This window comes from Terriglobales bacterium, assembly GCA_035764005.1.
Taxonomy (GTDB): domain Bacteria; phylum Acidobacteriota; class Terriglobia; order Terriglobales; family Acidobacteriaceae; genus Gp1-AA112.
The window spans coordinates 1-57,671 of sequence record DASTZZ010000075.1; the positions used below are offsets into that span (position 1 = coordinate 1).

Sequence of the window (57,671 nt, forward strand, 5' to 3'; positions counted from 1 at the left end):
TCGCGATCGAATGCAGGAAACCAGCGCGCGTTTACGATGTCATTCTCCGCATACGGAGTTCGCACCGGGGAAGTGAAGCGCAAGAACTTCGCCGGCTTCAGCTTGCCGGTTCGCGCCATCTTTTCCAGCTTTTCGAGCTGCTTTTGCTGGCGCATGTTGGTGGGAAAAAGCTTCGGCAGACGCTCTTCCAGGCGAAAATCGGTCGGAGTCGGATAACTGAAAAATCGATCACTATCCGCGACAATCTTCCGATTCAGCTCAGAGAAGTAGCGTTCCGCAGCGGCATTGTCGAACTCCGAAAGGTTCTGCGGAAAGTTGCCGTTTACCTGCGGCCACGAGCGGGTCCACTCCACCCCCCACTCCAACGGACGCACAATGCGATTGGTATCGCGCGTGGTGAGATGTGTCTCCCACGCATACATAGCCCTCTGCCAAAGTCCGCGCATTCCTAGTTCAAATTTAGCAAAAGAGGCTTTCCCCTGGATTGTCATTCCGAACGTAGGCTCGCGCGTGCTGTTCGCGCGAGCAGGAGTGAGGAATCCCTACGGACTGCTAGGAATTTCCAACTCACATTTAGGCACACTGTAGGGATTCCTCACGCCAACAGCAGGCGTTCGGAATGACAAGGAGTGCGGGCGAAGGTGTCAATCCGGCAACGGCCGGCTTAAAGCAAAACAGGGCAGGCCAGCCCATTCTCCCCCGAGACATCGGGCCTGACTTGCCCCTGGTTTCTCCCGCTAAGGAGAGCTTGCCGGGATACGGAACACAGGTGACAGGGACACTTCCTGGCCCCTATCCCCTGTGAGCAGTACCCCTCGACATAACCTTGCTTCAACTCCGCTGTCGCGACAATTACAAACTTCGGCAGGTACTTGCGTTGACATTAACCGGGAAGGAACGGGGGAAAGGGGAGAGGGAACAGGTTACAGGGGACAGGTTACAGGGGGCGGGCCAACTTCGAATTTGCGTGTAGTAACCGGAAATGCTGAAGAGCAGTTCTCATGCCCGGTGCCGAAGCGTCGCCACCCTCCTGTAACCTGTTCCCTGTCCCCTGTTCCCTTTAGACTGTACCCATGCACGCGCATGTACACGGGACGGCGAGCACCTCCAAGCTCCTGCGCATTGCGCTGCTGCTGACGCTGGCTTACATCGTTGTAACCGTCGTTGCCGGTCTGAAGGCACATAGTCTGGCGCTGCTCTCCGAGGCCGGGCACAACGTTTCTGATTTTCTCGCTCTGCTCCTCTCCTGGGTTGCCGTTTACCTCGCGACGCGTCCTCCGAGTTCGACCAAGACTTACGGATATCACCGTGCCGGGGTTCTGGCTGCATTCGTGAACGCGGTCACGCTGGTGATCGTCGCGATCTACATCTTCATCGAGGCGGCCCATCGGTTGATGAATCCCGTTGCGGTCCAGGCGCCGGTGATGATGATCGTTGCCGCCGCCGGCGTCGTCATGAATGGAGCCATTGCCATCATGCTGCGCGGCAGCAGTCACGACGTAAACGTTCGCAGCGCGTTCATCCACATGCTCGGCGACACGCTCTCGACGGCTTCGGTGATCATTGGTGGCTGGGCCATTCTGTGGACTGGACGAAACTGGATCGATCCAGCGCTCTCCTTTGCGATTGCGGCGCTGATCCTGTGGTCATCGTTCGGAATCATCCGCGAGACGTTGAACATCCTGCTTGAAGGCACTCCGAAGGGAGTGAGCATGGAGCGTCTGGCTCAGGCGATGAAAGAAGTCGATGGAGTGCGCGACGTGCACGATCTCCATGTCTGGAGCATTGGCTCGGAGATGCACGCGCTCTCTTGCCACATTGCGATTGCCGACATTCCCCCATCGGAAAGCGAGATCATTCTGCATGAAGTAAAAGAGCGTCTGGCCGAAGGCTTCCACATCCACCACACGACCATCCAGTTCGAGCACGAAAAGTGCGACATCGCCCACGGCTGTGTAATGCCGGTCTCGATCGAAGAAGCTCATCATCACGAACACTGAGGGGATCGGGTGATCGGCCATCGGGTGAAGTGAAAGACGAAACCTGACGCGGATTTCGCGGATGGGACGCGGATCAACTCCGAATTCGAGACAGAAGTCAGATCAGGGCCAGCCTGTCTCTGCCGTGCAAATCCGCCTGCAAGTCTTTCGAGTGTTCACTTCATAGGAGTTGTTCAGTTTCAATCAAGAACCGGGAAACGAACCCGAATCATCCCGAGCTTTCGCGTGATCCGCGTCCCATCCGCGAAATCCGCGTCGTGTTTTGCATTTGCATTTGCATTTGTCCGCTGGTTCAAGCGATGATCCGATGCCTTTCCCCTCTGCTACTCTGATTTCGTGAGCGTGCACAATCCTGCCTATTTCACCGTAATCGGACTCGCGGCGGGAACTTTCACCACGCTCTCATTCGTTCCGCAACTTGTGAAAACCGTGCGCACTCGGCGCACGAAAGATATGTCGGGATTGTGGCTCACATGCTTCATCTGTGGACTGATTCTGTGGCTGACCTACGGCCTGCTGCTTCCGTCCATGCCGATCATCCTGGCCAATGCCGCAACTCTGCTGCTTACGCTCCCGATTTTGTTCATCAAGATCGCCCAACGGAATCGCCCCGAATAAGACGTCACGCGCGCGCTGATCAGCATATCGTCGGCCATCCTTCCCCTTACCTAAGCGCAACAAAAGTAAGACAGAGGAGAGCTCATGAAAATTTTCCGAAACATGGCATTAGTTGCCAGCCTGGCGATGTGTGTACCGCTGGTTGCACAAACCGCAGGACAGGACATGAAGAATGCCGGTCACGATACAGCCAACGCAACCAAGAAAACCGCTCACAAAGTAAAGCGTGGAACCAAAAAGGGCGTCCACAAAACCGCTCACGCCACCAAGAAAGGCGCGAATAAGGTAGAAGGGAAGACCGACACCACTAATCCCAAATAAGATATGAGGGCGCCACGCCTCACCGCTTGACTCGCAGCCTAGTCGTGGACCGCGGACTAGTCCGTCTTGTGCTCGATCTGTTCCGCACTCTCAAGCGGTTTGCGGGCGAAGTAGTAGAGCGAGGCGGCTAACAAGGCAAATGTAATCACGGCGAGAATGTTGCTGTTCGCCGTTGCCGGAAATTTCGCTCCCCAACCAAGAGAATTTTCTGGCAGCTTTTTCAGCTTCTCCAGCAACTTGATGATGATCCCGATGAGGCCCATGATGCCGCCCGCGGCAATGAGGCCGCTGGCAAATAAAGAGCCAGGGCTGACTTCGCTTTCTGCGGGAGTTTCTCCGGCGCGCTTAGCTGACGACTCCACCAGCCAGCGAATGATTCCTCCAGCAAAGATCGCGAGCGTCGTTCCGATTGACAGATAAGCTCCGACAGCGAAAGCCAGAGAACGGATTCCCAGCAGTTCAACCACTACCACCAGAAACACGCCTAACATCACGAGTCCCCAGGGAAGCTTACGCGTGAGGATTCCATTGATCACAGTCGACATCAACTGCGCCTGCGGAGCAGCGGCCTGTTCGCTGCCGATTCCTTGAATCCATTGGACCTCAATCTGTCCTGTTTTGGGATCATAAAGGTACTTGCCATTCGCAACTTCGGGCGAGTTGATCGCGTTCAGCAGGTAGTAATCGGAGCCGGATTTTGTTATTTCCTGGCCCTGGGGATCCTTGTAGCTGAAGTGATCGCGATCAAACGTCTTTTTTCCGTTGTTTTCTTCGAGCGTCACGCCAGCAGGCAGATGATTGATATCGAGCTGCTTCGTGAGTGGACGAAATTGTTCCAGACCTTTGTTCATCCACGTGACCGTGTAGCCGACCATGAACGTAGAAACCGTTACACCAATCAGCAGTGCCGCCTGTTGCGCTCTGGGAGTCGAGCCGACAAGATAGCCAGTCTTCAAGTCCTGCGAAGTGTCGCCTGCATTCGAAGATGCGATGCAAACTACACCGCCGACAGCTAGTACCAGTGCGCCAAACGCTGGAGCCGTCCAGCCCAGCACCAGAAAGATGGCTGATGTAGCCATGAGGGTCGCGATCGTCATTCCCGAAACGGGATTCGCAGAGCTGCCGATAAGGCCTGTGATGCGCGAGGACACGGTGACAAATAGAAATCCGAAGACAACGACGAAAATTGCAGCCGCCACATTGGCCAGAATAGAAGTCTGCGCACCGGGAATTGGCTTGAAAGTCAGGAATGCCCACATGGCGATGATCAGCAGTACCGATCCCCCAACTGTGACCCAGATAGGCAAATCCCTTTCGGTGCGCAATCCAGACTCCTCACCTTTTCCTCCGCCTAACTGCTTCAGGCTTGCACTCAATGCCGAAACGATCGTTGGAATCGTCTTCAGTAAAGTAATCAAGCCTGCGGCTGCAACAGCGCCAGCTCCCATAGGTTTGATATAGGCACTCCAGAGATCCGAAGGCGACATCTGGGCGATGGGGACGGTACCTGGATAAATCGCGCTGGGCAATCCTGCACCGAAGAAATGAATGGCCGGCATTAGCACGAGCCAGGAGAAAACTCCGCCGGCGAAGATCACGCCCGCAACGCGTGGACCGATAATGTAGCCGACGCCAAGATATTCAGAAGTAGTGGAAGCTCGTATGGACGCTCCGGGGTACGACTTCAGGTCCCACGTCGGCGTACCCGGCCAGGCGGCAAAAAGATTTTCATTTTGGAACAGGGTATAGAGCGCTCCAAGTCCGAGACCCCAGAAGACGCGGCTCGCGAAACTGCCGCCACGATCTCCGGCAACGAGCACATCGGCGCAGGCTGTCCCCTCGGGATACGTAAGTACGCCGTGCTCTTTCACGATCAGTTGCCGCCGGAGCGGAATCATGAAGAACACGCCCAGCAAGCCACCAACCAGGCTGAGTAAGAAAATGCGCGCGACTTCGAGCTTGAAGCCGAGAAAGATCAGAGCGGGCAAGGTGAAGATCACGCCGGAGGCGACGGACTGTCCCGCGTTACCAGTCGTCTGAACGATGTTGTTTTCGAGAATCGTGGACTTGCCGAAGGCGCGGAGGATGCTGATTGAGAGAACCGCAATCGGGATCGACGCAGAAACTGTCAATCCAGCGCGCAAGCCGACGTAAACCGTGACAGCTCCGAACAGAATTCCGAAGAACGAGCCCAGAATCAGCGCGCGCGGAGTGAACTCTTTCAGCTTGGTCGCCGGCGGCACGTATGGCTCAAACTGTGTAGCTGGAATTTTGGGTTCAGTGCTGGTGGCCAAAGCTCTCCTCCGACCAACGGGCGAGCCCGCTGGCCCGTAGATTCTAAGGGCAAACGTCCAAAAGAAACAGCAGAACCGGCGGCGGTAGCCGGTGGGCGGAGATGGGCGTCCAAGCCCATCTCCGGTTTACGATCGCGCACATAACTGAAGCACTCTGAATCCTCACCTGCGCAGCCGCGAAAGTCGCGGCTGCCCCATCGGCTACCGCCGGCGATTCTGTGGAACTGCACGCGCAACGCCGGTGTCTATGGCCCTATGCTCGAGGTTCGAAAGCTGACCAAGCGCTACTCGGCGATCCCTGCAGTGCAGGACGTGAGCTTCAGCATTCGTCCTGGTCAGATTTTGGGATATCTCGGGCCGAATGGCTCGGGCAAGAGCACGACAGTAAAGATGCTCACTGGCCTGATTGAACCTTCTGACGGGGAGATTTTCTTTCGCGGTGAAAACGTTCTGAAGAACCGGCTCTGGTTTAGTCGCCACTTTGGATATGTACCGGAAGAACCATATCTCTACGCCCACCTCACAGGACGCGAGTATCTGCAACTCGCCGGACGGCTCAGAGGAATGGAAAAGGCGCTGCTCGGACGAAAGATCGAAGCAATGCTCGAATTGTTCGGCCTCGCAGAATTTCGCGACACGCAGATGTCGTCGTACTCGAAAGGTATGCGGCAGAAGGTACTGCTGTCAGCAGCGCTGCTGCACGATCCTCAAGTACTGATTCTCGACGAGCCTTTTTCCGGATTGGATGTGACGGCCGCGCTAGTCTTCCGCTCGCTGCTACAGGCGCTGGCCAACGAAGGCAAGATGATTCTCTACAGCTCGCACGTGCTCGAAGTTGTAGAGAAAGTCTGCTCCGAGGTTGTGATTCTCCATCGCGGACGCGTGCTGGCCTACGATTCCGTTGCACGGCTGCGAGATCTCCGCGCTTCCACGTCCCTTGAAGATGTTTTTTCGCAGCTGGTCATGCAAGAGGACGTGAGCGCCGTTGCGTCGCAAATGATTGCCATAATGCGAGCGTAACTATGCCGCTTCGACGCCGAGCCAGAGAATGGCTTGAAGCTACCCACGGACCGCTATTCGAATTGCACCGCCACTACGCGCGTCAGCTCTTCGAAAGTGAACTGATCACCTCACCTGACGACCTCCGCCGCGTCGTGATCACTTGTCTGGCAGCGATTGCTTCACTCGGATTCATCGTTCCCAAGCTGTACTACAAGAAATACGAATTTCTGTCCCTCGGACCGAACGCCGATCTCTATCGCAGGGCGATCTATGCCGATCAGCTTTTCTTCATTGTGATGACCATTTTGGGAATTGCGGCTTTGGTGACATTTCAGTGGGATTCGCTGTTTCCGAGCCGACAGGACTACCTGATTTTGCGTGCGCTCCCGCTCAAGCTGTCGCACATCTATTTTGCCAAGTTGACGACGTTGTGCGCGTTGGTCGTACTTGTGATTGCTCTGCTCAATATTCCCTGCGCGGTTTCTTTCGCCTCGGTGATCTCCGGAGCTCACGATCTCGCTCCTTCATGGCTGGAGGCCTTTGCTGAATTCGCGGCGGCGTTCTGTGCAGGGGTCTTCGTTCTTTTCTTGTTAGCGCTGCTGCAAACCGTGCTGATGAATGTTCTGCCGCTGCGCTGGTACGCGCGCGCCTCGGCATCAGTGCAATCGCTTCTGCTGGTCGCGGTGCTGTGCGCGATTCCCTGGGCGGTCGATCTGCCCAATGCTGTGCACTGGGTAGATTGGCGGCCGACTTGGAGCGGGTATGCGCCACCACTGTGGTATTTGGCGCTATACGAAAAGCTGATCGGCAAAGCCCGTCACGGCGATTCTGTTCTGGCGCTTCGAGGAATCGAGGCGATGATTGCCGCCATTGCTGCGACAATTCTGGTCAGTCTTTTATTTCATCGCCGCTACGCGAAGCGAATCTTCGAATCGGAAGTGAAGCTGCGCGGATCAAGACTTCATTTGGCGGAGCGAATTGCCGAGTTCATCGCGCGCGATCCGCGGGAATCCGCGATTCTGTTGTTCGCGCTGCGCTCACTGGAGCGGCTTAAGCAACATCGGATGATCCGTCTGGTGTACGCCGGAGTCGGCTGCGCCCTGTTGATCGAGAGCGGGATCGGACTCATTCTGACCGGCGCGATCAATCGCGGCCCGATTCAACATGGCGCCGCACTGGACGCAGCCTTCGCTCTCCCCTTATTGCTGTTCTTTTTCCTGTTTACAGGATTGCGCTATGCCTTCCGCATTCCCGTAGACCTGCGCGCGAATTGGCTCTTCCGCCTCACGGCGCAAGATGCGAACGTGGAACGCGAGCGTGCATTGCGGCTCATCTATTTTGGATTCGCGCTGTTGCCGGCCGTGATCACGACGCTTCCTTTCCTTCTCCTCGTCTTGATTCGATGGAAGGCAGTGTACGGCGTTTGTTTCGCTGCGCTCATCGCGCTGATCATCATCGAGCGCGAGCTCAGCAATACCGACACGATTCCACTCACGTGCTCGTACCTGCCGGGGAAGCGCAATATTCTCCACACCGGCATCATTTATTGGCTTACGGTGTTCGGGTTGACGACGATCCTCACAGCGTTCGAGGCGATTGGAGCAGCAAATCCCGTTCGCGCCGCGCTGGCCATCGGTGTCCTAGCCATGATTCTGTTCCGAGCACAAAAGCGCGAATCGTCCTCTGAGATCCCCGAGCTTCGCTTCGAAGATATGCCGGAGCCTGCAGTCGCGACGCTCGGCCTCGCGCGAGAATAACGAACCAGCCACAACCGCTCCGTCTATTCGCCAAACAGTAATAGGCAAATTGCAATCAGCCTGCGTATGCTGGATGTGCTCTGATATGCGCTCCTGGTCTGGGAAAACAACCCTTCGGAACTTCAGTTCACTGCTGCTACGCCCGCTGCGACACACGCTAATTGCCAATTGCCTATTGCTTATTGCCTATTGCTGGCTCCCAACTCTCGCCCACGCACAAGGCAACTACGAGATCCAGGTGTATGGCTCCGACATGGTCCCGCCCGGCAACACTATGGTCGAACTCCACAGCAATTACACGCTTACCGGCACGAAGGCAGCTCCAGGCAGCCGCTTTGCCGCAGACGGAACCGAGCCGACGACCGGCGCGGTCCACGAGACGGTGGAGATCACGCAAGGTTTTACTAACTGGTTTGAAACCGGGTTCTACATCTTTACCAGCGCCCATCGTGACTTCGGATACGAGTGGGTGGGAGACCACATTCGTCCTCGCGTGCGTGTGCCTGAGAGTTGGCACTGGCCTGTTGGAGTGAGCCTGTCGAACGAGATCGGCTATCAACGCGCACGCTTCTCGCCGGATACGTGGACGTGGGAAATTCGGCCGATCGTCGATAAACAGCTTGGCCCCTGGTATCTGTCCTTCAATCCGACGCTCGAGCGTTCATGGCATGGCCCCAGCGTGAGCCAGGGAGTCGAGTTCTCGCCGAACTTCAAGTTCAGCTATGACGTGACTAAGAAGATCGCAGCGGGCCTCGAATATTACGGAGCGTACGGGAATCTTACGGGATTCGATGCCTTCCACGAACAACAGCAGGACTTCTTTCCGTCAATTGATCTGAATGTTTCTCCAAAATGGGAATTCAACTTCGGCGTCGGCGTAGGCGTTACACGATCCACTGACCACTTGATCGTGAAGTGCATCGTCGGTCGGCGTTTCTCGTTTAGCCGCCACAAGCAATAGGAAATGCCGTTCAGTACGGCCGTTGTTTCTGTCATTCCGAACGCCCGATTTTGGCGGAGGAATCCCTATCAAGTCTAGGCATCGCTCGTCGATTCAGACTGCCTTCCTCTAACCTAACGTTGATTCTGACCGTAGGGATTCCTCACCGCAAAACCAGCGGTTCGGAATGACAGAAATAAAACCCTCCGTGTCTTCGTGGTGAAAACTAAGGCAAGATCATCCGAACTGATGCAGAGCTTTGCTGAGCCGTTCGTGGTGCTCGTCGTCGAACGCGACGAAGCGGAAGCCGAATTCGGAGTTTGCCTGCCGTTGCACTCCCTTGCCGATAAACTCGATCAGCCCCACGATTGGGCCGATGGGAGTGGGGATAGCGATCTCAGCCAGTGTGCCGCTTTTAACTTGTGAAGCTAATAACGCACAGCCGCCCGTCATCGACAGCCGGCGGAGCGTGCCTTTCACCAGCTTATCTTCGACTCTGAAATCGGCTGGTTCAGGGTTGGGGAAGGTCGTCCTTGGAGCTCGAACTGAGGGATGAACTTTCGGGAACGTTGCCATGCCAAGACTCTAGCTGCCGGAAGGGATAGATAGGAAGATTACCTTAGCCGTATCCGACGCCTGAATAGGTACAATGACCGACTGTAAGCTATTGTAGATAGGTTATTTAACCCCGGAGGCACAGAGGCACAGAGGACCTCTTTTGGGTTTTCTCTTTTGTAAGACGTTCTCCCTGTCTCAGTTGTAAGACGTTCTGCGTGTCTCAGTGGCTCCGTGGTGAAACCTGCTCCTTAGGAACTGCTAACATCGGCTGGGCGTAAACGTCTTCTGAACGGGAGGATTTGATTGATGACGAGCCCACTTCTTCGCTGTTTGCGTATCGCTGCCACGGTACTCGCGATAACCGGACTGGCTGTCGCTCAGGACCAGGGGACAGACAACGGCCGCGAATTCCACTGGACTGGAAAGCTGGCGCCGGACCAGGTGCTGGTGATTAAGGACATCAACGGCAACATCGACGCGAACGGATCGTCGAGCAGCGATCAGGTTGAGGTTTCGGCCAGAAAGAGCGGCTCCGGCGCCGAGGATGTGAAAATCCACGTGGTCAAGCTGAACGACGGTCTGATGATCTGCGCTGTGTATCCCGGCTTCTTCAATTCCGAGAACTGTGATTCCAGCTCCCATTTTGGGAACAACCACAACAATGCCCGTGTTGACTTCACGATTCATATGCCGCGTAATGTGCGGTTCACCGGCAAAAATGTAAATGGCGAGGTGAATGCCGAGTCGATGGGCCGCTACGTCGAAGCGACCAGCGTGAATGGAAGCATCCACATTTCAACATCGAGCTGGGCCTCGGCGAATACGGTAAATGGATCCATCGACGCCACGCTTGGCCGTGCGGATTGGTCGGGGGATCTTGAATTCAAGAGCGTAAACGGCAGCATCAAGCTGCAGCTTCCCGCCAACGCGAACGCGGAAGTAGATTTCAAGAGCGTGAACGGCCATCTCGATTCGGACTTTCCGCTCACGGTACAAGGCAGCATTGGACGCCATTCGGTCCACGGGACCATCGGCAGCGGAGGACGCACGCTCGATATCAAGACCGTCAATGGCAGCGGAGAACTGCGCAAGGGCACGGTTTAGATCAAAGTCAGTACCGTCCGCGATAGCGGATGGGTGGGTCCCGGAGACCCATCCGCTACCGCGAACGGTACTGACACGACAAAGTCGGGATCACACGTTAAGAACGACAGGAACACTACAGAGGAAGTCGGATACACAGTAGTCGGCGCAAAAAAATCCCGCCTCAGGCGAGGCGGGCTTCGATTCGATAGGGTGAACTCAATCTATCGGCGAGCATCCTCTCGCACCATAGTCTTTTTGTAGTATCGTTCGGATAATCCAAAACCATTACAAATTGTGCTCACGCCCGCGACGTGCGGTTGTACTGCCGCTGCATCATCATAGTCGTCGGGCGAGGTGATAAATGAGAACGCACTTTTCATTGCTGCCGCTTTTGTTCTTAGGCTTCATGGCTACGTATGCCACAGCTCAGAAAGTTACTCCCATTTCTGAACAGCGACTGAAACAGCTACTGCCCGCCACGGTCTTCATCGACGGCGAGAACGTGCCCACGCAGGAGCGGAATGCGGCGATGGTCGCATTGCCGAACGGCAAGATATTGATCGCTAGCCTGATCGAAACTGCCGGATACAGCTCGGCTTACCAGGAAAAATACAGCGGCGTCCTGCTTTCCCAAACTGGGTTTATGCTCGGCTCGAAATCGCTCGATCCTGGGGCATATGCATTTGGGCGAAAGAAGGACGGCGACACTGTCACGCTGCTCGTTTATAACTTGGGCGGAGATCAACTGGGCCAGATCGCAACCGCGAAACAGGAGAATCTACGTCCGGTGAAGCCGCTGCAAATCATCGCTGCTGAAGATGGCTCAGCACGGTTGTATCTCGGCCCTTACTACGTCGCGATCGCAGGCAAGTAAATGGCTGCTCCGCTGGCGAAGGCCCATTCCGCAATTTGGCGCGCGGGTTTGATTGGCCTTGCTGTCACCTTGAGTGCGGTCGTGGCTTACTCGTGGTACGTCACACAGCAGATCGCCGGCCTGCGCGAATTGCAGACCTCTATCACCGAGCGCAATCGCAAAGACTCATTGCAGTTGCTGCGCATTCAAAACAACCTCAACGACGCGGCTCTGAGCATGCGCGATATGCTTGATAATCCCGAGCACTATCCACTCTCAGCCTTTCAGGCCCAGTTCCAACGCATTCGCACTGATTTGAACGATGCTCTGCAACGCGAGCAGGAGCTAGCCGTTGCAACGCGCACGCCGGCGCAGAGTCAGTACCTCAGCAATTCCGTCTCCCAATTCTGGAATGCAATGGATCAGATGTTTGCCTTGGCTCGGCGAGGGAAGGAGACTCAAGCGCGGGAAGAGATCCTCACATCCCTACAGCCGCGGCAGGCTGCTTTGAGCAATGCCGTTGCCCGATTTCTCGTTGCCAATAACGAGAGCGAGCAGCAGGCACAGCAGCGGGTTACATCGATCTACGATCGCGTCCAACGCCAGGCCTACATCTTCCTGATCGCGACGCTCGCTGCGATCGTGCTTACCAGCGCGCTGATCATCCGGTCCAATCGTGGATTGTTCCGCCAACTCGCGATCGTCTCGCAGCAGCGTGGAGAGCTGGCACAGAAACTGATTTCTACGCAAGAATCGACTTTAAGCTACGTTTCGCGCGAGTTGCATGACGAGTTCGGACAGATTTTGACCGCTTTGGGAGCCATGCTGACTCGAGCGGAAAAGCGCAATCCCGATTCAGAACTAACTGAGAGCCTGCGCGAAATCCGCGAAGTCGCGCAATCGGCGCTGGACAAAACGCGGACGCTTTCCCAAGCCTTGCATCCCGTGATGCTTGACGAGTCGGGACTAGAGCAGAGCCTCGATTGGTATCTTCCGACGATTGAGCGACAAACAGGAATCGACATCTCCTACGAGAAATCAGGCGTGCCCTTCGAGGTGCCGCGCAGCGCCGGCGTGCACATTTACCGCATCGTCCAAGAAGCACTGAACAACATCAAAAGACACTCCGGAGCGCAGCGAGCATGGGTGCGTCTGCGATACGTAGCTGATGCGCTGGAGGTGGAAATTGAAGATCACGGTCGCGGTCTCCCGCCCTCCTCAAATGGTTCGCGAGGAATCGGTCTGGTAGGAATGCGTGAGCGCGCGCAACTGATCGGAGCAGAATTGAAGTTCAGTCAGCCTGCTGAGGGAGGAACGTTGGTGCGGTTGCGGGTACCGCGCGCGGAAAGGAATGCGGCGATAGGCAGTAGGCAGTAGGCAATAGGCAGTAGGCAATAGGCAGGCGGGGGCGCTTGTTCGGCCTATTGCTTATTGCCTATCGCCTATTGCGACTCTATGCTGCCCACATTCTCGAAGATGCCCAAAAACAAAATCTCCGTCTTGCTCGTAGACGATCACACTCTCGTCCGCCGTGGATTTCGCCGCATGTTAGAAGACGAGAGCGATATCCAGGTTGCTGGCGAAGCCAGCAGCGGCGCCGAAGCCGTGGAGTTGGCGCGAAAGCTTAAGCCTCAAGTCATTCTCATGGACTGCGCGCTACAGGGCGAGAGCGGCATCAATGTGACGCGTACCATTATGGGATCGCTTCCCGAAACGGCAGTGCTGATGCTCAGCATGCATTCCGAGGAGACGCTGGTGCGGCAGTCATTTGAAGCCGGTGCGCGGGGCTACATCCTCAAAAACGCCTCGGACCTCGATCTTGCAGCAGCAATTCGACGCGTGTTGGACGGGGATATTGTCCTCGATGCGCAACTCAAGCGCGCCGAAAACCTTAAAGGCGAGCGCACCGCGGGGCTGACAGCGCGCGAGCTCGAAGTTCTTCAGCTGATCGCGATGGGTAAGTCAAACAAGGAAATCGCCAGCGAGCTGGACGTGAGCGTCAACACCGTCGCCGTACATCGCGCGAACATCATGAATGCGCTCGGGCTGCACAAGACGGCGGAGTTGGTCGTGTATGCGATACGGAATGGATTGGTGAATTTGCCGTGAGCGCAATTGAGACTCATGAGCGACTCGCAATGCCTATCTCGTGCGGAAAAGCGGTCCTTCACTCTCGAATGTAAGCTGCCGGCGTAACTATTTTGGTGGTTTCGAATTGCTTAAGACTTAGTAAATCGCGGTCTCCGGTAATAATTGAATGCGCATTACCGTTTATTGCCAGTTCCAGGATTTTGTCATCATCCGGATCGCGACAGACGCGGACTCGTCGTACGATCGGGATCATACGGATAAGGCGAACCAGCAATCGAAAAAACTGCTGTCGCTCTTCTACACTGACGTACGGGTCGAATTTCGGGCGGGACAAGACATCCGCCAATTCGCTCATCGTTGCTTCGGAACCGAGAATATCTGCAGTATCTACCGCTTTGCTGACCGCCTGTGCAGGAACGGAATCGGGAGATAGAAGCCGGCTGATGAATGCATTGGTATCGAGAACTACACGTTGTCTAACGCTCATCCAGAAGCGATTTGAATTTGGCGTCGGTTAAACCGCGTTCGGCTGCGCGGGCAGCTATGCGGTCGCAAAAGCTCTGAAATTCCGCAGCATTGCTGTCACGCAGTCTTTCGTACTCCTCGGTCGATAGCAGGACGGCAATTTCCTGATCTTTACGCCGAATGCCAATGGGCTCTCTTTGCACAGCGTCAAGCAAAGAAGCGAAATCGTGTTTTGCGTCAGTATCGGAGACGTATTTCATCTACCTATTATCCTAACAACGTGCGAGGCTACCTCGTGTAACTGTCTCCCGTGGGTTGCAGCACCGGTTCTGGATGTCCCTGCTGAACTTTGCTGTGATGACGGCTATACGCGAAGTAGATGATGAGCCCGATCACCAGCCAGACGATAAGTCGAATCCACGTGGCATTCTTCAGGCTGTACATCATGTACGCCGAGGTGATGATTCCCATAATGGGCGTAAACGGCACCCAGGGAGTCACAAACGCGCGCTTCACCGGCGTTCCGCGGCGGCGCAGCACCCAGATTCCCGAGCAGACGATGATGAAGGCCAGCAGTGTGCCGATCGAGACCATCTCGCCGAGTACGTTGATCGGCGTGAGAGCGCCGGCGAGCGCGACGCAGATACCCACAAAGATCGTCGAGAGGTAAGGAGTACGGAATTTGGGATGGACTTTACTGGCCCACGCCGGCAGGAGTCCATCGCGCGACATGGAAAAGAATACGCGCGATTGCCCGAGCAGCATGACCACCATGGTGCTGCTGAGTCCGCAAATTGCGCCGAGCTTCACCAGCATGCTGCCCCAGCGCACACCGGTTACGTCGATGCCGATCGCGATTGGGTCGGGAACGTCGAGATTCGTGTACTTCACTAAGCCGGTCAGGACGAGTGCAACCAGGATATAGAGCACTGTACAGATGACGAGGGAGCCCAGAATCCCGATTGGCATATCGCGTGCCGGATTCTTGGCTTCCTGCGCCGCCGTGGATACAGCGTCGAAGCCGATATACGCGAAGAAGATAATGCCCGCAGCAGTTGCTATTCCCGAAATCCCGAAGTCGCCGTAATGACCAGTGTTCTTCGGCAGGAAGGGAGTCCAGTTGGCGATCGCTTCGGCGCGATGGCCGAATATGTACGATGCTCCGAGTCCAAGGAAGACGAGGAGCACGGCAACTTTGATGATCACGATGAGTGAGTTGAAGTTGGCGGATTCCTTGATTCCGATCACGAGAATGACCGTCACGATCGCAATGCCGATAAATCCGAACAGATTGAAGGAGGAGGTCATCGTCGGCAGGGTGGCGGGATCGATGTGCTCAAGGTTGAGCTTCATGATGATGCCGGCCAAACGCTCCCAGTGTCCGTGATACAAAACGAACGGAGTGCCGGGCGCTCCGGCAAGCGTGGGGCTCACCCGGATGCCGAAATCACCGAGGAAGCTGAGTACATAACCGCTCCAGCCGCTGGCCACCGTCGCCGCGCCAAGGGCATATTCAAGAATCAGATCCCAGCCGATGATCCAGGCGATGAACTCGCCTAAAGTTGCGTACCCATATGTATAAGCTGATCCGGCCACGGGAATCATCGACGCAAATTCGGCATAGCAGAGGCCCGCGAAGACGCACGCAACCGCCGCCAGGATGAAGGAGAGAACAATCGCCGGGCCGGCGTTCTCCGCCGACGCGGTGCCGGTAAGCACGAAGATGCCGGTCCCGATGATGGCGCCGATTCCCAGCGAGATAAGGTTCGTAGGACCAAGCGCGCGCCGCAGACTGTGCTCGCCGGTTTCTTCCGCCTCCTGCATGATGATGTTGAGAGGCTTCTTTGCCATTAAATCAGGCATTCATTGTTCTCCTGTGTTTGCGATTTCAGCCTGCTTGACTCGGTAATTCTGACGTCATTACGCGCGCACTTTGCCGCGACCAGAACAGGTACACGGGAATCCCCAGCAGCACGATGATTAGTCCGGGCCAAGTATATTGCGGCTTGTAGCGCAACAGTACGATCTCGATAAATATTGCCATCAATATATAGATTGCGGGCAAAACAGGATACCCAAAGGCACGATAGGGACGAGGCGCATCGGGCTGAGTTCGCCGCAGGACGAACAGGCCGCCGATGGTAAGGATGTAGAAGGCAATCTGCGCGAACATGGTCAGGTCGAGCAGTTGACCATAGGTGCCGGAGAGGCAGAGGACGCATGTCCAAACGGTCTGCGCAACCAGTGAGACTGCTGGAGTTTTATATCGCGGGTGCAGGTCGCCAATCGAGCGGAAGAACAGCCCATCTTTCGACATCGCGTAATAGATTCGTGCGCCGGCGAGGATCAGTCCGTTGTTGCATCCGAAAGTCGAGATCAGGATCGCGATAGCCATCAGCGCTGCTCCCGACGCTCCGAAAGCTTGCTGCATGACTGCCGTGCCGACGCGATCGTCGGCGGCGTACTGAATGCCGCGAGCAAGAATCGTGCTTCCGTGTGGATCGCCATGCAACGGCAGAACCATCAAGTAAACGAAGTTGGCAGCGATGTAGAGCAGGATGACGATGGTCGTGCCCAGCGCCAGCGAAAGAGGAATATTGCGCCGCGGATTCTCAACTTCCGCCGCCGTGAACGTGACGCCGTTCCAGGCGTCGGCAGAGAACAGCGATCCAACCTGCGCTATCGCAACGATCGTCAACAAACCGACCAACGCGGTCGGACCTCCGATGCCGACCTGCACCGGATGCAACGTATGGAACGAGGCGTTCTGCCAGAAGTGTCCGAAGTTCTGGCGGATGGCTTCTGCGTTGCGTCCTAAGGCTGCGCCGATGAGCACCAGTCCAAGCAGTGCGGCCGTCTTGGAAAAAGTGAAGATGTTCTGCACGAACGCGCCGCTGCGCACGCCCAGAACATTCACGCCGGTCAGCAGAAGAATGGTCGCGATCGCAACCAGGTTCTGGCGATTGAGACCCACGTCCATGTTGCCGAGCGCCAATGGGCCAACGACCCATTTTGGAACGTGACCGATGTGCCAGATCCATTTGTCGGCGGAGATCACCGGAAAGAGCACACCGAGAAATTTTCCGAATGCTACTCCCACCGCAGCGATGGTTCCCGTCTGGATCACCGTGAACATCGACCATCCGTACAGAAATCCCCAGAGCGGCCCGAGTGACTCGCGCAGGAAAATGTACTGTCCACCGGCTTTGGGCATCATCGCGGCTAATTCGCCATAGGTCAGTGCGCCGACGATGGTCATGAATCCCGTCACAGCCCAGGCCAGGATGAGAAGTGCGGGCGACTCGACCAAACGCGCGATGTCGGCCGAGACGATGAAGATTCCGGAGCCGATCATGGAGCCAATTACAAGAGAGGTCGCGCTGGTGAGATTGATTCCCTTAACGAAGTCGGTCGATTCGCGGACGGGTACGCGAACCTGGGTCTGGGTGGTCACTGCCTGATAGTTTTACCTCATTTTCTCAAGGAAAGCCGCAGTTCTTTTACGCGGATCGGGGAGCAAATCGCTGATGACTGCGACCGAATCTGCGCCGGCTTCGATAACCGAGCGGCAGTTCTCGAGTGTGATTCCGCCAATCGCGACGAGCGGCTTTTGCGTGAGAGCCCGTGCGCGCTTGACTCCTTCGAGGCCGATTATCGGATCAGGATTCTCCTTCGAGGAAGTACTGAACACTGGACCAACAGCCACGTAATCTGCGGAAGATTCATCGCCCACTTTGACTTGCTCGGGATTGTGAGTGGAGATGCCGAGAATGCGCTCAGGTCCAACGATTCTGCGTGCGGCGTCCGGAGGAAGATCGTCCTGCCCGACATGAACGCCGCTCACGCCGGCAGCCACGCAAAGATCAGCGCGGTCATTCAGGATCAACCGGACGTTCTCAGGAAGAACGCGCCGCAGCTCGCGCGCAATGCGAAGGATCTCGCGCGCCGAAGCATGCTTCTCGCGCAATTGAATCAGGGTCGCCCCACCGGCGGTAACTTCGTTTGCGAACTCGATGATTTCTCGAAGTCCGCCTTTCCCGATTCGCGTTGGAACCAAAATGGGATAGAGGCGAGGCATGGACGCTCTGTCGATCAGGCTCAAGCCGTGCAACTCGCTTCAATCAAACAGCTCTTCCTTCCACAGCTTCTGCCCACCGAGCGATGTATGGAACGCCCAGAGAGCAAGCACTAACACGAGAGCGTAGGCGAAGATGCCTGCACCCGCGAACCAGCTTGAGAAGTCAGAGGTCATTGGAAGATTGAGTAAAAGATCGGTCACGAAGAATCCAGAAATCAATGCGATCAGGCCAAAGCGCACCATCACGAAAGCTGCGCTTCCATATAACAAAATCATTGTCGGAATATGAACCGCGAGATGTTGTGCTCCCAGGCTCCTGTAGAAGACCCAAATCCCGACAAAGACCACTGTAGCCAGCCATGTTTTGCGAAGCAGGACGCGCAGAAGAAACAGGACGAAGAAAAAGACGAGCGTGCCCTGGAACTCCCACAGAACGCGCACCAGATAATTGCCCATCACATGCCGAGCACCGAGAAGAAATGCGAGATCTCCCCAGATCAGAGAATCTCCAAAGCGAGCCACGATCACTCCATAGCTATTGAGAATCAGGTTGATCAGCAGACCCTCGAGGATGCCTATGAGCAAGTCCTTGCCTACGAGCGGATCGCGCCAACGACCGTGCAACAAACGCGTCCAGGAGATGATTGTCTGCGGCCAATGCCGCCTTACATAAGGCTCAAGCGCAAGGTAAAGAACTGCCACGGTAGCACTGAGAAAGAGCGAGCCGCAGATGGCCAGAAGCAGCAGGCCAAAGCTCCCAACGCCCGCCACAAAGTGGGCGCGCAGGACCCACACCACCATATCCACAATGAAATAGAACGTGCCGATCCGCCAGGCGGCGCTCAGATCGCTACGTTTCTTGCGCGTATTGCGATAACCCAGCCATGCCGAGGCGAAGAGGACGATTCCGCCAACGGTAGCTATGAAAATTCCTGAGGCTTTGTCTGAGGACTTTTCTTCGCGCACCTGGCGGTTCGGTTGGGTCCATGGCCCAATCAGACTGAACAATACGGGGCGTCCTCCCAGCGCTGCCGCTTCTACTCGAAGTGGAAAGCCGCTTTCCGGCCACGATCCGCTCCAAGCCAGGCGAGTGTCGGAAGCAGCCAGCGAGTTCCATAATGGCTCGGTCGGTTGAAACTTTGAGAAATCCAGTCCGGCCAAAGCGAAGATCGGCTTCCAATCAAGCGATTTTGTGGGTAATGGGGCATCTTGTTTTTGCGGAGGAATCGCGCCGAAGCTGAGGAGTCTGCCCTGCGGATCCAACTCCACGACGATCATTCCCGAAATGATATTGGGTGGATCGTCAGGGCCGGTTAAGCCCGGATTTAAGCTAAAACTGTCTCTAAATTCCGTAACCAACATCGGCTGCGGACTCGAACGGTACCAGTAATGGATCACCGGCGGAGGCTGAGAGAAGACCTTGTCCCAATCCGGATGGGCACTCTGAGCTTTGATGTAGTGCAGAAAATCGTCCGATTCCCAGAATCCCCAGTCGCTGTCAGCCGCAGGTTGCGTATAGCCAAGCTGATTCGCGATCTCCTGTGCTCGATGCGTGAGCACGTCGGGAGACAAGTTCATGTTCATCTTTGGGAGGCTGCTTACCCGAACGCCGATCCAGAAGCACGCGGCAAGAGCGAGCAAGATTCCCCCGATGCAGGGGACGGCAATGCGCGGCGCGAGGCCTTCGACCTCTCCCGCCGCGGCGACCATTTGCGGCGAAGGCGTTTCCCCCGCCGCAAGCGCGGCAGCCAACGGATCTCCACCGGGAAGAGCTGCAGCCACGGCCAGCACAGAAGCAGGGCGCATAGCTGGATCAGGCTCAAGGCAGCGCAGGATTACGCGCTCCACTCCGGGATCGAGATCGCGCACCAAAGTAGATGGATTGGTGGGACTCGGCGATTCGCTCCGCGTCCGCACAATTTCTGCCAGAGTGTCGGCCTGGAAAGCACGCTTTCCGGTGAATATCTCGTACAAGACGAGCCCCAGCGCGTAGATGTCGCTCCTGGCTGTGACTTCTTTTCCGGCGAGCTGTTCCGGAGCCATGTAGGCCGGGGTCCCATATCGGACCTGCTCGTGAGGAATGTGCTCGGCCAGGTCAGCCAAGCCGAAGTCCATGATCACGACTTCGCCCTGACTGTTCAGCATGATGTTGGCTGGTTTCAGGTCGCGGTGCAGCACGCCTTTGTCGTGAGCAGCAGCTACTCCGGCGCAGAGCTTGCGCGCAATCTCGAGAGCTTTGTCGGAAGGAAGCCGCCCAATGCGACGCAACAACGAGCCAAGATCCTCGCCGTCGACGTACTCCATTGAGAGAAAGACCAAACCATCGGCTTCTCCGATGTCGTAGATGCGACAGACGTTCGGGTGTGAGATTCTGCGCGCAATCCGAACTTCATTGTGGAAGCGTTCGAGTGTGACCGGATCTTGTGCGGTAGCTTCAGGCAGGAATTTCAGCGCGACCGGCTGCTGAAGGCGAAGATCGTCGGCGCGATAGACCTCGCCCATTCCTCCACGGCCGAGGAGGGCAATAACTCGATAGCGCTCGGCCAGAATCGTTCCTGGAATGAAGCGACCCTCATAGGAGGCGCTGCTCGGAGCCGATGACTTGGGAAAGCTCTTTGGCTTTGGAGTGCGTGGAGGCGCGGGAGTGACCGTGGCCGTAGCCATCGGATCGCTTTGCTGCGAACTGCCGCAGGAGGGACAGAATCTTGCATTGGAATCGATCTGCTGTCCGCAGGCTGAGCAGTAAATGGACGAAAGCTTGGCCACAGTTTCGGAGTGCAGGCCATGATACTAAAGGTCCCGGGAAATGGGAGGCGTTGCGTGACATAGAAAAGACCGCAGGGATAGCGTGGAGTCTCTGGACAGGGATCGCCCGGATTGCGGACAAATCTTCTTGCGTCACCGATCTGTGCAAAGGCGTGCGCGAAGCGTCCGTTGATTCGCGTCGTGGTTTTGATGGTTTCGGTGCTAAGCGCCGGCCGCGAGAGATTTCCTGTCTTCCGGCTGCGGTTCCGGAAAGGGAATTATTTTGGCCTGATTCATTTGGTGCATGGCGTTAGCGAGTTCGGGCGTGTCCTGCTCTCCGGCGAACCGATCGAAGAAATAGCCGAAGAGGATCAGGGCGCAGATGAAAGGGAATAGTGTTACGGCGAGAAGCATAGCGAGGGAGCCTCCCGGGGAACGCTAGCCAGTATGTCTCTAATGTGAGTTCTCCCGCAATGGGAAGATTCGCTTATAAGGTGAGACACGGGAGTAGCTGAATTGCAAAGAGGGGTTTCAGGGAAAACGGTCAGGAGGAAGAGCTCGAGGAAAATCGTTTCAACGGATGCGTTTCAGGAGATGCGTTTCAGGAAAAGGCGTTTCAACAGCAGCGGTATTAAGTCCTAAGCTGCCTGCGCTCGTGCCAAACTGCATCGGAACCGCAAAAATCGACGTTTAAAACGACCTTTCTCGAAACGCCTTTAATTGAAACGCTTTTCCTGAAACGCTTTTTTCCGTTAGCTGCGCTTGCGGAGATCGAGTTCGGCCATGATTTTCCAGACTAAATTCGGCAACTCTCGTTTCATCACCGATTCCACTGCGCCGGCGAGGTGGTTGGCGTCCTTCCCCGAAGTTGCGGCTTCGGGAGCAGCGCTCGGCTGCTCTGGTTGGTTTGGCGAGGCTTCGTGCCCGACGGCGGCGGCCATGGCGCGTCCGATTTCTGCTTCGGCATCCTGCGCGAGCGAAGTTGGCGCGCTGGGCGCAATCGCGCTGGCCGCGGCCGCCATCGCCATGGGGGCCGGCTCTGGAGCTTCGATGTGCGGAGCCTCCACAGGATGATGAGAGAGACCCTCGCGCATCTGCTGGATCACGGCATCGTCGGTCTCAGGAGCAATGATCTCGATTTCCGCGGTTTCAGGTTCCGCCGTCTCTGATGCCGAGATGGTCGGAGTTATGTCGATGTCGTGCGCCTCAAAGCGGCGCACAGGCATTTCGATCACAGGAGCGGCTTCGACTTGCGCGGAGTGAATTTCAGAGGCTGCTTCGGGTTCTGTTTCCAGCATTGGCTCAGGAATGATCTCCGGAGTTGCTCCGGCTTCCTGGGCCGGTGCTGGTAATTCAAAACCGTGCATTGCCGATTCCACCTGCGCCTCGAAGCTATCCGATGGGGTTGGCTGCTCGGTCTCGAAATGGGAAGCTGCCTTCAGCAGATCAGCATTGGGACTCGCAGAATCGGTTGGAAGATTGAGCGAAGGCGCCTCATACGACTCCATCGCAGCATTCAACCGGGCTTCAAATTCGTCCACCGGAGCAGCGCTGTTATCGGTCGGCTGCTGCAAGGATTCCAGGAACTGATTTGCCAACTCCGCTTCGCTCGAACCAAAGCGCGTGGGGAAATCCATCGTGGATCGATGCGGATCGGTCTCCAGTGCCGGATCGCGAAGAATCTCAGTGGAAGAAGCGGACGTCTGGCGTGTCAGCTCCAATCCAGGCTCGTGCGCAACCGGCACATCGGGTACCGGAGGTGCAGCTGTGAGCTCAAGCTCCGGAACCGAGGAGACACTCGTCTCGTCGCGATGGCGGCGTTCTCCATGAATCTGAGTCTGCGACTGCGTTGGCAGGAACTCGTTATGAATAGGGAAGGCGCCAGTCGGCTGTTCGTGCATCGGCGTCTCAGGCGAAGCTGCTGCGTTCTCAGCAGGAACCTTCTCCTCCTGCGTCTCTGGCAGGTACTGAGACATGAAGGAAGGAATCGAAGGCTCGGCTGCTTTAGCCTCTGATTCCTGTTTGAAACTGCCGGCATCCTGGAAAGTCTCGATTTCTGCTGAGTGCGCTGCTCCGACGTGAAAATCGGGCACGTTCGGCACAACCGTGTTGCTCAATCCCTGAACGGAATTCTCGATTGCAGATGCGGCCTCATTCATTTCCGGACCCTGCTGCAGCATCGCTTGGATGTGAGCGGCGTTGAGGCGGATCGTTTTCTCGTAGGGCTTCTCTTCTTTTTGCGCCGGTTCAGAGATCGCAGCATTTTCCGCGGTCGGCTCGGTCGCAACGCTCGCGACCGCAGCGTCAGGCTGCTTGTCGACAATCTTTATGCCCCTACCGGAATCGCCAGATGCCTTTGAAGGCTTTACTTTTTCCGCAATGCGATCGACAGCGGCGGTGAGATCAGTAGCTTCGAACGGCTTAACAATTACGCCATCTGCTTTTACGCGCGCGCCATCTTGCGCGTTGTACGGCTCCATGCGTCCGACGGTGAGTAGAACGGGCATCTTCGATGTTTCGGCGGCGCTGCGCAGCTTTTCGCAAAGTTCGAGGCCGCTGTATCCGGGCATGAATACGTCGAGAAGGACGAGTTCTGGTTTGATCTCAGCAATCTTTTTGGCGGCGGCGGCGCCGTTGCTCACCGTGACGACCTCATGGCCGGCCTCGCTGAGGATCTTCTTGCCCATGTTCTGGGCGGTCACGCTGTCGTCGGCAAGTAATATCTTGATGCCCACAATTCGTCCTTTAATGTCGCGCAAACGTACGGGTGCTGTGCAGGAAAAGTACTGTGCCGCCCCCTGCAAGTCAATGAAAAGGGAACCTGAATTGTAGCTAGGGTTATAGCTTAGTTACGGGTGGACGTGTACGGGAGTGCGCTGAATCTTCACGGCCTTTTCGGTGTTTGTCATTCCGAGCGGATGCTCACGCGTGCAGACCGCGTGAGCAGGTGAGAGGAATCCCTATCAGCTCCGAGAAATTTGTCTCAACAAGATTTTGGAGGTCCATAGGGATTCCTCACGCCAAAAAAAGGCGTTCGCAATGACAAATTTTAAGAGCCGTTGTCATGCGGCGTGCCGAACTGTAATCGAGTGCTTAATTGACTCGTAAGCGCTGTCGGGAATCACGCGCCGTCCGACGAGATCGATCTTCGTCGTGTACGGACGATTCTCGACGATGCGAGCCGCCAGGGCATCGCCGATACCTTTCAGCTCCTTGAGTTCGAAGATGGTGGCGGAGTTCAGATCGAGCAGCCCGTCCTCTGAACGATGTCGCCCTCGCATTCTTCGGCTGCGAGTCCGGCGAGCCGGTTGCGCCGGCTGCTCGGCCCCTTGCTGCTGTTGTCCTGACGTTCTCTGATATTTCGCTAATGCAAACAACCCGAGTGCTCCAAATACAAAAACCAGAGCTGGTTTCATGCGCATCCCTCCCGAAATAAGGTGTGATGGAGAGAGAAGAAGACACGGTTGTCACAGAGAGAGCAGCCGCTCGAATCCCAGGGCTTCGCCGTGGGATTAAGGAATTACTGCAGTAATCCTGGTGCAGTCGAATTGCTTTGTTATCGCCGTAGGAATCTGCCTACACTGCGGCGAGAGATGAAAAAGGTCTTCACCTTGCCGTTGCTGTTTGCTGGACTCGCGGCGCCGGCTGCGATCGCGCAGCAACGTGTCTTCGACTGGGTTCCGGACACCAACGACGTGGTGCGCCTCGCGCCGGGCATGCGCCAGAATGCGCATCAGTATGGTCCCGGACAGGGTGGGGACATCAAACTGCAGCTAACCGCCCAGCGACCCGTAACGGTTGCGATGATCCATAGCAGCGACTGGAACAATGTGGCCAAGGATCCGGAAGCGATCCTTCGCGCAGAAGTGATGGACAAACTGCAATACCTCTGCGTGCAAGAGCATGTTGTGAATACCACGTATACCTGCACTTTGCCGGCGTCGGCTGATGCAATGGCCTTGATCGTCCGCGATGAACGCACCGGCGACCGCGCCGTTCTGGCTGGAATCGGCAATGTGCTGGGCGTACGTCACGCGGCTGCGGTGATTGCTCCCGCCAATGAAGTCAGTTTGCAGTACTACCGTTGGGATTGCGTCCAGAACTGCTATCACTCTGAATATCAGGGCTTCCGCCTCGCGAAAGAAAAGTTTGAACCCAACATCCTGAAGACCTACAGCCTGCCTCTGCCGGAGCATGATGGCGAGCAGGTGGATGTGAAGATGAAGTCTTCGGTGCCCATGCTTCTGGCGGTTGTGCCCTCAGATGTGGCGCAGCAGCTCTACAGTCATCCCGACATGCTGGACAACGCAGTGGGCAATGGCGTTTGCCAGCAGCGCGCGGCGCAGTCGGTGAACTTCGGCTGCCAACTGAACCCGAACGGCGTAGCTCAATCGTTGATCGTTCTACCCGAGCCCTCAGCCGGAATTCCCAAAAAGGGCAAGACCGAGATTGAAGTAACATCCGTGAAGTGCGTCGCGCACTGCCGCGTCTGGGCAGCCAATTAACGTGGAGCCGGGCGCCCTCGCCCGGGTGTTTCGCTGCAATGTCCAAATTCGTTTTCAGGCTGTGAAAATAGGCCTGTTCTTCCCAGTTTTTTCATAAGCTTGGTATTCTCTCCAAAAACCCGGGCGAGGGCGCCCGGCTCCACGTTAGCTGCTCTCTCATCGCTATACTTGTAGCAGCCCTTTTCTGAACCTTCTACAGGCGAATTAACTAACAAATGTACGAAGTCACCGTTGAAGACAGCTTTGCCGCGGGTCATTATCTGCGCAACTATCGCGGAAAATGCGAGAACCCGCACGGCCACAACTACAAAGTCCGCATCACTCTCCAAGGCAGGGAGCTCGATGCCGCCGGCTTGCTGCTCGATTTCAAAGAACTGAAGCAAGTTATGAAACCGGTGATCGAACGCCTCGATCACCAGATGATCAACGACGTAGCACCGTTTACCACGCTGAATCCCTCCGCCGAGAACCTGGCGAAGTATTTCTACGACGAGACAAGCTGCACGTTGAAAAAATCGACTTCAGGCCGCGTAAGCGTAAAAGAAGTCACAATCTGGGAGACGGATACGACTACTGCGCGGTATTCGGAGTGAAGCGGCTTCCGGCTTCTGGCTGCTGGCTTCTGGCTAGTTTTTTGAGCATTGAAGAATGTGTTCAGATGAACACAGGAACAAGGCGCGAACTGCGCAGAATTAGCCGGTAGCCGGTAGCCTGATGTATGTATCTCATCGAAATCTACAAATCCGTCCAAGGCGAATCTTCTTTCGCGGGATTGCCATGCATCTTTGTGCGCCTTGCCGGATGCAACCTGCGCTGCTCATGGTGTGACAGCGAGTACACCTTCACCGGCGGGCACAAATCCTCGATCGATGAAGTGATCAACAGAGTCCGAAGCCTTGCTCCCGTCAAACTTGTGGAGATTACCGGCGGAGAGCCGATGCTGCAGGAGCGCGAGGTCGTGCCGCTCATGCAGAAGCTCCTCGACGATGGCTACGAAGTGCTGATCGAGACCAGCGGGGAACGTGCGTTGGAAAACGTTCCGAAAGCAGTTCACAAAATTGTCGATGTAAAGTGTCCCGCTTCGGGAGAAGGCGGGAGCTTCCGCATTTCCAACCTCGATGTACTAACTCCGGCTGACGAGATGAAATTCGTCATTGCTGATCGCGCGGATTATGAATTCGCACGGGACTTCGTCCGCGAGCATCAGCTTGAGCAAAAGACGCGGAACATTTTGTTTTCTCCAGCATTCCGCAAAGATGCCGGCCCTGCGCGCGATGCTCGCAATTGCCTGCTCGATCCACGCGAACTGGTTGAGTGGATGCTCGCCGATGGTCTCAGCGCGCGCCTCGGGTTGCAGATTCATAAGTTCATATGGGAGCCGATGAAAAAGGGCGTGTAGAAGAGTCACCGCTCCCGCATCTTCCCAGGCTTCGTCTTTCCGTATTCAGCCGGCTCGACAGGTGAATTCAATTCAGCATCTCCCGTCAGTTCGAACTCAGAATGCGCTACTCGGGCAGTACGGAATTCGGGCGCTGCTCCGCGGCGCAGGTCATCCTCAAGCACGCGTCAATCCTCTAAGTAGTAGGCGCTTACCGACGCACACGATTACACAGCACGCGCCAGAAAAGACCTTTCGGAGGAGAACCAGAATGAAACCGCTATCTATCTTCGCTGCATTGCTCTTATGCATTGCGGTTGGCGCGCCGTCTCGCGCGCATGCTCAAGACGCTTACACGCAGTCACAGAGTTGGCATCGAGTTCTGTCGGCTTCGGACCAGAGCCAATTCGATAAGTACTATTCCAAGTGGGTCGATGCCACACGCAAGAACGATCAGGATGACATTTCAGAGAACGCGCGCAAGATGCAGGAGATCATGGCGCGCTACAACATTCCATCGACCGTCTCGTATGACCAGGTGGCTTCGATGGGAGGAGCAGCCGGTTACCCATCCCAGGCGTATCCAAACGCCGCCTATCCTACGGCTTACGCGCAGCGACTCTCACCCGATGACCAGAAGGAATTCGATAAGGCCTACTCCAAGTGGGTGGAGTCAACGCGCAAGAACGACCAGGACGACATAAATGAAAGCGCGCGCAAGATGCAGGAGATCATGGCGCGTTACAACATTCCTTCGACGGTGCAGTTCGCTCAGGTTGCGAGCGGAGGCAATGCGGCAGCGTATCCGAATTCTGCGTACGCTCCGGTAGCGCAGGGGCAGCGGCTCTCCAGCTCCGACCAGCACGAATTCGACGAAGCTTACAAAAAGTGGATGAAAGCTCGTCATAAGAAGGATCCGGACGATATTGAGAAAAGCGCGCGCAGGATGCAGGACATCATGGCGCGGTACAACATTCCCGCCAATGTGCCCTACGACACGATCGCGTCCCCAGGAGCTTCGTACAAATAGCCGTTGGCACTTAATCGTTGTCATTCCGAAATCGTTGTCATTCCGAGCAAAGCGAGGAATCCCTACAGAAGCCGAGAATGCGCAGGCGTGGTAGGGATTCCTCACGCCAAAAGCAGGCGTTTCGGAATGACAAGAGCCTCTTCCGAGTACAACCGTGCTGCGGCTCAATCCTTCCAATTACTTAGGCCATTCGTTTAGAGTCTTCGTGCGTGGGTGGCAGCTCACAATCGCCGCTTAAAGCAGTTTCCTGGAACCGCACGGCGTAGGAAAAGAGGAATTTATGCGCAAGCTAGTCGGTGTCCTGATCGCAATTGCCGTCATCATCGTTATCCTCATCTTTGCTTTGCCATCGCTGGTGAACGTGAACCAGTATCACGACAAGATTCAGGCAGAGCTGCAGGACAAACTCCACCGCGACGTGACGCTCGGCAAAATGTCACTGAAGATCGTGCCGCTTTCCATCCGCGTCGCGGACGTGCAGATCGGTGAGGATCCCAACTTCCACACCGGACGTCCTTTCGCTACGACCTCCGACCTCGCCGTAAGTGCGAAACTGCTGCCTCTGATCAGGCACCAAGTCGATCTACGCTCACTGGAACTCGTGAATCCCAAAATAGAACTCGTGCGCAACGCGCAAGGCACGTGGAATTTCGCCAGCCTCGGACAGCAGCCCGCGAATGCTCCTGCTCCCGCGCCCGCTGCGGCACAAAAGTCGGCAGCGAAGCCTGCGGCCAAGCCCAGCCCCACCGCTCCGAGCACGCCCGAGAGCAAGCCGGCGGAAAATCAGCCGAGCCAGCAGCTCTCGCTCGCGGAATTGAAGATCACCAACGGACAGGTCGCAATCACCGACGAGCAGAAACATCAGAGCCGCAGCGTCTACGACAACATCGATCTCGACCTCACTGACTTTGAGCCGGGCAAGCCGTTCAATGTCACTCTGGCGGCTCATCTCCCGGGACAAGGCGATCAGTATGTGAAGTTTGATGGCACGGCGGGTCCGCTCAACCAGCAGAACTCGATGGCGACTCACCTCGATGGTCGTCTCAAGCTGAACCAGGTTTCTCTCGCCGGAGTGCAGAAGTTCCTGAACTCTCCGCAACTCAAGCAGTACGACGCGATCGCCAGCGGTGAAGCCAGCGTGCGCAACGACAACGGCACGATGGGCTCCACCGGCAATCTAGAGTTGAACAATGTGCGCATCAAGGGAATCGAGATCGGATACCCCATCAAAGCGGATTACAGCGTCGCCGACGATCTGAACACTGACGTAATCAAGATCGACAAAATGAATATCAACTTTGGGCCTACGCCGATCAGCCTTACCGGCGAAGTGAATACCAAGCCCACGCCGGCGCAGCTCGACGTGCAGCTCAAAGCCAACAACGCTTCCATTACCGAGTTGGCAAAGCTGGCAGGAGCGTTCGGTGTCGCCTTCAATCCGGGAATGCAGGTCGGCGGAACGCTGAATACGGATATTCACGCCAAAGGTTCCGCGGATCAGCCTGCGCTGAATGGAAATCTGAGCGCTTCGAATCTCGTAGTCAGCGGGAAAGACATTCCACAGCCAGTGAAGGTTCCATCCATCACCCTGGTACTCACCCCTGACACTGTGAAGTCGAACGACTTCACCGCCCAGAGCGGCAGCACCACGCTGAACGGAAACTTCATGTTGTCGCACTACACGACACCGAACAGCACGGTTGACGCGACCATTCGCACGAACGGCGCAAATGTCGGAGAGCTCATCAACATTGCGAAAGCCTACGGAGTCTCCGCTGTGGAAGGAATGAGCGGCTCGGGTTCGCTCACGCTGAATGCGCGCGTGCAAGGTCCAATGAAGCAGCCGGACAGGATGATCTATAGCGGCACCGGCGCACTGCAGAACGCCAGCCTCAACATGCCGAACTTCACCAAACCGGTGCTAATCAAGAATGCCGATTTGAAGTTCGCCCAGAATGCGGCCACGCTCGATAACCTCCAGGCCTCGCTCGGCAGTTCAACTGCGACCGGTTCCGCGACCGTCCAGAACTTTGCGGCGCCACAAATTAAATTCAATCTGAACGCCGACAAACTGAACATCACCGAACTGCAACAGATCACCGGCGGAAACGCTCCGGCCAAGAAAGCTGAACTTGATCGTTTCTCGCTTGTTCCGGCGGCGAACGCGCAGGCTCGGAAGGCAGATAACGGCGGCATTTCGCATTTGGCAGGTTCGGGAGCCCTCTCGGTCGGCAGCATCATCTTCGACCAGATTGTGCTCAACAATTTCAAATCGAACCTGTCGTTCTCGGGTGATCCAGCAGGCAATCTGATGCGTACGCTCAACGGTGACGTGAACTTCAACACCGGCAACGGCAAGTTCCAAGGCATCGACCTGCTGCATGAGCTTTCCGCGATCGGGAAATTCTCGCAAGCGCAGCCGTCGCGCGGCTTCACCAACATCGTGAAGCTGGGTGGATTGATCAATATCAAGAACGGCGTTGCCAGCACCAACAATCTCGAAGCAGTCATCGATGGCGGCACTCTGGGAGCGCAAGGGACCTTCGATCTCGTAACCGAAGCCCTTAACATGCACGCCAATGCAGTACTCAGCAAGGCTTTGAGCCAGCAGGTGGGAGGAACCGGAATCGGCGGCTTCATGAACACGGCGCTGGCCAACCGCAACGGTGAACTTGTGATTCCCGTTTTGGTAACCGGCACGGTGAATCATCCGATCATCACGCCGGACGTCCAAAAACTCGCGCAGATGAAGCTCAACAACCTGTTGCCGACGACCGGCAATCCGGGCGCGCTGACCAGTGGCCTCTCCGGGTTGCTCGGCGGTAAAGGTGGTCAGCAAGGCAATGCCGTGCAGGGATTGTTGGGCGCCCTCGGTGGCAAACAACAACAACAGCAGCCCGAGAGCGACCAACAGCAGGGCAACGCCCAACAGCAAAAGCAGCAGCAGAATCCGCTCGGTGGCGTATTAGGTGGGCTGTTGGGGAAGAAGAAGCCGAAATAAGCGGCGCACTTGCCTCAGCTCTCGAGAAATTCAACGGCTATGATCCTGACGTCCGCCGCGGCGGACGCGAAGAATCACTGGGAATCTCTAGTGGACCAGGCCCTACATCGGCTCCTCGTCAAGGCCGCTTCGTGAAGGAGCCAAGAAGCAGCAATTAAGTCCGACAGATTGCGGGAGATCCTTCGGCCAAAAGAAGGCCTTCAGGATGACAGCTCCGATCTTTTTTCTCTGAACGATCAACAACTCATTGCTTCCAGACGCAGTTCGCTTTACTATCGCCCGTAAGTGGCCGCCGCAAAACCCATCTCTGATCTGCGCGACCGGGTCGTCTCTGCCGGCATGGTGGATGATGACGCTTCATTCGAGCTCAAACTTCGCCCCAAACGTTTGAACGAATTCATTGGTCAGAAGAAGGTCAAAGACAACCTGTCTGTAGCCATTCAAGCTGCCAAATCCCGAGGCGAAGCTCTCGATCACGTCCTGCTCTATGGTCCGCCGGGTTTGGGCAAAACAACCCTGGCGACGATCATCGCCAATGAGATGGGTGTCGAGTACCAGCAGACGTCCGGGCCGGTGCTGCAGATCAAAGGCGACCTTACCGCAATCCTGACCAACGTGCGCGAAAAGCAGGTGCTCTTTTTCGACGAAGTTCATCGGCTGCAGCCGGCACTCGAAGAAATCCTGTATTCGGCTCTCGAAGACTACAAGCTCGACATCATGGTTGGGCAGGGGCCATCGGCGCGAACGCACACGCTCGACGTTAAGCCGTTTACGTTTGTGGCCGCTACCACACGAGCCGGACTGCTATCCGCCCCATTGCGTTCCCGATTTGGAATTGTCCTGCGGCTGGAGTTTTATTCCGGTGAAGAGCTGAAGATCATCGTTACCCGTTCGGCGGAAATCCTGGACGTTTCTATCGACGACGCTGGAGCGCTCGAGATCGCCAGCCGGGCTCGCGGGACACCGCGAATCGCCAATCGCCTTCTGCGCCGCTGCCGAGATTATGCGCAGGTTCGCGGCTCAGGTCAGATCGATCGTGCTACGGCTCAGGCTGCTCTCGAGATGCTCGAAGTCGATAAGCACGGCTTCGACGAGATGGATCGCCGTCTGCTGCTGGCGATTATGGAGAAGTACCAGGGCGGGCCGGTCGGCCTGAATACCCTTGCTGCAGCGCTCGCCGAAGATGCCGATGCCATCGAAGACATCTACGAACCCTTCCTCATCCAGATCGGCTTCCTCGATCGCACGCCCCGCGGACGGGTGGCCACCCAGCTTGCCTATGATCATTTCGGCATCGCCCCTCCAAGAAGGCAAGCCGGTTTGTTCTAACCCTCGCAAGTAGAGACGGGGCATGCCCCGTCTCCTGGTAGCTGCCACGAGATGCTCCCTGCTCAGCCCAGCAGCGGCATGCCGCGTCTGTACCCTTGAGTGATGGGTGGAAGCTGCGGAAATCCAGAGTTGCCGGCCTGTTTCGCGCATCCTACTGTATGAAATGGCAAGAGTCTTCAAAGCAAAGAAATGCCCCAACTGTCTGGGTCGAGGCGTTTGCACTGACGGCTCGACATGCCCGACGTGCAAAGGTCACGGCGAGATTCCCTCTGCGTGGGACGTCGAAGTCCCCGAGGTTCCCTGCTGGAGCACCTCTTCGAGCTAAGCTTCGGGGCTTAGGCTTGCCTCGTCTGGGGATTCCCTCGTATCATTTTCAGTCCACCCCGACTCACCTTCATTCATGACTAGTCAAAGCCCTAAGCCACAGGTTGTGCTGCGTGAAAAAACGCGCCTTATGTCGGCCTCGGAGATCGAGCGCACGCTGGTCCGCCTGGCGCATGAGATTGTTGAAAAGAACAACGGCGTCGAGCGACTCGGATTCGTAGGCATCAAGCGCCGCGGCGTGCCTCTGGCGAAGCGTCTGGCGGAACTGGTAAAGAAAATCGAGAAGGCTCCGGTCGAAGTGGGCACGCTCGACATCAACCTCTATCGTGACGACCTCTCGACCACCGGACCGAAGCCTGTGGTGAATCCGATGGAAATCGGCTTTGACGTGAACGATAAAAACGTAATCCTGGTCGATGACGTTCTCTACACTGGCCGTACCATCCGCGCCGCGCTCGACGCTCTCTTCGACCACGGCCGCCCGCGCCGCGTGCAATTGCTGGTGCTCATCGACCGCGGCCACCGCGAGCTTCCCATTGAAGCCGCGTTCGTCGGACGCAACGTGCAAACCACGCAGAACGAGATTATCGAAGTGAAGCTGCAAGAGATCGATCCCAGCGAGCAGGTGCTGCTGGTGGAGAAGGTTTCGGCATGAATCGAGGGGCGACGCCCCGCTCCCGCTCCGCAGGTTTTCGCAGCAGTATTCGTTCCGCTTCCCTCCGGAAGGGAAATTTTTCTCACTCTTCGCGATCGCTGCTGGACATCGAGTCTCTGAGCGATGCCGATATCCAGTTCTTATTGAAGAATGCCGCTCGGTTCGCGAATGTCAGTCCCAAAACAGCACCGCTAATCAGACGCCACGTGGCCCTACTCTTTTACGAGGCCAGCACGCGCACCCGCTGCTCCTTCGAACTCGCGGCCAAATCCCTTGGAGCATCGACCACTTTGGTGAGCCCGGCGGCTTCGAGTATCGAGAAAGGTGAATCGCTCATCGATACGGGACTCACACTGGCCGCGATGGGCGCCGAGTGCATTGTGATCCGTCATCCCTCTTCCGGCGCACCGCATTTGCTGGCTCGAGAGTTGCAGATTCCGATCGTCAACGCCGGAGACGGGATGCACGAGCATCCTTCGCAGGCGCTGCTCGACTGCTACACCATCCTCCAGCATCGTCGGTCCCTGAAAGACTTGCGCCTATTGCTGGTCGGGGATATCTACCACAGCCGCGTTGCGCGCTCGAACGCACTGCTGCTGTCGCGCTTAGGAGCGCATGTGACTTTTTGCGGGCCTCCTGCGCTGCTGCCCGATGTCGCAGAAACGATTGCACCAGGCGTGCGTGTCACGCGCGCTTTCGACGCCGCGTTGCCTGAAGCAGACGTGATCATGATGTTGCGCGTGCAGAAGGAGAGGCTAGCTGGATTGCAGCTTTCCGTTGACGACTACGTGCGCGATTATCAACTCACGCCGGAGCGATTGGCGCTCGCTCCTCGCGATGCGCTCGTCATGCATCCAGGTCCGATGGTGCGCGGTATGGAGTTGACCAGCGATGTAGCCGATAATGCCCGTTCGCTCGTCCTCGAACAGGTGCGAAATGGCGTTGCCGTACGGCGCGCGATTCTGCTGCGTGCCCTTGGAGGTGGCCGATGAAGCCGCGCGCACACCCTCCCGATTCCATTCTGATTGCCGGCGGAACGCTGATCGACGGCTCGGGCTCCAAGCCTGCACTTAGGGACATCCTGATAGAAGAAGGACGCATTCGCGCGATCGAGGTTCCAGGCAAAATTCCCCGAGCGGATCACTCGATCATTGATGCAAAGAACCTCATCATCGCGCCCGGATTTATCGATCTTCATGTGCACCTCCGCGAGCCGGGGCAGAGCTACAAAGAGACGATCGCCACCGGCACCGCCGCCGCAGCGGCAGGCGGATTTACAACTGTCTGCCCAATGCCGAACACCGTGCCAGTGAACGACACACCTGAGATCACGCGCTGGATGCAGGCGCCGGAACGGCGTGCGTGTGTAAAGGTTCGTCCGATCGCAGCAGCAACGGTTGGTAGCAATGGCGAAAAGCTCACCGATTATCCGGAATTGGTGGAAGCCGGCGCCGTGGCAGTAACTGATGACGGTCGTCCCATTTTGGGAGACGACATTATGCGCGATGCTCTCAAAGCTGCACACAAACTGGCGATTCCTGTCATCCAGCACGCGGAAGACACGCGCATGACTCACGGTGGCGTAATGCACGCGGGGCCGACATCGTTTCGACTTGGATTGCGCGGCATTAACGCTCATTCAGAGGCCTGCATCGTAGGGCGCGACATCAATTTGGCCGCTGAAATCGGCGCGCACGTACACATCGCACACCTATCGACAAAGGAGGCAGTCGAGTATGTGCGGACTGCAAAAGAAAAAGGAGTTCACGTCACCTGCGAGGTCACGCCGCATCATTTGCTGCTCACCGATGAAGAGGTCGGCGACTACGACACGAATTGCAAGATGAATCCGCCGCTGCGCAGTGAAGCCGACCGCGAGGCGATGTGGGACCGCCTGCGCGATGGCACCATCGACTGCATTGCCACGGATCATGCGCCTCACGCGGCTCACGAGAAAACCCAGGAATTCGATCGCGCTCCCTTCGGAATCACGGGCCTTGAAACCGCCTTGCCGATCGCGCTCATGGTTGCAGGCGGCGATGCGAGCATGGCTGTTCAATGGCTCACGTCGAAACCTGCAGAGGTAATGGGCTGGCAAGACGCAGGTCGGGTGGTCGTAGGCGGCGTAGCCGATCTCACCATCTTCGATCCTGAAGAAGAGTGGGTCTTCACCGCGGAGCTCTCAAAATCCAAATCAAAGAACTCCCCCTTCATCGGCAAGAACCTCTGCGGACGCGTGCGCTACACGTTTGTCGATGGGCGGCTGGTGTACGCGCGCTAACAAGTCGGGGTCGAAGGCAGTATTTCTGGCAATCCATCCGCTGCATCTCTATCATTAAGAGTTTGGCCGAAAGCCGATGGCCGACAGCCGAAAGCCTGTTTTATGACTCCCGATAAAAAGAAAATCGTCGCTGAATCGCCGATTCAGGATGTATTTGAGAATCGGCATCCGTCTCCGTCCGAAATCGAATGGGCTGAGAAGACGCTGGCTCCGGCACTGGAGAAATCTCCGGAGCGGCCAATCGGCGCGGCTTCAGGCGTGAATCTCGATGAGCACGGCAATGCCCGCTTCACTACCATTTCGGGAATGCCGGTTCGCCGTCTCTATACGCAGGCTGATCTTCCTGAAGACTGGAGCACTGAGACATACCTTGGACATCCGGGCGAAGTGCCTTACACGCGCGGCATTCACGCATCCGGCTATCGCGGCAAGCTCTGGACGATGCGCCAGTTCTCCGGCTTTGCTTCGCCGGAGGAGACGAATCAACGCTACAAGTATCTGCTCGCTCACGGCGGAGGCGGGCTTTCCGTCGCGTTCGACCTGCCCACGCTGATGGGTTTCGACTCCGATGCTGCCGAGAGCGAAGGCGAAGTTGGCAAGTGCGGTGTTGCGATTGATTCGCTGGAGGACATGGAGATCCTCTTCAACGACATCGATCTCGAAAAGACTACGGTCTCGATGACGATCAACTCGCCTGCTTCGGTCCTGTGGGCGATGTATCTCGTCGTCGCGGAGAAGCAAGGCGCGGACTGGAAGAAGATTTCCGGAACGATTCAGAATGACATTTTGAAGGAATACATAGCGCAGAAGGAGTACATTTTCCCTCCTGCTCCCTCGATGCGGTTGGTAGTTGACACCTTCGAGTTCGGGACTCACTTCACGCCGAAGTTCAACACCATTTCGATCAGCGGATACCACATCCGCGAGGCCGGTTCGACTGCGCTGCAGGAGCTGGCATTCACGATCTATGACGGAGTTGAGTATGTGGAATGGGCTCGCCGTCGCGGATTGAACGTCGATGAATTCGGCCCGCGGCTAAGCTTCTTCTTCAATTCCCATAACGACTTCTTTGAGGAGATCGCGAAGTTCCGTGCCTCGCGCAAGATCTGGTACCGGCTGATGAAAGACCGCTTCGGCGCGCAGAATGCACGCACGTGGCTGATGCGCTTCCACACGCAGACCGCCGGCGTCTCGCTCACGGCGCAGCAGCCGATGAACAACATCGCGCGGGTAGCCATCCAGGCGCTTGCCGCCGTGCTCGGCGGAACACAGTCGCTGCATACGGACAGCTACGACGAAGCGTTGGCACTCCCCACCGAAGATGCGGCACGCATCGCCCTGCGCACCCAGCAAGTGATCGCCTATGAGTCAGGCGTTGCGCAAACGGTCGATCCGCTTGGTGGCTCGTATTTCGTCGAGAAGTTTACGCTCGATATGGAGCAGGGCGCGTTCGATTACTTCGACAAGCTCGACGCCATGGGCGGAATGGTGAAAGCCATCGAGCGCGGCTATCCGCAGAAGGAGATCGCAGAAGCCGCTTATCAATATCAGCGCGCGGTCGAGAACAAAGAAAAGATCATCGTCGGCGCCAACGATTTCGTGATCGAAGAGAAATTGCCCGAGATTCTCTACATCGACTACGAGAAAGTAGCCGATCACCAGACGCGCAAACTCAACGCATTGAAATTGAGCCGATCAAACGACGAAGTTCAGCGCCGCCTCGAAGCGCTGAAGAAAGCCGCGGCACAACAGCCTGTCGTCAAGACCGACGGCAAAATGTCCAACGCGAACACCATGCCCTACATCATCGACGCTGTGCGCGCCTATGCAACGGTCGGCGAGATCTGCAACGCGCTACGCGAAGTATATGGGGTCTACGAAGAAGTAAGCATCACATAACAAACCTGGCTCAGTTTCAACAACTAAGGTCCAGCAGGGTCACGTTAGGGCGAGAGCAGGAAGGACTTTAATACGTAACCATCCAACAGGACGATCTGGTTTGCGGCAGGAGATAATGCAAACGATGGTGTGTCCAAACGTTGCCAACCTTCACCTTCATCGTATGGATATGTAGTGGTCTTAAACCGAAATCGCTGCTGTTTCGCGTCGCTATCGAACAGAACGAACGTGTCGAATCCTCGCGTAACTATAAAATCGCGGGAATGTCCGAAGCTGAACGCGAATAAGCTTCCTTTCTGGGTGGCTTCGACGTGTTCAATGTTGTCCCCCAGGCCGCCAAGTTTCTTGCGCAAGATAACGTTTCCACTCGGGTCAACCAGCCAAAGCTCTGCAGTCGTAGCTGCAACGATGACAGTTCCCGTAGATGTAGCTGCCAAGGCTACGCCTGTGCAGGCAGAACAGAACGGATGACCTTCGCGATCACCGATTTGCCTGACATAGACGAGATCCTCGCTCGGGGAAACAGATCCGCGCCGCGCCAAGTTATAGAAAACTTGATTCCCTGATATCAGGGACTCCCAACTGTATAGTGCAGTTCTGAAGCTCCGAATATCCTGCAGAGTCTCTGGGGAAATCCAGTGTTCTTCCGACCACCGTTCACTGTCCTTGTCAGTGTTCCAATGCTTTAGGAGGATGCTTTTGCCGTCGGCGGACACGAGTGGAAGCCACTGTTCGTTTCGCCAGTTGATTGATTGCAGCGTGCGCGACCTCAGCTCGTTCAAATTGGAATCACACAATCTCAATGTAAGTCCGGCGTGGAAGAGAAAGTTCCCGTCCTTCAGGTTTAGCAGGTTGATGCTGCCGCCTCCGCGTGCTTCCAGCGCAACGTCTTTCCATGTGAGCTGTTTGGTCACATTGGCCGTCTGAGCGTTCAAAGCGACCAGCGTGTCCAAAGTGTGAACTGGAACAGGTGGAACGGCTCCGTTCTTTAAGAAACAATCCTGATGGAGTGCTGCAATGACGACTGTGGGTGCCGGAAAAATAATCCGAGCGTGGTCGGGAAACCAATCGCAATTGTCGTAGAGGTCAGGAACAGGCATCCGCAGCGTGGTACTCCAGCTTGGTCGGCGGCTGGCTTTGAACCTGCAACATACGGGATCGGTTCCATGTTTGTGCTCTGCAGTAGATGCTGCAGGGGTTGCAAGCAGGGCTATTAAGCAGAAAATTGCAATTCTCATTGAAATTGTGTTGCCATCGTCCAGCATTCAACCGATTAATGTGCTGAGGAATCGCTTTTAGGCGATGCTGCCGATCTTAGCGTATCGCGCACGGTCGCCGGCCCACGTTGTTTCTCACGTAATCTAGGCAATTCTCTCCAACCGATTACAATTGCCTGAATGGCTCACCAGGCCCTGCAAACCGAACCGGCATCGCTCCACGAGCGCGCACAGCGGCTTGAAAGCACGCTGCGTTCGATCATCCGCGGCAGCGACGAAGTGGTACGCCTGGCGCTGGTGGCTGTTTTTGCTAAGGGGCACTTGCTGATCGAAGGCGTTCCCGGAGTGGGAAAAACCACGCTCGGCCATACGCTCGCGCGAGCCCTCGATTGCATCTTCCAGCGGGTCCAGTTCACCAGTGACATGCTGCCCAGCGATCTTCTCGGCACTTCGATCTACTCCGCTGCTGAAGAACGTTTTGAATTTAAGCCTGGACCGGTGTTCACTAACGTACTGCTCGCAGATGAAATCAATCGCACGACTCCAAAAACGCAATCTGCGCTGCTTGAGGTGATGAACGAAGGTCAGGTCACGGTGGATGGACAGGCCCGCGAAGTTCCGCGTCCCTTCTTGGTAATTGCCACACAGAATCCTGTAGAACACCACGGAACGTATCCTCTGCCGGAATCTCAACTCGACCGTTTTCTGCTGCGCGTACAGATGACCTATCCGGCGCACGAAAGCGAGCGGGAGATTCTCCGCGCAGAAGCTGGAGCCGCGCGTCTGGATGAAGTCCGGCCGGTTCTTGGTGCCGGGGACGTGCTCGAGATGCAGGAGCAGGTAAAACAGATTCGCGTCGATGAATCGCTCGTGAACTACATGCTCGAGATCGTGAAGCGAACCCGCGAATCCGAGCAGCTGTCCCTGGGGGTGTCCCCGCGTGGTTCGCTCATGCTGTATCGTGCGGCCCAAGCCATGGCTTTTGTCGAAGGTCGTAGCTTTACCACTCCGCACGACTTCAAACGTCTCGCAGTTCCCGTGTTTGCACATCGTGTGGTAGTAAACGCACGCTATAGCTCGAATCTCAAGGCGTCCGAGCAGGCCGAGCGCATTCTGGCAGAGATCGTAGACGGCGTCTCTGTCCCGTCTTAGCCATGCGCTCGTTTGCACGTTTCCTGATCATTTTGGCTCTGGTGGTCTGGGTAGGCGGCATCATCTTCTTTTCCGCCGTGGTTGCGCCGGCTCTCTTCTCGATCTTGCCGAAACCTGAGCTCGCGGCTGGCGTAGTCGGTGTGTCACTTACGGCGTTGCACCTGATCGGCCTTGTTTGTGGTGTTGTTCTATTCGTGCTTACGTTTCTCATTCGCCCCGGAAAAGTGCGGGCGGTTCGAACGCTGGTGGGATTCATGATCCTGCTGACGGCGATCTCGCAGTTTGTGGTGATACCGCAGATGCAGCGCATTCGCGACCTCGTCGGCGGCTCCATTGAGGCACTTCCGCCGAAAGACGCGGGGCGTGCCGCCTTTGATCGTCTGCACCAGTTCTCCGTTGGGCTCGAGGGAGCTACGCTCGTGGCCGGCCTGGTTGTAATTGGATTGATCTCTCAAGACCTGAAAGAAGACGCTCGTCCCTGAATAATCAGAACGCTTCTACTTCCGGAGTCGCCGCAAGCAAAGTTTTTGTGTACTCGTGACGCGGAGCGGAAGTGATCTGCTCCGCATCTCCGAGCTCCACGATCACACCCCTGCGCATGACAGCGATTCGCGTTGAGAGATAGCGCACAACGGGCATCGAATGCGAGATGAACAGGTACGTCAGCCCGAATTCCCGCTGCAGCTTTGCCAGCAGGTTGACGATCTGCGCGCCGACGCTTACATCGAGTGCAGAGACAGGCTCATCGAGCACCACGAACCTCGGGTTCAGCGCCAGTGCGCGCGCGATGCCGATGCGCTGCCTTTGTCCGCCTGAGAACTCATGAGGAAAGCGATCGAGCGCGCTCTCGTCGAGTCCAACGGCTTGCAAGAGTTCGGCGGCACGAACGCGCGGCGGTGCAGTTCCATTGTGGTCCGGTCCGCCGTGAATGCTCCAGGGTTCGCGCACGATATCGAACACATGCATGCGCGGGTTGAGCGAGGCAAACGGATCTTGAAAAACGATTTGCATGTCTCGGCGCAGCTTGCGCATTTCCGAATGTGACGCGCCGAGAACGTCCTGCCCATCGAATCGCACTGATCCCGAGGTCGGCTCGATCAGCCGTAAAACCATTCGTCCCAAGGTGGTTTTGCCGCATCCGGATTCGCCAACCAGACCCAAAGTCTCTCCGGCAAAGATATCGAGAGAGACACCATTCACCGCCCGTATCTCTTCGTCAGCCCGGCTGAACACGCCGCCGCTGCGGGTGTAAACCTTCGTGAGTTCCCGAATCTCGACCAGCGCCTGCGGCATGTAGCGATGCTAGCAAATGCTCTGAGAGGGGCAGCATGGCATTGGCGGTACAATCCTGACAATGGCGGAATCTCCCACTCCCGTTCCCTCGTTCGGCGGTTCGACCAACGCAGAGGAATCGCGTCCGCCAATTGTTCCTATCGCAATCGGCGCTCTCGCAGTTGCGATCGTGATTGCGTTGCTCGTTTTTTTGGGGAGAAAAGGTTCGAATGAGACCAGTGCGCCTTCAACTCCCGATCCCTATGCCGCCAATCTCGTGATCTCCAGCCCGTCGATGAGCACCGCCGCAAACTTCGCCGGCCAGGAAGTTACCTACATCGAGGGCAAAATCGCGAACAACGGCGACAAGACCGTGACTAGCGCGATCCTGCAGATCGTCTTTCACGACAGCCTCGGGCAGGTGGTGCAAAAGGAAACGCAGCGGCTGATGGTGATCACCACGCGCCAGCCCTACATCGACACTGCGCCTCTAAGCAGCGCGCCCTTGAAGGCTGGACAGACACGTGAGTTCCGCCAGACTTTCGAACACGTCAGCGCAGAATGGAATACGCAGCTTCCAGAAATGACCATCGTCAAGACATCGACGCAATAAAGAAATCTACTTTGATCCCGCAGTGCGTACGATGCCGTGGCGCACGCTTTCGTCCTGCCACATGCGGAAGCCGCCGATGAACGCGTTCTTGTTGCTGCCGAGACGAACGCCGGCGGGAAGCTGATCGAGTTTCTTGGCATTCCCACCGCCTAGGACAACGTCGTCCGCCTGCACTGCTTGCCGAAGCTGTGCCACGACATAGAAGACATTCTTCTGCCACTTCTTTCGTCCCAGCCGCTCAAGACCGCGCTTCCCGAGATAGTCCTCGTAGGTGCGGCCTTTTTTATAAGGAAGATGAGCGAGTTCCATGGGCTGCAGCACGCCGTCCACGATCATCGCTGAACCGAGCCCTGTGCCTAGCCCCAGGAAGAGCATGCGTCCTTTCTTGTAGCTGCCAAGAGCCTGCATGGCGGCATCGTTGATGATCTTCACCGGCTTTCCGAAAGCTTTGCGATAGTCGAATTTCACCCAACCGGGCGCGAGATTGAATGGCTCATTGATTGGCCGACCCTGTACCACTGGGCCTGGATATCCGATCGAGACCGCGTCATATTTCCAATCCCTCACCGCGTCCTTTACCTGGTTGACCATCTCTCGCGCGGTGAGTTTGGGACCAGACGGAACTTTGCGCACCTCTTTTTGGCCGGTAGCGAGCAGCTTTACGTGCGTACCGCCAACGTCAATAGCGAGTACGTGCTGCTTTGATTGCTGTGGTGTTGTGCTTTGGGAAATGCTCTTGATCCTGGTCATGAGCGTTTACTCAGCAGAGACTACCGCAATCGTACAAAACTTGGGAAATGGGCTGCCGATCTGCGTCCGATCGCAGATTTCAGGCTGTTGGTGAATAAAACTGAGAAATATTACGCAAGTTCCATTTCGGCCCATGTCAATTCGTAACTTTCTAAAACAATTCTTAACAGGGGATGATGCAACTCGGTCCTACTCTGAGGGTTGAGGAGGCGTCATGAGCGCTCGTCCCCTTTTTCGAATAGTCTGGCTTGCTTTGAGTGTGCTGCAGATCGCAACCGTCGTCTGCGCTTTTGAACGCCCTGCTCACGCGTACGTCGATCCCGGATCGGGATACATGCTGCTGCAGGTGATCGGCAGTATGTTTGCCGGCGCCGTCTTCTATTTACGTCACCGGTTGCGCCGGCTGTTTGCATTCGGAGCTCATTCCTCTTCGGAGGCCGACTCCAGCACAGAGAAGTAGGAGTATCCGTTGTCCTCCCCCGCTGCAACCTTTCGCGATCCCGCCGGCTCGCTTCGCATCGACGATGAGCGCGTGCTGCGTACAGTCCACCCAGAGTACGCCGAAGATTGCCTGAATTTCCTCGGTTCCGAATTGGCACAGAACTGGATTGCCAGCGGTCGTCTGGTAGAAACTCGTATTCTCTCGAGTGCGCCGGGCGAGCAACTCGAACTGGAACACCAGAGGGTTTTCTTTCCTTCCTATCCCTGGGAGTGGACGCCCAGCCAGTGGATCGCAGCCGCCGAACTCACACTCGACTTCGCCGAGCAGCAGTTGTCGATCGGCAGAGTGCTGAAGGACGCAACGCCGCTAAACGTCTTGTTTGAAGGCAGCCGACCGGTGTTTGTCGATGTCCTCTCCACCGAAGCCCGAGAGCTCGAAAATCCGTTGTGGATGGCCTATGGGCAATTCGTCCGCACATTTCTGCTACCGCTGGCTGCATACAAATATCTCGGATGGCCGCTGGCTGCGAGCCTCTCGCGGAGGGACGGGTATGAACCGCGCGATCTGTATGCTCATCTGTCTACATTGACACGACTTCTACCCGCAGTTTTTTCGCATGTGACTCTCCCATTCCTGCTTGAGAAGAAGAACGCAAACAGCACCTCCGCGGCAAAACTGAAACAGCGACCCGAAGTCGCGCTCTACATGCACCGGCAGCGCATCAAGCGCCTGCGGCGAGCGCTGCGTGCCTTTACTCCCAAAATGGGAGCATCAAAGTGGAGCGCTTACCCTGAGAGCGCCTCGCACTACAGCTCCAGCGACCGCGACGAAAAGCGCGAGTTCATCGAGCGGATTCTCTATACGGCCAAGCCAGCTCACGTGCTCGACATCGGCGCGAACACTGGCGAGTACTCGCGTTTAGCCGCGCACGCCGGAGCGAATGTGGTCGCCTGGGATACAGACGTTGCCGCCTCCGAGCAAAACTGGCGCGCAGCATGCGAGTCCCGGCTTCCCATATTGCCTCTGATTGCCGATGCCGCGCGACCTACTCCGGCTCTCGGTTGGCAAAATGCGGAGACCAGTTCGCTGCTCGATCGTGCCCGCGGACGGTTCGATTTGGTGATGATGCTCGGCCTCATTCATCATTTGTTACTCATCGACCAAATCCCAATGGCAGAGATCGCGCGTTTGGTAAATGAATTCACGACTCGCTGGGCGGTCGTCGAATGGGTTCCGGCAACGGACGTTCGCTTTCTCGACCTTTGCCGCGGACGCGATATCCTTTACGCGCATCTCGACGAACGCGCATTCCTCAGGAGCTTCACCCAGTATTTCGAACCGGTAGCGCGGAAGCCGCTGAGCAATGGGCGCGTACTCTTCTTCCTCCTGCGGAATCATTGAGGCATGAAGGCGCAACACCTGCTCGAAGGCTGCGGCGCTGCAATCCTGATTTTGCTCGCATATCTCTGGCCGCAGATTTCGCCAAGCCATGCTGCGTTGTATTTTTCCGTGCTGCCGGTAAACACCGTTAGCCGCGGAATTCTGATCGATCTGGTCGTTGTGGCCCTCGCCTGGGCGGCGGTCACCTTCCTCGTTGCGCGCAGCGACAAAGAGAATCGCAGTCCCGCATGGACCATCCTGCTGGCCATCGCGGTAGTTGTTGCCGTCGCGTCGGTTGCGAAGGTTGCGGAGCTCCGGCAGCGAGTTCCCAAACCGGGAATTTTGGACGCAGGCGTCCTCCTCTTGGGGTTCGCTGCCTGGCGGTGGGCGCCAGCCGTCTATACTCGCAGCATCAGCGTGTTCCGCTTTGCCCTCGTTCTGATCGGATGCTGCATCTTCTGGATGCTGCCCAAGCTCCTCTTCGTCGCATTCCACCGACCTGCGCCGGATGCAGTTTCATTTCGGCGCCCGTCAGGCGATCCTGACGCAAGCAGCGAGCGCATCGTCTGGATTCTGCTCGACGAGCTCTCGTATCAGCAGGTGTTCGAGATTTCTCATTCGAATCTGAAGCTGCCGGCTCTTCACCAGCTCGCCAGCGAAAGCTTCTCCTTTTCGCATCTCAGCGCGCCCGGTTACTACACGGCCAAAGTCGTGCCGTCGCTGATTTTAGGCCGACAAATCGCGGAGCTGGAGAGCACGCTTGACGGTCAAGCAATCATCCGAACAGAAAAGGATTCTCATTGGCACGCCTTAGATCCACAGCAGACGCTCTTCGCCGAAGCGCAGCGCGATGGATGGACAACCGGCGTTGCGGGCTGGTCGAATCCATATTGTCGTCTGCTCGGCAGCGTGCTCGATTCGTGCTTCTGGTATCCCGACCAGTTCACGCCGGCTTACATGTACTCGCATATGTCGCCGCAAAAATCGACAATTGAAAATGCTCTCGCGCCGCTCAGCAGCTCAGTGCGCCGGCTGATGCACGAGAAGTCGAAAGATCCGAGTTCGGTAGACTTTCACGTTCGCGACGCAGAAGGCGTGCTTGCTCCAGCAGTGAAGCTTGTTGCCGACAAAGACATCCGCTTCGCGTTCGTGCATATGCCTGTGCCGCATCCCCCGGGCGTCTACGACCGAGCTACCCAGCAAGTTCGTAACGGCGGCTCGTATCTCGACAATCTCGCATTGGCCGACCGTGACCTGCAGGCGCTGCTGGATTCATTGCATTCGGCGGATCTAGATCGTCATACCATCGTAGTCGTCTGCTCGGATCATTCCTGGCGAATCCCGCTCTGGCGCGGCGCTGCGTGGTGGACCAAAGAAGACGAACAAGCCGCGCAGACCGGCTTCGATCCTCGTCCGGTCCTGCTCGTTCACTTCCCCGGCCAGCAGCAAGGGACCGTGGTCCCGCAGGCGATGAACAGCCTCGTCATGCACGACGCCATAGCCGATCTCCTGCGCGGCCGCATTTCGAATGCAACGCAGTTTTCCCATTGGATAGGCGACTTGTAAACCAGCCCATCACCGCATTCGGCGCTGAAATTCGCTTCTTCTCTGGCCAGCATTCCGGCAAGGTTGCGCATCTAACCCGCGAGGCAGTCTCTCCGCCCACCGCCCGCTTCGCATGGAACGCTACATCTGCATCCACGCCCACTTCTACCAGCCACCCCGTGAAAATCCGTGGTTAGAAACGGTTGAGGTGCAGGATTCAGCATATCCATTTCACGACTGGAACCAGCGCATCACCAGCGAGTGTTACGCGCCGAACGCGGCCTCGCGCATTCTCGATCATGAAGGCTGCATTGCGGCGATCACGAACAACTATGCCAAAATCAGCTTCAACTTCGGCCCGACTCTCCTCTCCTGGATGGAAACTCAGGAGCCGGAAGTCTATGTCGCCATTCTTGAAGCAGACCGGCTGAGCCAGGAGCGATTCTCGGGTCACGGATCGGCGATCGCGCAGGGGTACAACCACATGATCCTGCCGCTGGCGAACAATCACGACCGTTACGCGCAGATCTGCTGGGGTATCCGCGACTTTGAGTCCCGCTTTCATCGCATGCCCGAAGGCATGTGGCTGCCGGAAACCGCTGTCGATCTCCCAACGCTCGACATCATGGCGCAACTCGGCCTGAAGTTTACGATCCTGTCGCCGTATCAAGCCTGGCGGTATCGCCGCATCGGCGCGCGCGCATTTCGCGATGCTTCTGGAGGAAAGATCGATCCTTCGCGTCCTTACCTGGTTCGGCTAAACGAAGGGCGTTCCATTACCGTCTTTTTTTATGACGGACCTATTTCGCAAGCGGTCGCCTTCGAGAAGCTTCTGAACAGCGGAGAGCAATTTGCGAATCGACTCGCGGGCGGATTCTCCGATGCGCGCGATTGGCCGCAGCTTATGCACATCGCCACCGACGGTGAGAGCTATGGGCATCATCATCCTCATGGCGACATGGCATTGGCCTATGCACTCCAGTTCATCGAAGAAAAAGGCATCGCGAAGCTAACGAATTATGGCGAGTACCTTGAAAAGCATCCTGCGGAGCATGAAGTCCAGATTATTGAGAAAAGTGCATGGAGCTGCTCTCACGGGGTAGGACGCTGGTTTGAGAACTGCGGCTGCAACTCCGGTGGACGGGGCGACTGGAATCAGAACTGGCGCGGTCCTCTGCGTCACGCGCTCGACTGGCTGCGGGACACGGTCATGTCGCTCTATGAGCAACGCGGCTCGCAGCTATTTGATGATCTATGGAAAGCACGGAATGACTACATCGCCGTAATCGTCGATCGTTCCAACCAGAGCCTCGACCGCTTCTTCGCTGAAAACTCAAGCCACGAACTCACGCACGAAGAGCGCGTTGCGGCACTCGATCTGCTGGAAATGCAACGCCACGCCATGCTCATGTACACGAGCTGCGGATGGTTCTTTGATGAGCTCTCCGGCATCGAGACCGTTCAGGTGATCATGTACGCAGGCCGCGTGATTCAGCTTGCGCAGAAGCTCTCGGAATATGATGACGGCGAGGCCATCGAAGCGGGATTTCTAGAGCGTTTGCAGCACGCGCTCAGTAACATTCCTGATTACCAGAATGCCGCAGAAATGTACCGCAGGTGGGTGAAGCCCGCCATGGTGGGCCTGGAGCAAGTGGCCGCGCATTATGCCATCAGTTCCCTTTTTGAAACCGGAGCGTCAAAGTACTCCTACACCATCGAGCCTGCCGATTACCAGACGTTCATCTACGGGAAGATGCAGCTTGCCATCGGCCGAGCGGAGGTGTGCTCGCGCGTCACCCACGAGTGCGGACACTACACCTTCGCGGTCCTGCACATGGGTGACCACTCGCTCAGTGCAGGGGTGCGCGTCTTTGCCGGAGACGAGGCTTACAAACGCACGGTGCAGGATCTGCGCCAGGCATTCTCGCGCGCCGATATCCCAGGAGTTATCCGCGCGCTCGACAAGCACTTTGGCGGACCGACTTACTCGCTCAAATCTCTCTTCCGCGACGAGCAGCGGCGCATTATGGATCACATTCTCGAATCCACCCTGCGCGAAGCCGAAGCCAGCCTGCGCGGAATCTACGAACACCATGCGCCGCTCATGCGCTTTTTGTCCGATGTGAAGTATCCCAAACCGAAAGCTTTGGCTCTCGCGGCCGAGTTCGTGATCAACGCCTCACTGCAGCGCGAGTTTCGTGCCGAGTTTCTCGATCTTGGCGAGGTTCGAAATCTGCTCAACCAGGCGCGCGATGAAGGAGTGCAGCTCGATTCTGCAGGGCTCGCATATCTCATGGAGCGCAAACTCAATGGGCTTACCGAGCAGCTCGAACGCCATCCCAGGAACCTCGGCCTGCTGAAAAAGATTTCTTCTTTGATCGATCTTTTGCGCGAGTTGCCGTTTGCAGTCAACCTCTGGAAGGTCGAAAATCTCTATTACCAGATGTCCCGTACGGCGTATCCCAAGCTGCGCGAACAGGGCAGCGCGCCGGGCGAGTGGTTTGACAGTTTCCTTGAGCTCGGATGCAAACTTCGCATTCGAGTAGAAGCGGTACCCACGATGCAGATGGCCATCGCCACCTGAGTCACAACCTCCGGAGGTACTCCATGGACCTGCTCGATCGCCTCGATGTTCATATTCCTTCCCAAGCGAAGAAGATTCTGATCGGCGCCGCCGCGGTTACGGCAGGAGGTCTCATTTTGGGAGCGGCTGCTGCAGGAATCGCGGCATCCACCTTGGCGCGCCGACGCGATAACTTTTCGCTGCACGGTAAGACGGTGTTCATCACCGGCGGCTCGCGCGGGCTTGGGCTTGCGATGGCGGAGGAGTTCGCGCGCCGCGGCGCACAGGTAGCGATCTGCGCCCGGGACGAAGAAGAGCTGGAACGCGCGCGTCAAACTATCGAACGTGAAGCCGGCGGGTCGGTGATGACTTTCGTCTGCGACGTCTCCGATCGCGAGCAGGTGGAGAGCACGGTTCTGAAGGTTCAGAGCCATTTCGGCGCGCTCGATGTGCTCGTAAATAATGCGGGCATCATCGCCGTCGGTCCGGTCGAGAACCAGAATCTCGAAGACTTCGAAGAGGCGATGAAGATCAACTTCTGGAGCCAGGTGTACGCCACCCTTGCTGCCCTGCCCGAAATGCGCCGGCGCGGCGAAGCGCGCATTGTGAACATCACCTCAATCGGCGGCAAAGTGAGCGTGCCCCATCTGCTGCCCTATAGCTGCTCGAAGTTCGCGGCGGTCGCGTTTTCGGAAGGCCTCCGCTCAGAACTCGGCAAAACGGATGTGAAGGTCGTGACGGTAGTTCCGGGACTCATGCGCACCGGCTCACACATCAACGCCGAATTTAAAGGCAAACACAGCCAGGAGTTCACCTGGTTCAGCCTGAGCGGCACCAATCCGATGACGTCGATCAATGTGAAGCGCGCGGCGAAGCAGATCGTCGATGCGACTCAAAGCGGACGCGCTGAGCTGATTATTTCATGGCAGGCGGAGCTGCTGGCGCGCTTCCACGGACTCGCGCCCGGGCTCACCACGGAGATCCTGAGCCTGGTGAATCGCACACTGCCCAGCGCCGGCGATTCCGACGAAAAGCGCAAAGGCAAGGACAGCCACAACGCCGTAACGAAGTCACCGCTGACGGCGCTCGGCGAAATGGCAGCTAAGCGCTACAACCAGAAGCCCGCGTAAGAGTTCCAAGCAAAACAGAACCGCCGACGGTAGGCGGTCGGGCAGCCGCGTGGTTTGCGGCTGCTTCAGTTCAGTAGTCGAAGCATTTGGGATCGGAACTCTCCATTCGGCGATTTCCGACCCCCCGGCGATTGCTGCCGGTTCCGAGGAGCAAGCATGGCCATCAAATCCCGCAAAACTCAGTCAAAATCCAAAGCCGGCGAGCAGCAAAAATCAGAAAAGAAGACCAAGGGAACAGTGATGCAGTTCCCGGCCAGCAAAGGACGGCAGCACGAGCCGAAATCCCCGTTGCCTTCGCAGCATCAGCCGCGTCCCGGCATCGAGGCCAAAATGGAACCGAAGCCGCGCTATCAGGCTCCCCTCTACAAAGGTTCCGAGAAGTTAAAGAACAAAGTCGCGCTGATCACTGGCGGCGATTCCGGCATCGGCCGCTCCGTTGCTGTGCTCTACGCGCGTGAAGGCGCCAACGTCGCGATCGTGTACCTCGCCGAAGAGCAGCAGGATGCAGACGAAACCAGGAAAGCAGTCGAAAAAGAAGGACGCGAGTGCCTGCTGATTCCGGGCGACGTGAAAGACGCCGTCTTCTGCCGACGCGCGGTCGCGCAAACCGTTCGCAAGTTCGGCAAACTCGATGTCCTCGTCAACAACGCTGCTTATCAGCATCGCCAGGAGGGCCTGGAGCAGCTCAGCGAAGAGCAGTGGGAGAAGACCTTCCGCACCAACATCTTCGGCTACTTCTATATGGCCAAAGCGGCTCTGCCGCATCTGAAGCCTGGCAGCGCGATCGTGAACACCGGTTCTGAAACAGGACTCGAAGGCAACAAGAAGCTCCTCGACTATGCCAGCACGAAAGGCGCTATTAACGCGTTTTCGAAATCGTTGGCGCAGAACCTGGTCGAGAAAGGCATTCGCGTGAACTGCGTGGCGCCGGGCCCCGTCTGGACTCCGCTCAATGTCGCCGACAAACCGGCCGAAGAAGTCGGCAAGCATGGCGAAGATGTGCCCATGGGCCGTCCGGCACAGCCGGAAGAAGTCGCGCCGGCGTATGTGTTCTTCGCGGCGGAAGCGTGTTCGAGTTATATCACCGGAGAAGTGCTTTCCATTATGGGAGGCGAAACCACAGCGGCGTGAGATGGCGCAACAACACTCAGGCGGCACGAAATCATCGCCTGCATCTCACTCGAAAAGGGAGAAAGGAGAACAATATTCATGCCATCAGCAAGCAGTCGAACGACTACCGATCATGACGAGATTCGCCAATGGGCGGAGGAGCGCGGCGGACGTCCGTCGTGCGTAAGAAACACCGGAGGCAGAGACGACATCGGCATTCTGCGCCTGGATTTCCCGGGTTACAGCGGCGAAGGATCTCTCGAAGAGATCTCCTGGGATGATTGGTTCGACAAATTCGATGAGCGCGGCCTCGCGTTGCTGTTTCAGGAGACCACCGCAGGAGGACAGCGCAGCAATTTCAATAAGCTCGTAAGCCGCCAGACAGCCAGGCAGGCACAAACTGCGCATCGTGGCACTGGTCGCCGTACGCAGGCGACTTCGAAATCGCGAAGCGCGTCCAGTAGCGCGCGCAGCAGCTCACGCTCAAGCAAATCGACGCGTTCGCGCAATCAGAATCGCAGCGAAGGCCGCTCCTCGCGCCGGAAGACAACCGCACGCGCGGGCGAGAGTCGCGGACACAGCTCTTCGCGATCTGCTTCTTCTCGTACCAGCAACGCACGGGCAAAGCGCAGCTCATCCCGCTCGGGTCGCGGGACTGAAACCGGCACACGCACTTCTCGCGCCAGCAGCACACGTCGTAGCAGCAGCGGAATGCGAACGTCGAAATCGCGGGCAGCGCAAGCAGGATCGCGGACGAAGGCCAAATCCAAGAGTTCGCGCTCGAATCTTCGTCGCGCAGCCTAGGAAAGTCTGTCCGATTCGTTCCCATCAGCAATTGCCTGTAGAGCCGGGATTTCGTGATTTGCGAACGATGCAGTAATGCACTTACGAGTCTCGGTTCGTGCAGGTGCTCGATATCTTTTCGCTGCAATCCTCTTTGCAAAGCTATTCTCATCCTTCCTGTCTGTACATGCGTGCTAAACTCCGCCTAGCTCATGCTGAAAGTGCTTTGCCGTTGGCTGCTGGTCGGATTTCTTTTTGCGCCGGCAAGCGTGCTTTGTCAGGACATCCCCTCCGCGGCTGCGCAGCTTGCGGCGCGCATTACCGAGCGCTCCACGCCCGGCGCGGTTTCGATTGCAATCACTAATCGCTCGTCGCTGAGTGATGACGCGGTCACGACTCTCCGCTCCGAATTGCTGCAGCAACTGCAGGCGCGTGGCTGGCGCGCTAAAAGTTCCACTGAAGGTGGAACTACGATCAACATCACGCTAGCAGAAAGCTTTCGCAATTACGTCTGGACGGCCGAGATATTCGAGGGCGAAGTACGCAAGGTAGCCATCCTGGAGATGCCCCGCCCCAGGCTGGCGACCGAGAGCACCAGTGATCCGGTCGTGCTGGCGCGGACTCTTCTCATCTCCTCTGATGAGCCGCTGCTCGACGTCGCGTTGGTGGAGGGCAAGATTTCAGAAGGCGCGCACCTGACTGCGCTTACCAGATCTTCCGTGCAGTTGTTTCAAATGCAATCAGGACAATGGCATCTTACGCAGACGCAACCCCTCGGCATCGCGCCGGGAGGAAGTCGCGATTTGCGCGGTCGGCTGTTCATTCAACAAGGCAGCATCATCGACGCCTACCTGCCCGCCCTGCACTGCACAGGAGTGATTACACAGACGCTCTCCATCACCTGCCGTCAAAGTGATGATCCCTGGCCAGTCGGCGAAGATCGCCGCCTTGAAGCTTTCTATGCCTCAACCCGGAACTACTTCAACGGTATTCTCTCCGGTCAATCCGCCCAAAACGGGACTGTCAATCCCTTTTATTCTGCTGCCGTTCTGAGCGATCGGGTACTCTACTCCGGAATCGACGGACGTGTGCGCTCACGGGTAAATGGGCAAACCTCCGCTATTCCCGCAGCAAAATGGGGCAGCAACATCGCTGCCGTTCAGAGCACGTGTATTCGGGACATTGTGATTGCCGGCTCGCAAGGAGACTTTACTCAATCCGACGCCGCTACGGCGTACGCCGTTTCCAATTCGGAACTGACACCCGTTGCCCAGCCGGCGCCTTTTCCTGGACCGATTATCAATCTGAATCCCTCACCCGGCGGTCAGCAGGCCGTTGCGGTAGTTTCATCTCTATCTGGACGCTATGAAGCGTATCTGCTTACTCCTCGCTGCAATTACTAGCCTGGTTGCGCTCTCCCTTGCGGCTACGCGCCCGCATTACGGCGGCACGTTGCGGCTGGAGATGCGAGGAACGTTTTCGTCGTTCGATATTGCTCCGGATTCAAATGGCAACCGCTCTCGTGTGCGGGATATCGTTTTGCGCAGTGTCTGCGATCGGCTGACCGCAATCGACGCCACTGGTACGCCCCGACCCTCGCTGGCAACCGCGTGGCGCGTCGAGGGGGAAGGGCGAACATGGCTGTTCACACTGCGCGATGGAGTCGCAATGCAAAACGGGACGACGATGACGCCGCAGACGGTGATCGCGGCGCTCACTGCGCAAAATCCAAATTGGCATTTCCAGATTAACGGCAAGGAACTTCGCATCGATAGTGACGCCCCCATTCCGGAAATGCCGTTCGAGCTTGCCGAGTCGCGCAACTCCATTTGCATAGCTGGGGCTGACGGCCGCTGGATCGGCAGCGGGCCTTTTCAGATCTCAGATTTCCGAGCCGGGCAGTACGTCGAACTGCAGGCATTCGACGACTCCTGGCAGGGTCGCGCGTTTGTCGATCGCGTCCGCATTCAGATGACCAGGTCGCTCGCGGACCAGGTCAATGATTTCCAGCTCGCCCGTGCCGACGCCATTGAGAGCGATCCGACTCAACCTCGTCCGACGAACAGTTCTACGGGAATATTTTCTCGACCTCTCGAGGTCATCGCTCTCGCGTTTACACCAAATCATCCTGCAGCGTCTGATCCGAGAATCCGCGAGGCGCTTGCGCGATCCATCGATCGCAATTCCATCTTCACCGTGCTGCTGCGCCGTCAAGGCGAAGCCAGCGCCGCGCTGCTTCCAGAATGGATCTCAGGATATGCACATCTCTTCAATTCAGCGCAGGATCTCGGAAGTGCAGTGCGACTGCGCAATCAGGCGGCCGCGCTCTCAACGTTGTCGCTGGTCTATGACGGGGCAGACGATCTTGCGCGCCTGATTGCTGAACGCGTCTCACTCAATGCTCGCGATGCGGGGATCACGCTCCAGCCGCGTCCGGAATCGCCGATGTTCCGCAGCTTCGACGCTGACGTTCGTCTCATTCGCGTGCGCATTGAATCACCCGATGCCGCGTCGGCCCTTGCGTCAATCGGCAATGCCCTCGATAACGCGACCTTGCAGCGGGCGCGATCGGCCACAACTGCCGATCAACTATTCTCTGTCGAAAATGACGCGCTGAAGGATTTCTCGATTATTCCGATCGCGCACCTTCCTGAGTCGTTCAGCATCGCTCCGGCAGTGCACGACTGGACTTTGGGCATCGCCGGCGGTGTCGATTTGGGAAATCTCTGGATGGAGCCGCCAAGGTGAGTCTGAGGTGGCGGCTACTCTTGATCTTCGGCAGCATCGTTGTCGGCACTGTCGTAGTTATTTCCTATGTCGTATCAGCCGGCGCTCGCAGGGCCTTCCACAGTTTTGAAGACCAGCAAACTGAGGCGATCAAGAATCAATTCGAAAACGAGTTCGCGCTTCAGGGGAAAAATCTCAACCTGCGCGCGCAGGCGATTGCGCGTTCGCAAGCGGTCCGCGACATGGCTATGGCTCTCAGCACTCCAGGAGGAGATCCGGCGCCGTACTTGACCCTGGCCTCGTCGCTCGCCTCACAACAGCAACTCGATTACCTCGATCTTTTCGGTCCCGAAGGTGCAATCATCTCGTCGGCAGAGTGGCAGGCTAGATTCGGCGTGCATGAAAGCTGGATCACCGAAGTCCCGAATTGGGACCAACAAAGCTATTTTCTCCATGAGCAGGAAACTGCCGAAGGAAAGAACCTGGCTCTCGTCGATGTGAAGCAGGTCCCAGGAGTGGATCGCAATTTCTACGTTCTTGCCGGACGCCGCATCGATTCCGCGTTTCTGAAAAATCTCTCCGAAGTCCTGCCGGGCAATACCAAACTCCTTCTCTGGCAGCCGGAAGGCAGCTCCTCGGGCGACCTGCAAGATGCATCCGGCGCGATCCCGGTTCCGGACGATCTGAAATCGGTGCTGGAGCAGGCACACAATGGAAACAAAGAAGCGCGCGGACACGTTCGGCTGAACAGCACTTCCTACGCGGTTCGAGCGATTCCACGCTCAGGCCGCGAGTCGCGCACCCTCGCTGTCATTGTGATCGCGAGCAGCCAGGCCGAGCTCAGCGATCTGCAGACCCGGATTCGAACCACCGCCCTGCTGATTGCCTTGGCCGGAGTAGTACTGAGCATCATCGCCAGCGGATGGTGGGCAGGCCGCATCAGCCGCCCAATCGAAGATCTGACTGCCGCAGCCGAGGATGTAGCTGCGGGGAATTGGGGACGCAAGGTCGATGATGCAGGAGCGAACAACGACGAAGTTGCACGCCTGATTGCCTCGTTCAACCAGATGACCGGCGAATTGCTCCGCCAGCGCGATCGCGCCGTGCAGGCCGAGCGCGTCGCCGCGTGGCGAGAGCTCGCGCGCAGGCTCGCGCACGAACTGAAGAATCCCCTCTTCCCTCTGCAGATCACGGTCGAGAATCTGATGAAGGCCCGTCAGCAGAACTCGCCTGAGTTCAACGACATCTTTGCGGAAAGCACAACTACGCTGCTCGCCGAGCTTAACAACCTGAAGAAGATCGTTGGACGTTTCAGCGATTTCTCCAAAATGCCGGCGCCGCGTCTTCAGGCAGTAAGTGTGAACCAGCTGCTCGAAGAGATTGCGCGTCTCTTTGCTCCACAACTCTCCAGCGCGGCCAATCCAATCAAGCTTGAGACGAACTTCTCGTCCTTCGATACAACGATCTCAGGTGATCCCGACCTGCTGCGGCGCGCATTCGAGAACCTCGTCCTGAACGCCATTGACGTAATGCCGAAGGGCGGCATGCTACGAATCGCGACTTCAGCAAAGGGCGGCATCGTAGCCGTCGAGATCTCGGACACAGGCGCTGGACTCACGGAAGAAGAAGCCAAACGCCTCTTCACCCCGTACTACACGACCAAGCAGCACGGCACCGGATTAGGCCTCGCCATCGTGCAATCGGTCATCAGCGATCACGGAGCGAGCATCGCCGTATCCAGCATTCCCGGAAAGGGAACAAAGTTTCGCATCGAATTCCAGAGTGCCAGCGTGGAGCCGGTCGCCCCCAGCCGGGTGTTGGGTGGAAGTACGAAGATGTGAATTAATCTGCGAGTCGCGAATCCACCAGACACGCGGGCGAGGCGCCTGGCTCCACGCTGACTTGCTCTGATGCGACAATGATGACTGCTCTCAGTAATCAGTACCGTCCGCGCGGTAGCGGATGGGTTACAGCGACATCAGCAGCAATGAAAAAAGCTTATCTGCTCATCATCGACGACGAGCCCAACACTCTGGCTTCGCTCTCTCGCGCTTTTCGCCTCGCCGGGCACGAGGCCACAGTCTGCGATCAGCCGGCGCGCGCGCTGGAGCTGGTGAAGAACCAAAGCTTTGATCTAATTCTTTCCGACGTTGTCATGCCCGGCAAAGACGGCATCGCTCTGCTAGAAGAAATCAAGTCACTCGGCGTGACCACGCCCGTGGTCATGATGTCCGGACAAGCGCACATCGACATGGCCGTCCGCGCGACAAAACTCGGCGCTATCGATTTCCTGGAAAAGCCCATCTCGACCGACAAGCTCCTGCTCACGCTCGAGAACGCAGTACGCCTCACGCGTCTGGAGCAGGAAAATCGCGAGTTGCGCGGCACGCTAGGCAAGCATGAGCTGGTCTGGCGCGGCGAAGTAATGTCACGGTTAATGACGCAGATCGAACGCGTCGCAGCCAGCGAGACCCGTGTCTGCATCCTCGGCGAGACCGGAACGGGAAAAGAACTGGTGGCGCGCACGCTGCATCAGAAGAGTCCGCGCAGCGCAGGTCCATTCGTCACGCTCAACTGCGCCGCAGTGCCTGCCGAGCTAATCGAGAGCGAACTCTTCGGACACGAGAAAGGATCATTCACCGGCGCCGCCGCACGCCATCTCGGCAAATTCGAGCAAGCCAGCGGAGGCACGCTCTTCCTCGACGAGATCGGTGACATGCCTCTGTCCATGCAAGCCAAGCTGCTGCGCGTGCTGGAAGAAGGAGAGGTGGAGCGCATCGGCGGAAGCGGGACGGTGAAGGTCGATGTCCGTGTAATCGTCGCTACGCATCGAGATCTCGCTGAACAAGTGCGCGAAGGCAAGTTCCGCCAGGATCTCTTCCACCGTGTTTATGTCTTCCCGTTAGCTCTGCCGCCGTTGCGAGAGCGCCGCGACGACATCCCCGTCCTTATCGACCACTTCCAAAAGCAGATCGCGCGCCAGAACAACTGGAAACCGACGCAGTTCACGCCCGATGCTATTGCCGAGCTGCAGCGATATGCGTGGCCGGGCAATGTCCGCGAGTTGCGCAACGTAGTCGAGCGTCTTCTGCTGCTCGCTCAGGACAATGAGGTGGATTTAGCGACAGTGAGAATGGCCCTCCCGCCGACCCCTGCTCCAGTTGCGGGAACCCCGGCATCCGACGGTAACGGCACGCTCTCCGAGCGCATGGATCAGGTCGAGCGCTCCATCATTCTCAGCGAACTAGAGCGCCAGCAGTTCCATATCACCAACACCGCCAAGGCGCTCGGACTCGAACGCAGCCATCTCTACAAGAAGGCGCAGCAGTTGGGAATCGATCTGGCCAGCGTGCGCAGAGGCGGGGGATAAAGCAAATTCGGCGCAATCCATCAAGGCAAATCATCGTTCCCCTCAGCGCCAATCGGCTGACTCGACCCTGCTGGTTTGCTATATTCGAGAATCACTAATCCCTGACCGGAGGGTCGGTGCCCAGCCAGCAGCAGGTCAAGTGGTCACAGCTACGTGTCGGACTCACGGTTCTGGTTGCGAGTGTCACCCTCGCCGTTCTGATTTTCGTCATGAGCGGCACTGTCAGTCCTTTCAGCCGCAAGATCGCTCTGCGCGCCTACTTTGAGAACGCGGCCGGCCTGGTAAAAGGCGCCCCTGTGCGACTCGCAGGCGTCGACATCGGCAATGTGGACGCTGTGCACTACGTCAGCGATCCAAAACGAAAAAGCACTCCGGTGGAGGTGGTGATGAAGATCAGCTCACACCAT

Annotated in this window: 50 protein-coding genes (1 of these 50 running past the window's edge); 35 read left to right on the forward strand and 15 right to left on the reverse strand. The window is 57.0% G+C overall.

Features of this window, described 5'->3' with window-relative positions:
- Window positions 1-446: abhydrolase domain-containing 18 (locus VFU50_12830; protein HEU5233740.1), on the reverse strand; the 446-nt coding region annotated here is incomplete at its 3' end.
- 627 nt (window positions 447-1,073) lie between these two features.
- Between VFU50_12830 and VFU50_12835 the strand changes: the two genes are divergently transcribed.
- From VFU50_12835 to VFU50_12845, 3 genes are all read left to right on the forward strand, one after another.
- A complete protein-coding gene (locus VFU50_12835) occupies window positions 1,074-2,000 on the forward strand; it encodes a cation diffusion facilitator family transporter (protein HEU5233741.1) in 927 nt (308 codons plus the stop codon).
- A gap of 336 nt (window positions 2,001-2,336) precedes the next feature.
- Window positions 2,337-2,618 (forward strand): SemiSWEET transporter, encoded by a 282-nt coding sequence (locus VFU50_12840; GenBank protein HEU5233742.1) that lies wholly within the window; start codon window positions 2,337-2,339, stop codon window positions 2,616-2,618.
- A gap of 84 nt (window positions 2,619-2,702) precedes the next feature.
- The gene (locus VFU50_12845) at window positions 2,703-2,939 is read left to right on the forward strand and encodes a hypothetical protein (protein ID HEU5233743.1); all 237 of its coding nucleotides are present in this window, start codon (window positions 2,703-2,705) and stop codon (window positions 2,937-2,939) included.
- A 56-nt stretch (window positions 2,940-2,995) separates the two neighbouring features.
- On the opposite strand, the gene VFU50_12850 is transcribed toward VFU50_12845, so the two are convergent.
- Window positions 2,996-5,233 (reverse strand): oligopeptide transporter, OPT family, encoded by a 2,238-nt coding sequence (locus VFU50_12850; protein ID HEU5233744.1) that lies wholly within the window; start codon window positions 5,231-5,233, stop codon window positions 2,996-2,998.
- A 255-nt stretch (window positions 5,234-5,488) separates the two neighbouring features.
- Here VFU50_12850 and VFU50_12855 point away from each other — a divergent pair, with 255 nt between their 5' ends.
- The 3 genes from VFU50_12855 (at window position 5,489) to VFU50_12865 (ending at window position 8,953) form a co-directional block, all read left to right on the forward strand.
- Window positions 5,489-6,253: an ABC transporter ATP-binding protein gene (locus VFU50_12855; protein HEU5233745.1), complete on the forward strand. Its 765-nt coding sequence runs from the start codon at window positions 5,489-5,491 to the stop codon at window positions 6,251-6,253.
- Window positions 6,254-6,255: 2 nt separating this feature from the next.
- Window positions 6,256-7,992: a hypothetical protein gene (locus VFU50_12860; GenBank protein HEU5233746.1), complete on the forward strand. Its 1,737-nt coding sequence runs from the start codon at window positions 6,256-6,258 to the stop codon at window positions 7,990-7,992.
- A 175-nt stretch (window positions 7,993-8,167) separates the two neighbouring features.
- Entirely contained in the window at window positions 8,168-8,953 is a 786-nt protein-coding gene (locus VFU50_12865; GenBank protein ID HEU5233747.1) for a hypothetical protein, read from the forward strand.
- Window positions 8,954-9,169: 216 nt separating this feature from the next.
- Here VFU50_12865 and VFU50_12870 read toward each other — a convergent pair whose 3' ends face one another.
- The gene (locus VFU50_12870) at window positions 9,170-9,508 is read right to left on the reverse strand and encodes a PilZ domain-containing protein (protein HEU5233748.1); all 339 of its coding nucleotides are present in this window, start codon (window positions 9,506-9,508) and stop codon (window positions 9,170-9,172) included.
- 288 nt (window positions 9,509-9,796) lie between these two features.
- Between VFU50_12870 and VFU50_12875 the strand changes: the two genes are divergently transcribed.
- The 4 genes from VFU50_12875 to VFU50_12890 all read left to right on the forward strand — a co-directional run bounded on the left by VFU50_12875 (window position 9,797) and on the right by VFU50_12890 (window position 13,538).
- Window positions 9,797-10,594 (forward strand): DUF4097 family beta strand repeat-containing protein, encoded by a 798-nt coding sequence (locus tag VFU50_12875; protein ID HEU5233749.1) that lies wholly within the window; start codon window positions 9,797-9,799, stop codon window positions 10,592-10,594.
- Window positions 10,595-10,937: 343 nt separating this feature from the next.
- Window positions 10,938-11,450 (forward strand): hypothetical protein, encoded by a 513-nt coding sequence (locus tag VFU50_12880; GenBank protein ID HEU5233750.1) that lies wholly within the window; start codon window positions 10,938-10,940, stop codon window positions 11,448-11,450.
- Window positions 11,451-12,806: an ATP-binding protein gene (locus VFU50_12885; protein ID HEU5233751.1), complete on the forward strand. Its 1,356-nt coding sequence runs from the start codon at window positions 11,451-11,453 to the stop codon at window positions 12,804-12,806.
- Window positions 12,807-12,884: 78 nt separating this feature from the next.
- Window positions 12,885-13,538, forward strand: a complete 654-nt coding sequence (locus VFU50_12890) for a response regulator transcription factor (GenBank protein ID HEU5233752.1) — start codon at window positions 12,885-12,887, stop codon at window positions 13,536-13,538.
- Window positions 13,539-13,596: 58 nt separating this feature from the next.
- Here VFU50_12890 and VFU50_12895 read toward each other — a convergent pair whose 3' ends face one another.
- From VFU50_12895 to VFU50_12935, 9 genes are all read right to left on the reverse strand, one after another.
- Window positions 13,597-14,007: a putative toxin-antitoxin system toxin component, PIN family gene (locus tag VFU50_12895; GenBank protein HEU5233753.1), complete on the reverse strand. Its 411-nt coding sequence runs from the start codon at window positions 14,005-14,007 to the stop codon at window positions 13,597-13,599.
- Entirely contained in the window at window positions 13,997-14,245 is a 249-nt protein-coding gene (locus tag VFU50_12900; GenBank protein ID HEU5233754.1) for a type II toxin-antitoxin system Phd/YefM family antitoxin, read from the reverse strand. Before VFU50_12900 ends, VFU50_12895 begins: the two co-directional genes overlap by 11 nt.
- A gap of 28 nt (window positions 14,246-14,273) precedes the next feature.
- Window positions 14,274-15,848, reverse strand: a complete 1,575-nt coding sequence (locus tag VFU50_12905; GenBank protein HEU5233755.1) for an amino acid permease — start codon at window positions 15,846-15,848, stop codon at window positions 14,274-14,276.
- Between the two features lie 25 nt (window positions 15,849-15,873).
- Window positions 15,874-17,439, reverse strand: coding sequence for an amino acid permease (locus tag VFU50_12910; protein ID HEU5233756.1), 1,566 nt, complete (start codon window positions 17,437-17,439; stop codon window positions 15,874-15,876).
- Between the two features lie 12 nt (window positions 17,440-17,451).
- A complete protein-coding gene (thiE, locus tag VFU50_12915; protein ID HEU5233757.1) occupies window positions 17,452-18,063 on the reverse strand; it encodes a thiamine phosphate synthase in 612 nt (203 codons plus the stop codon).
- Between the two features lie 39 nt (window positions 18,064-18,102).
- Complete coding sequence (locus VFU50_12920) at window positions 18,103-20,727, reverse strand: serine/threonine-protein kinase (protein HEU5233758.1); 2,625 nt, start codon at window positions 20,725-20,727, stop codon at window positions 18,103-18,105.
- 303 nt (window positions 20,728-21,030) lie between these two features.
- On the reverse strand, window positions 21,031-21,222 hold the full coding sequence (locus VFU50_12925; GenBank protein HEU5233759.1) for a hypothetical protein: 192 nt from the start codon (window positions 21,220-21,222) through the stop codon (window positions 21,031-21,033).
- A gap of 338 nt (window positions 21,223-21,560) precedes the next feature.
- Window positions 21,561-23,543, reverse strand: a complete 1,983-nt coding sequence (locus VFU50_12930; GenBank protein HEU5233760.1) for a response regulator — start codon at window positions 23,541-23,543, stop codon at window positions 21,561-21,563.
- A 327-nt stretch (window positions 23,544-23,870) separates the two neighbouring features.
- Window positions 23,871-24,224: a helix-hairpin-helix domain-containing protein gene (locus tag VFU50_12935; GenBank protein ID HEU5233761.1), complete on the reverse strand. Its 354-nt coding sequence runs from the start codon at window positions 24,222-24,224 to the stop codon at window positions 23,871-23,873.
- Window positions 24,225-24,401: 177 nt separating this feature from the next.
- Between VFU50_12935 and VFU50_12940 the strand changes: the two genes are divergently transcribed.
- The 10 genes from VFU50_12940 (at window position 24,402) to VFU50_12985 (ending at window position 37,210) form a co-directional block, all read left to right on the forward strand.
- Window positions 24,402-25,313, forward strand: coding sequence for a hypothetical protein (locus tag VFU50_12940; GenBank protein HEU5233762.1), 912 nt, complete (start codon window positions 24,402-24,404; stop codon window positions 25,311-25,313).
- Window positions 25,314-25,528: 215 nt separating this feature from the next.
- The gene (gene queD / locus VFU50_12945; GenBank protein HEU5233763.1) at window positions 25,529-25,906 is read left to right on the forward strand and encodes a 6-carboxytetrahydropterin synthase QueD; all 378 of its coding nucleotides are present in this window, start codon (window positions 25,529-25,531) and stop codon (window positions 25,904-25,906) included.
- Between the two features lie 125 nt (window positions 25,907-26,031).
- Window positions 26,032-26,712, forward strand: coding sequence for a radical SAM protein (locus VFU50_12950; GenBank protein ID HEU5233764.1), 681 nt, complete (start codon window positions 26,032-26,034; stop codon window positions 26,710-26,712).
- A 250-nt stretch (window positions 26,713-26,962) separates the two neighbouring features.
- Window positions 26,963-27,721, forward strand: a complete 759-nt coding sequence (locus VFU50_12955) for a hypothetical protein (GenBank protein HEU5233765.1) — start codon at window positions 26,963-26,965, stop codon at window positions 27,719-27,721.
- Window positions 27,722-28,001: 280 nt separating this feature from the next.
- Window positions 28,002-30,722, forward strand: coding sequence for an AsmA family protein (locus VFU50_12960; protein ID HEU5233766.1), 2,721 nt, complete (start codon window positions 28,002-28,004; stop codon window positions 30,720-30,722).
- Window positions 30,723-31,061: 339 nt separating this feature from the next.
- The gene (gene ruvB, locus VFU50_12965) at window positions 31,062-32,051 is read left to right on the forward strand and encodes a Holliday junction branch migration DNA helicase RuvB (protein ID HEU5233767.1); all 990 of its coding nucleotides are present in this window, start codon (window positions 31,062-31,064) and stop codon (window positions 32,049-32,051) included.
- A gap of 400 nt (window positions 32,052-32,451) precedes the next feature.
- Entirely contained in the window at window positions 32,452-33,030 is a 579-nt protein-coding gene (gene pyrR / locus VFU50_12970; GenBank protein ID HEU5233768.1) for a bifunctional pyr operon transcriptional regulator/uracil phosphoribosyltransferase PyrR, read from the forward strand.
- A 101-nt stretch (window positions 33,031-33,131) separates the two neighbouring features.
- Entirely contained in the window at window positions 33,132-34,022 is an 891-nt protein-coding gene (locus VFU50_12975; GenBank protein HEU5233769.1) for an aspartate carbamoyltransferase catalytic subunit, read from the forward strand.
- Window positions 34,019-35,311 (forward strand): dihydroorotase, encoded by a 1,293-nt coding sequence (locus tag VFU50_12980; protein ID HEU5233770.1) that lies wholly within the window; start codon window positions 34,019-34,021, stop codon window positions 35,309-35,311. The genes VFU50_12975 and VFU50_12980 overlap by 4 nt, the downstream gene beginning before the upstream one ends.
- 102 nt (window positions 35,312-35,413) lie before the next feature.
- Window positions 35,414-37,210 (forward strand): methylmalonyl-CoA mutase family protein, encoded by a 1,797-nt coding sequence (locus tag VFU50_12985; protein HEU5233771.1) that lies wholly within the window; start codon window positions 35,414-35,416, stop codon window positions 37,208-37,210.
- A 44-nt stretch (window positions 37,211-37,254) separates the two neighbouring features.
- On the opposite strand, the gene VFU50_12990 is transcribed toward VFU50_12985, so the two are convergent.
- Complete coding sequence (locus tag VFU50_12990) at window positions 37,255-38,310, reverse strand: hypothetical protein (GenBank protein HEU5233772.1); 1,056 nt, start codon at window positions 38,308-38,310, stop codon at window positions 37,255-37,257.
- Window positions 38,311-38,607: 297 nt separating this feature from the next.
- On the opposite strand from VFU50_12990, the gene VFU50_12995 reads away from it, so the two are divergent.
- A complete protein-coding gene (locus VFU50_12995; protein HEU5233773.1) occupies window positions 38,608-39,579 on the forward strand; it encodes a MoxR family ATPase in 972 nt (323 codons plus the stop codon).
- A 2-nt stretch (window positions 39,580-39,581) separates the two neighbouring features.
- Window positions 39,582-40,061: a DUF4149 domain-containing protein gene (locus VFU50_13000; protein ID HEU5233774.1), complete on the forward strand. Its 480-nt coding sequence runs from the start codon at window positions 39,582-39,584 to the stop codon at window positions 40,059-40,061.
- Window positions 40,062-40,065: 4 nt separating this feature from the next.
- Here VFU50_13000 and VFU50_13005 read toward each other — a convergent pair whose 3' ends face one another.
- The gene (locus VFU50_13005) at window positions 40,066-40,872 is read right to left on the reverse strand and encodes an ATP-binding cassette domain-containing protein (protein HEU5233775.1); all 807 of its coding nucleotides are present in this window, start codon (window positions 40,870-40,872) and stop codon (window positions 40,066-40,068) included.
- Window positions 40,873-40,933: 61 nt separating this feature from the next.
- Between VFU50_13005 and VFU50_13010 the strand changes: the two genes are divergently transcribed.
- Window positions 40,934-41,464 (forward strand): DUF2393 family protein, encoded by a 531-nt coding sequence (locus VFU50_13010; GenBank protein ID HEU5233776.1) that lies wholly within the window; start codon window positions 40,934-40,936, stop codon window positions 41,462-41,464.
- 6 nt (window positions 41,465-41,470) lie between these two features.
- Here the strand turns inward: VFU50_13010 and VFU50_13015 are convergent, their stop codons facing one another.
- A complete protein-coding gene (locus VFU50_13015) occupies window positions 41,471-42,214 on the reverse strand; it encodes an ROK family protein (protein HEU5233777.1) in 744 nt (247 codons plus the stop codon).
- Between the two features lie 214 nt (window positions 42,215-42,428).
- Between VFU50_13015 and VFU50_13020 the strand changes: the two genes are divergently transcribed.
- From VFU50_13020 to VFU50_13075, 12 genes are all read left to right on the forward strand, one after another.
- Window positions 42,429-42,674: a hypothetical protein gene (locus VFU50_13020; protein HEU5233778.1), complete on the forward strand. Its 246-nt coding sequence runs from the start codon at window positions 42,429-42,431 to the stop codon at window positions 42,672-42,674.
- A gap of 9 nt (window positions 42,675-42,683) precedes the next feature.
- Window positions 42,684-44,057: a class I SAM-dependent methyltransferase gene (locus VFU50_13025; protein HEU5233779.1), complete on the forward strand. Its 1,374-nt coding sequence runs from the start codon at window positions 42,684-42,686 to the stop codon at window positions 44,055-44,057.
- A gap of 3 nt (window positions 44,058-44,060) precedes the next feature.
- Window positions 44,061-45,602: a sulfatase-like hydrolase/transferase gene (locus VFU50_13030; protein ID HEU5233780.1), complete on the forward strand. Its 1,542-nt coding sequence runs from the start codon at window positions 44,061-44,063 to the stop codon at window positions 45,600-45,602.
- A gap of 112 nt (window positions 45,603-45,714) precedes the next feature.
- On the forward strand, window positions 45,715-48,165 hold the full coding sequence (locus VFU50_13035) for a DUF3536 domain-containing protein (GenBank protein HEU5233781.1): 2,451 nt from the start codon (window positions 45,715-45,717) through the stop codon (window positions 48,163-48,165).
- Between the two features lie 23 nt (window positions 48,166-48,188).
- The gene (locus tag VFU50_13040) at window positions 48,189-49,274 is read left to right on the forward strand and encodes an SDR family NAD(P)-dependent oxidoreductase (protein ID HEU5233782.1); all 1,086 of its coding nucleotides are present in this window, start codon (window positions 48,189-48,191) and stop codon (window positions 49,272-49,274) included.
- Window positions 49,275-49,430: 156 nt separating this feature from the next.
- Window positions 49,431-50,405 (forward strand): SDR family oxidoreductase, encoded by a 975-nt coding sequence (locus VFU50_13045; GenBank protein ID HEU5233783.1) that lies wholly within the window; start codon window positions 49,431-49,433, stop codon window positions 50,403-50,405.
- 78 nt (window positions 50,406-50,483) lie between these two features.
- Complete coding sequence (locus VFU50_13050; protein HEU5233784.1) at window positions 50,484-51,188, forward strand: hypothetical protein; 705 nt, start codon at window positions 50,484-50,486, stop codon at window positions 51,186-51,188.
- A gap of 191 nt (window positions 51,189-51,379) precedes the next feature.
- Window positions 51,380-52,570, forward strand: a complete 1,191-nt coding sequence (locus tag VFU50_13055) for a hypothetical protein (protein ID HEU5233785.1) — start codon at window positions 51,380-51,382, stop codon at window positions 52,568-52,570.
- Window positions 52,533-53,915 (forward strand): ABC transporter substrate-binding protein, encoded by a 1,383-nt coding sequence (locus VFU50_13060; GenBank protein HEU5233786.1) that lies wholly within the window; start codon window positions 52,533-52,535, stop codon window positions 53,913-53,915. The genes VFU50_13055 and VFU50_13060 overlap by 38 nt, the downstream gene beginning before the upstream one ends.
- The gene (locus tag VFU50_13065; protein HEU5233787.1) at window positions 53,912-55,735 is read left to right on the forward strand and encodes an ATP-binding protein; all 1,824 of its coding nucleotides are present in this window, start codon (window positions 53,912-53,914) and stop codon (window positions 55,733-55,735) included. Before VFU50_13060 ends, VFU50_13065 begins: the two co-directional genes overlap by 4 nt.
- 77 nt (window positions 55,736-55,812) lie before the next feature.
- Window positions 55,813-57,264 (forward strand): sigma-54 dependent transcriptional regulator, encoded by a 1,452-nt coding sequence (locus tag VFU50_13070; protein HEU5233788.1) that lies wholly within the window; start codon window positions 55,813-55,815, stop codon window positions 57,262-57,264.
- A 116-nt stretch (window positions 57,265-57,380) separates the two neighbouring features.
- Window positions 57,381-57,671 carry the 5' portion of an MlaD family protein gene (locus VFU50_13075; GenBank protein HEU5233789.1) on the forward strand. 816 nt of this gene lie beyond the right edge of the window, so the window shows 291 of its 1,107 coding nt (coding positions 1-291); the start codon lies at window positions 57,381-57,383; its stop codon lies off the right edge, out of view.

Coding starts and splice junctions, on each gene's coding strand:
- VFU50_13030 (HEU5233780.1), top strand. CDS start 44,061: ATGAAGGCGCAACACCTGCTCGAAGGCTGCGGCGCTGCAATCCTGATT.
- VFU50_12990 (HEU5233772.1), bottom strand. CDS start 38,310: ATGCCTGTTCCTGACCTCTACGACAATTGCGATTGGTTTCCCGACCAC.
- VFU50_12925 (HEU5233759.1), bottom strand. CDS start 21,222: ATGCTTCTCGCCGTAACACTATTCCCTTTCATCTGCGCCCTGATCCTC.
- VFU50_12950 (HEU5233764.1), top strand. CDS start 26,032: ATGTATCTCATCGAAATCTACAAATCCGTCCAAGGCGAATCTTCTTTC.
- queD (HEU5233763.1), top strand. CDS start 25,529: ATGTACGAAGTCACCGTTGAAGACAGCTTTGCCGCGGGTCATTATCTG.
- VFU50_12855 (HEU5233745.1), top strand. CDS start 5,489: ATGCTCGAGGTTCGAAAGCTGACCAAGCGCTACTCGGCGATCCCTGCA.
- VFU50_12860 (HEU5233746.1), top strand. CDS start 6,256: ATGCCGCTTCGACGCCGAGCCAGAGAATGGCTTGAAGCTACCCACGGA.
- VFU50_12935 (HEU5233761.1), bottom strand. CDS start 24,224: ATGAAACCAGCTCTGGTTTTTGTATTTGGAGCACTCGGGTTGTTTGCA.
- thiE (HEU5233757.1), bottom strand. CDS start 18,063: ATGCCTCGCCTCTATCCCATTTTGGTTCCAACGCGAATCGGGAAAGGC.
- VFU50_12985 (HEU5233771.1), top strand. CDS start 35,414: ATGACTCCCGATAAAAAGAAAATCGTCGCTGAATCGCCGATTCAGGAT.
- VFU50_13045 (HEU5233783.1), top strand. CDS start 49,431: ATGGCCATCAAATCCCGCAAAACTCAGTCAAAATCCAAAGCCGGCGAG.
- VFU50_12960 (HEU5233766.1), top strand. CDS start 28,002: ATGCGCAAGCTAGTCGGTGTCCTGATCGCAATTGCCGTCATCATCGTT.
- VFU50_13055 (HEU5233785.1), top strand. CDS start 51,380: ATGCTGAAAGTGCTTTGCCGTTGGCTGCTGGTCGGATTTCTTTTTGCG.
- VFU50_12880 (HEU5233750.1), top strand. CDS start 10,938: ATGAGAACGCACTTTTCATTGCTGCCGCTTTTGTTCTTAGGCTTCATG.
- VFU50_12900 (HEU5233754.1), bottom strand. CDS start 14,245: ATGAAATACGTCTCCGATACTGACGCAAAACACGATTTCGCTTCTTTG.
- VFU50_13005 (HEU5233775.1), bottom strand. CDS start 40,872: ATGCCGCAGGCGCTGGTCGAGATTCGGGAACTCACGAAGGTTTACACC.
- VFU50_13015 (HEU5233777.1), bottom strand. CDS start 42,214: ATGACCAGGATCAAGAGCATTTCCCAAAGCACAACACCACAGCAATCA.
- VFU50_12995 (HEU5233773.1), top strand. CDS start 38,608: ATGGCTCACCAGGCCCTGCAAACCGAACCGGCATCGCTCCACGAGCGC.
- VFU50_13035 (HEU5233781.1), top strand. CDS start 45,715: ATGGAACGCTACATCTGCATCCACGCCCACTTCTACCAGCCACCCCGT.
- VFU50_13070 (HEU5233788.1), top strand. CDS start 55,813: ATGATGACTGCTCTCAGTAATCAGTACCGTCCGCGCGGTAGCGGATGG.
- VFU50_13000 (HEU5233774.1), top strand. CDS start 39,582: ATGCGCTCGTTTGCACGTTTCCTGATCATTTTGGCTCTGGTGGTCTGG.
- VFU50_12885 (HEU5233751.1), top strand. CDS start 11,451: ATGGCTGCTCCGCTGGCGAAGGCCCATTCCGCAATTTGGCGCGCGGGT.
- VFU50_12835 (HEU5233741.1), top strand. CDS start 1,074: ATGCACGCGCATGTACACGGGACGGCGAGCACCTCCAAGCTCCTGCGC.
- VFU50_12980 (HEU5233770.1), top strand. CDS start 34,019: ATGAAGCCGCGCGCACACCCTCCCGATTCCATTCTGATTGCCGGCGGA.
- VFU50_12895 (HEU5233753.1), bottom strand. CDS start 14,007: ATGAGCGTTAGACAACGTGTAGTTCTCGATACCAATGCATTCATCAGC.
- VFU50_12940 (HEU5233762.1), top strand. CDS start 24,402: ATGAAAAAGGTCTTCACCTTGCCGTTGCTGTTTGCTGGACTCGCGGCG.
- VFU50_12890 (HEU5233752.1), top strand. CDS start 12,885: ATGCTGCCCACATTCTCGAAGATGCCCAAAAACAAAATCTCCGTCTTG.
- VFU50_13010 (HEU5233776.1), top strand. CDS start 40,934: ATGGCGGAATCTCCCACTCCCGTTCCCTCGTTCGGCGGTTCGACCAAC.
- pyrR (HEU5233768.1), top strand. CDS start 32,452: ATGACTAGTCAAAGCCCTAAGCCACAGGTTGTGCTGCGTGAAAAAACG.
- VFU50_13040 (HEU5233782.1), top strand. CDS start 48,189: ATGGACCTGCTCGATCGCCTCGATGTTCATATTCCTTCCCAAGCGAAG.
- ruvB (HEU5233767.1), top strand. CDS start 31,062: ATGGTGGATGATGACGCTTCATTCGAGCTCAAACTTCGCCCCAAACGT.
- VFU50_12875 (HEU5233749.1), top strand. CDS start 9,797: ATGACGAGCCCACTTCTTCGCTGTTTGCGTATCGCTGCCACGGTACTC.
- VFU50_13020 (HEU5233778.1), top strand. CDS start 42,429: ATGAGCGCTCGTCCCCTTTTTCGAATAGTCTGGCTTGCTTTGAGTGTG.
- VFU50_12870 (HEU5233748.1), bottom strand. CDS start 9,508: ATGGCAACGTTCCCGAAAGTTCATCCCTCAGTTCGAGCTCCAAGGACG.
- VFU50_13060 (HEU5233786.1), top strand. CDS start 52,533: ATGAAGCGTATCTGCTTACTCCTCGCTGCAATTACTAGCCTGGTTGCG.
- VFU50_12845 (HEU5233743.1), top strand. CDS start 2,703: ATGAAAATTTTCCGAAACATGGCATTAGTTGCCAGCCTGGCGATGTGT.
- VFU50_12920 (HEU5233758.1), bottom strand. CDS start 20,727: ATGGCTACGGCCACGGTCACTCCCGCGCCTCCACGCACTCCAAAGCCA.
- VFU50_13050 (HEU5233784.1), top strand. CDS start 50,484: ATGCCATCAGCAAGCAGTCGAACGACTACCGATCATGACGAGATTCGC.
- VFU50_12905 (HEU5233755.1), bottom strand. CDS start 15,848: ATGCCTGATTTAATGGCAAAGAAGCCTCTCAACATCATCATGCAGGAG.
- VFU50_12955 (HEU5233765.1), top strand. CDS start 26,963: ATGAAACCGCTATCTATCTTCGCTGCATTGCTCTTATGCATTGCGGTT.